The organism is Kitasatospora sp. NPDC059812 (assembly GCF_042732075.1).
Lineage (GTDB): Bacteria > Actinomycetota > Actinomycetes > Streptomycetales > Streptomycetaceae > Kitasatospora.
Genome location: NZ_JBHWIO010000036.1, coordinates 12691 through 68438 on the forward strand (window position 1 = coordinate 12691; position 55748 = coordinate 68438).

49 protein-coding genes (1 of these 49 running past the window's edge) are annotated in these 55748 nt (G+C 74.3%); 26 read left to right on the forward strand and 23 right to left on the reverse strand.

The annotated features are described in order from the left end of the window. Positions 1-140 precede the first annotated feature (140 nt). The 4 genes from ACFV6D_RS19660 to ACFV6D_RS19675 all read left to right on the forward strand — a co-directional run bounded on the left by ACFV6D_RS19660 (position 141) and on the right by ACFV6D_RS19675 (position 3887). On the forward strand, positions 141-380 hold the full coding sequence (locus tag ACFV6D_RS19660) for a hypothetical protein (protein WP_380560602.1): 240 nt from the start codon (positions 141-143) through the stop codon (positions 378-380). Then, on the forward strand, positions 377-1819 hold the full coding sequence (locus tag ACFV6D_RS19665; protein WP_380341122.1) for a dihydrolipoyl dehydrogenase family protein: 1443 nt from the start codon (positions 377-379) through the stop codon (positions 1817-1819). The genes ACFV6D_RS19660 and ACFV6D_RS19665 overlap by 4 nt, the downstream gene beginning before the upstream one ends. A 138-nt stretch (positions 1820-1957) precedes the next feature. Further along, positions 1958-3052 carry a WD40/YVTN/BNR-like repeat-containing protein gene (locus ACFV6D_RS19670; protein WP_380341119.1) on the forward strand — a complete coding sequence of 365 codons (1095 nt, stop codon included), beginning with the start codon at positions 1958-1960 and terminating at the stop codon, positions 3050-3052. Between the two features lie 73 nt (positions 3053-3125). Further along, positions 3126-3887: a GNAT family N-acetyltransferase gene (locus ACFV6D_RS19675; protein ID WP_380341116.1), complete on the forward strand. Its 762-nt coding sequence runs from the start codon at positions 3126-3128 to the stop codon at positions 3885-3887. Between the two features lie 60 nt (positions 3888-3947). On the opposite strand, the gene ACFV6D_RS19680 is transcribed toward ACFV6D_RS19675, so the two are convergent. Continuing rightward, a complete protein-coding gene (locus tag ACFV6D_RS19680; RefSeq protein WP_380341113.1) occupies positions 3948-4805 on the reverse strand; it encodes an EamA family transporter in 858 nt (285 codons plus the stop codon). Positions 4806-4879: 74 nt separating this feature from the next. On the opposite strand from ACFV6D_RS19680, the gene ACFV6D_RS19685 reads away from it, so the two are divergent. Both ACFV6D_RS19685 and ACFV6D_RS19690 read left to right on the forward strand, forming a co-directional pair. Further along, positions 4880-5749: a MurR/RpiR family transcriptional regulator gene (locus ACFV6D_RS19685; RefSeq protein WP_063346979.1), complete on the forward strand. Its 870-nt coding sequence runs from the start codon at positions 4880-4882 to the stop codon at positions 5747-5749. Positions 5750-5815: 66 nt separating this feature from the next. After that, complete coding sequence (locus tag ACFV6D_RS19690) at positions 5816-6862, forward strand: LacI family DNA-binding transcriptional regulator (RefSeq protein ID WP_063346980.1); 1047 nt, start codon at positions 5816-5818, stop codon at positions 6860-6862. A 91-nt stretch (positions 6863-6953) separates the two neighbouring features. Here the strand turns inward: ACFV6D_RS19690 and ACFV6D_RS19695 are convergent, their stop codons facing one another. Then, complete coding sequence (locus tag ACFV6D_RS19695; protein WP_079135490.1) at positions 6954-7466, reverse strand: GNAT family N-acetyltransferase; 513 nt, start codon at positions 7464-7466, stop codon at positions 6954-6956. Positions 7467-7624: 158 nt separating this feature from the next. Continuing rightward, positions 7625-8077 carry a molybdopterin-dependent oxidoreductase gene (locus ACFV6D_RS19700; RefSeq protein ID WP_380560603.1) on the reverse strand — a complete coding sequence of 151 codons (453 nt, stop codon included), beginning with the start codon at positions 8075-8077 and terminating at the stop codon, positions 7625-7627. Positions 8078-8497: 420 nt separating this feature from the next. Between ACFV6D_RS19700 and ACFV6D_RS19705 the strand changes: the two genes are divergently transcribed. After that, complete coding sequence (locus ACFV6D_RS19705; protein ID WP_380560604.1) at positions 8498-10069, forward strand: PucR family transcriptional regulator; 1572 nt, start codon at positions 8498-8500, stop codon at positions 10067-10069. A gap of 63 nt (positions 10070-10132) precedes the next feature. Here ACFV6D_RS19705 and ACFV6D_RS19710 read toward each other — a convergent pair whose 3' ends face one another. Next, positions 10133-10600 carry a MarR family winged helix-turn-helix transcriptional regulator gene (locus ACFV6D_RS19710; RefSeq protein WP_063350998.1) on the reverse strand — a complete coding sequence of 156 codons (468 nt, stop codon included), beginning with the start codon at positions 10598-10600 and terminating at the stop codon, positions 10133-10135. 129 nt (positions 10601-10729) lie between these two features. On the opposite strand from ACFV6D_RS19710, the gene ACFV6D_RS19715 reads away from it, so the two are divergent. Continuing rightward, positions 10730-11512 carry a class III extradiol ring-cleavage dioxygenase gene (locus tag ACFV6D_RS19715; RefSeq protein WP_363631404.1) on the forward strand — a complete coding sequence of 261 codons (783 nt, stop codon included), beginning with the start codon at positions 10730-10732 and terminating at the stop codon, positions 11510-11512. Between the two features lie 22 nt (positions 11513-11534). On the opposite strand, the gene ACFV6D_RS19720 is transcribed toward ACFV6D_RS19715, so the two are convergent. The 3 genes from ACFV6D_RS19720 to ACFV6D_RS19730 form a co-directional block, all read right to left on the reverse strand. Beyond that, on the reverse strand, positions 11535-12182 hold the full coding sequence (locus ACFV6D_RS19720; RefSeq protein WP_380341102.1) for an NAD(P)-dependent oxidoreductase: 648 nt from the start codon (positions 12180-12182) through the stop codon (positions 11535-11537). A gap of 221 nt (positions 12183-12403) precedes the next feature. Continuing rightward, positions 12404-12790 carry a VOC family protein gene (locus tag ACFV6D_RS19725; protein WP_063346986.1) on the reverse strand — a complete coding sequence of 129 codons (387 nt, stop codon included), beginning with the start codon at positions 12788-12790 and terminating at the stop codon, positions 12404-12406. A gap of 4 nt (positions 12791-12794) precedes the next feature. After that, positions 12795-13361: a GNAT family N-acetyltransferase gene (locus ACFV6D_RS19730; RefSeq protein ID WP_063346987.1), complete on the reverse strand. Its 567-nt coding sequence runs from the start codon at positions 13359-13361 to the stop codon at positions 12795-12797. Positions 13362-13604: 243 nt separating this feature from the next. On the opposite strand from ACFV6D_RS19730, the gene ACFV6D_RS19735 reads away from it, so the two are divergent. Then, the gene (locus ACFV6D_RS19735) at positions 13605-15143 is read left to right on the forward strand and encodes an AMP-binding protein (RefSeq protein WP_380423470.1); all 1539 of its coding nucleotides are present in this window, start codon (positions 13605-13607) and stop codon (positions 15141-15143) included. A gap of 30 nt (positions 15144-15173) precedes the next feature. On the opposite strand, the gene ACFV6D_RS19740 is transcribed toward ACFV6D_RS19735, so the two are convergent. Beyond that, positions 15174-15956 carry a LuxR C-terminal-related transcriptional regulator gene (locus ACFV6D_RS19740; protein ID WP_363371233.1) on the reverse strand — a complete coding sequence of 261 codons (783 nt, stop codon included), beginning with the start codon at positions 15954-15956 and terminating at the stop codon, positions 15174-15176. 159 nt (positions 15957-16115) lie between these two features. Here ACFV6D_RS19740 and ACFV6D_RS19745 point away from each other — a divergent pair, with 159 nt between their 5' ends. After that, positions 16116-16952, forward strand: coding sequence for a TIGR03084 family metal-binding protein (locus ACFV6D_RS19745; RefSeq protein WP_380341087.1), 837 nt, complete (start codon positions 16116-16118; stop codon positions 16950-16952). Positions 16953-17009: 57 nt separating this feature from the next. Here the strand turns inward: ACFV6D_RS19745 and ACFV6D_RS19750 are convergent, their stop codons facing one another. The 3 genes from ACFV6D_RS19750 to ACFV6D_RS19760 form a co-directional block, all read right to left on the reverse strand. Beyond that, positions 17010-20282, reverse strand: a complete 3273-nt coding sequence (locus tag ACFV6D_RS19750; protein WP_380560605.1) for an error-prone DNA polymerase — start codon at positions 20280-20282, stop codon at positions 17010-17012. An 84-nt stretch (positions 20283-20366) separates the two neighbouring features. After that, the gene (locus tag ACFV6D_RS19755) at positions 20367-22025 is read right to left on the reverse strand and encodes a DNA polymerase Y family protein (RefSeq protein WP_380560606.1); all 1659 of its coding nucleotides are present in this window, start codon (positions 22023-22025) and stop codon (positions 20367-20369) included. A 3-nt stretch (positions 22026-22028) separates the two neighbouring features. Then, entirely contained in the window at positions 22029-22736 is a 708-nt protein-coding gene (locus ACFV6D_RS19760; protein ID WP_380560607.1) for a hypothetical protein, read from the reverse strand. 201 nt (positions 22737-22937) lie between these two features. Between ACFV6D_RS19760 and ACFV6D_RS19765 the strand changes: the two genes are divergently transcribed. The 3 genes from ACFV6D_RS19765 to ACFV6D_RS19775 all read left to right on the forward strand — a co-directional run bounded on the left by ACFV6D_RS19765 (position 22938) and on the right by ACFV6D_RS19775 (position 25255). Continuing rightward, positions 22938-23540 (forward strand): DinB family protein, encoded by a 603-nt coding sequence (locus ACFV6D_RS19765; protein WP_380560608.1) that lies wholly within the window; start codon positions 22938-22940, stop codon positions 23538-23540. A gap of 135 nt (positions 23541-23675) precedes the next feature. Beyond that, positions 23676-24839, forward strand: a complete 1164-nt coding sequence (locus tag ACFV6D_RS19770; protein ID WP_380560609.1) for an SUKH-4 family immunity protein — start codon at positions 23676-23678, stop codon at positions 24837-24839. Positions 24840-24880: 41 nt separating this feature from the next. Further along, positions 24881-25255 (forward strand): hypothetical protein, encoded by a 375-nt coding sequence (locus ACFV6D_RS19775; protein WP_159398386.1) that lies wholly within the window; start codon positions 24881-24883, stop codon positions 25253-25255. A gap of 4 nt (positions 25256-25259) precedes the next feature. On the opposite strand, the gene ACFV6D_RS19780 is transcribed toward ACFV6D_RS19775, so the two are convergent. Together ACFV6D_RS19780 and ACFV6D_RS19785 are read right to left on the reverse strand one after the other, a co-directional pair. Then, positions 25260-26603: an MFS transporter gene (locus tag ACFV6D_RS19780; protein WP_380560610.1), complete on the reverse strand. Its 1344-nt coding sequence runs from the start codon at positions 26601-26603 to the stop codon at positions 25260-25262. A 7-nt stretch (positions 26604-26610) separates the two neighbouring features. Continuing rightward, entirely contained in the window at positions 26611-27528 is a 918-nt protein-coding gene (locus ACFV6D_RS19785; protein ID WP_063350999.1) for a DMT family transporter, read from the reverse strand. A gap of 240 nt (positions 27529-27768) precedes the next feature. Between ACFV6D_RS19785 and ACFV6D_RS19790 the strand changes: the two genes are divergently transcribed. From ACFV6D_RS19790 to ACFV6D_RS19800, 3 genes are all read left to right on the forward strand, one after another. Then, a complete protein-coding gene (locus ACFV6D_RS19790) occupies positions 27769-28641 on the forward strand; it encodes a LysR family transcriptional regulator (RefSeq protein ID WP_380491890.1) in 873 nt (290 codons plus the stop codon). A 179-nt stretch (positions 28642-28820) separates the two neighbouring features. Then, positions 28821-29915, forward strand: coding sequence for a DUF2332 domain-containing protein (locus ACFV6D_RS19795; RefSeq protein ID WP_380560611.1), 1095 nt, complete (start codon positions 28821-28823; stop codon positions 29913-29915). 88 nt (positions 29916-30003) lie between these two features. Beyond that, complete coding sequence (locus tag ACFV6D_RS19800; RefSeq protein WP_380560612.1) at positions 30004-30771, forward strand: MerR family transcriptional regulator; 768 nt, start codon at positions 30004-30006, stop codon at positions 30769-30771. Between the two features lie 88 nt (positions 30772-30859). Here the strand turns inward: ACFV6D_RS19800 and ACFV6D_RS19805 are convergent, their stop codons facing one another. Together ACFV6D_RS19805 and ACFV6D_RS19810 are read right to left on the reverse strand one after the other, a co-directional pair. Further along, the gene (locus tag ACFV6D_RS19805; RefSeq protein ID WP_380560613.1) at positions 30860-33325 is read right to left on the reverse strand and encodes an FtsX-like permease family protein; all 2466 of its coding nucleotides are present in this window, start codon (positions 33323-33325) and stop codon (positions 30860-30862) included. A 118-nt stretch (positions 33326-33443) separates the two neighbouring features. Next, entirely contained in the window at positions 33444-34157 is a 714-nt protein-coding gene (locus ACFV6D_RS19810) for an ABC transporter ATP-binding protein (RefSeq protein WP_244293320.1), read from the reverse strand. A 233-nt stretch (positions 34158-34390) separates the two neighbouring features. On the opposite strand from ACFV6D_RS19810, the gene ACFV6D_RS19815 reads away from it, so the two are divergent. From ACFV6D_RS19815 to ACFV6D_RS19830, 4 genes are all read left to right on the forward strand, one after another. Continuing rightward, on the forward strand, positions 34391-35842 hold the full coding sequence (locus tag ACFV6D_RS19815; protein ID WP_244293321.1) for a sensor domain-containing protein: 1452 nt from the start codon (positions 34391-34393) through the stop codon (positions 35840-35842). Further along, complete coding sequence (locus tag ACFV6D_RS19820) at positions 35794-36441, forward strand: response regulator transcription factor (protein ID WP_380560614.1); 648 nt, start codon at positions 35794-35796, stop codon at positions 36439-36441. The genes ACFV6D_RS19815 and ACFV6D_RS19820 overlap by 49 nt, the downstream gene beginning before the upstream one ends. A gap of 345 nt (positions 36442-36786) precedes the next feature. Then, positions 36787-37818 (forward strand): isopenicillin N synthase family dioxygenase, encoded by a 1032-nt coding sequence (locus ACFV6D_RS19825; RefSeq protein ID WP_380560615.1) that lies wholly within the window; start codon positions 36787-36789, stop codon positions 37816-37818. 299 nt (positions 37819-38117) lie between these two features. Then, positions 38118-38873, forward strand: coding sequence for a MerR family transcriptional regulator (locus ACFV6D_RS19830; RefSeq protein ID WP_063347004.1), 756 nt, complete (start codon positions 38118-38120; stop codon positions 38871-38873). 141 nt (positions 38874-39014) lie between these two features. On the opposite strand, the gene ACFV6D_RS19835 is transcribed toward ACFV6D_RS19830, so the two are convergent. The 4 genes from ACFV6D_RS19835 to ACFV6D_RS19850 are packed head-to-tail and all read right to left on the reverse strand — an operon-like array spanning position 39015 to position 44782. Next, positions 39015-41222: a 3-hydroxyacyl-CoA dehydrogenase NAD-binding domain-containing protein gene (locus ACFV6D_RS19835; protein WP_380560616.1), complete on the reverse strand. Its 2208-nt coding sequence runs from the start codon at positions 41220-41222 to the stop codon at positions 39015-39017. 38 nt (positions 41223-41260) lie between these two features. Then, entirely contained in the window at positions 41261-42475 is a 1215-nt protein-coding gene (locus ACFV6D_RS19840; protein WP_380560617.1) for an acetyl-CoA C-acetyltransferase, read from the reverse strand. A 40-nt stretch (positions 42476-42515) separates the two neighbouring features. Further along, the gene (locus tag ACFV6D_RS19845; protein ID WP_380560618.1) at positions 42516-43658 is read right to left on the reverse strand and encodes an acyl-CoA dehydrogenase family protein; all 1143 of its coding nucleotides are present in this window, start codon (positions 43656-43658) and stop codon (positions 42516-42518) included. Positions 43659-43660: 2 nt separating this feature from the next. Further along, positions 43661-44782, reverse strand: coding sequence for a CaiB/BaiF CoA transferase family protein (locus ACFV6D_RS19850; RefSeq protein ID WP_380560625.1), 1122 nt, complete (start codon positions 44780-44782; stop codon positions 43661-43663). Between the two features lie 108 nt (positions 44783-44890). Between ACFV6D_RS19850 and ACFV6D_RS19855 the strand changes: the two genes are divergently transcribed. From ACFV6D_RS19855 to ACFV6D_RS19865, 3 genes are all read left to right on the forward strand, one after another. Next, on the forward strand, positions 44891-45046 hold the full coding sequence (locus ACFV6D_RS19855) for a hypothetical protein (RefSeq protein WP_380374751.1): 156 nt from the start codon (positions 44891-44893) through the stop codon (positions 45044-45046). 91 nt (positions 45047-45137) lie between these two features. Continuing rightward, positions 45138-45683 (forward strand): GNAT family N-acetyltransferase, encoded by a 546-nt coding sequence (locus tag ACFV6D_RS19860; RefSeq protein WP_380485161.1) that lies wholly within the window; start codon positions 45138-45140, stop codon positions 45681-45683. Between the two features lie 134 nt (positions 45684-45817). Next, the gene (locus ACFV6D_RS19865) at positions 45818-46465 is read left to right on the forward strand and encodes a Pr6Pr family membrane protein (protein WP_363371201.1); all 648 of its coding nucleotides are present in this window, start codon (positions 45818-45820) and stop codon (positions 46463-46465) included. A 116-nt stretch (positions 46466-46581) separates the two neighbouring features. Here ACFV6D_RS19865 and ACFV6D_RS19870 read toward each other — a convergent pair whose 3' ends face one another. Next, entirely contained in the window at positions 46582-46953 is a 372-nt protein-coding gene (locus ACFV6D_RS19870; RefSeq protein ID WP_363371486.1) for a toxin Doc, read from the reverse strand. Between the two features lie 25 nt (positions 46954-46978). Then, entirely contained in the window at positions 46979-47191 is a 213-nt protein-coding gene (locus ACFV6D_RS19875; RefSeq protein ID WP_063351004.1) for a hypothetical protein, read from the reverse strand. Between the two features lie 335 nt (positions 47192-47526). Here ACFV6D_RS19875 and ACFV6D_RS19880 point away from each other — a divergent pair, with 335 nt between their 5' ends. Next, positions 47527-48945 (forward strand): S41 family peptidase, encoded by a 1419-nt coding sequence (locus ACFV6D_RS19880; RefSeq protein WP_380560619.1) that lies wholly within the window; start codon positions 47527-47529, stop codon positions 48943-48945. A gap of 71 nt (positions 48946-49016) precedes the next feature. Here the strand turns inward: ACFV6D_RS19880 and ACFV6D_RS19885 are convergent, their stop codons facing one another. Continuing rightward, positions 49017-50624: an ABC-F family ATP-binding cassette domain-containing protein gene (locus tag ACFV6D_RS19885; RefSeq protein WP_363585689.1), complete on the reverse strand. Its 1608-nt coding sequence runs from the start codon at positions 50622-50624 to the stop codon at positions 49017-49019. Positions 50625-51152: 528 nt separating this feature from the next. On the opposite strand from ACFV6D_RS19885, the gene ACFV6D_RS19890 reads away from it, so the two are divergent. Together ACFV6D_RS19890 and ACFV6D_RS19895 are read left to right on the forward strand one after the other, a co-directional pair. After that, positions 51153-52385: a trypsin-like serine peptidase gene (locus ACFV6D_RS19890; RefSeq protein WP_380491883.1), complete on the forward strand. Its 1233-nt coding sequence runs from the start codon at positions 51153-51155 to the stop codon at positions 52383-52385. Between the two features lie 193 nt (positions 52386-52578). Next, positions 52579-54216: an ABC-F family ATP-binding cassette domain-containing protein gene (locus ACFV6D_RS19895; RefSeq protein WP_380374745.1), complete on the forward strand. Its 1638-nt coding sequence runs from the start codon at positions 52579-52581 to the stop codon at positions 54214-54216. A 63-nt stretch (positions 54217-54279) separates the two neighbouring features. Here ACFV6D_RS19895 and ACFV6D_RS19900 read toward each other — a convergent pair whose 3' ends face one another. Further along, on the reverse strand, positions 54280-55748 hold the 3' portion of the coding sequence (locus ACFV6D_RS19900; protein WP_380560620.1) for a penicillin acylase family protein. 1243 nt of this gene lie beyond the right edge of the window; the window shows 1469 of its 2712 coding nt (coding positions 1244-2712); the start codon falls outside the window, past its right edge; its stop codon occupies positions 54280-54282.

The window sequence follows — 55748 nt, forward strand, 5'->3', positions numbered from 1 at the left end:
GGGTTGTGTGCGTGTGTGTGGTGCGGGGTTCCTCGCCCGCACGCGCGGGGGCGGGGGGGGGGGCGGCGCCGCCGCCGCCCCCCCCCCCCCCCCCCCGTCCGGCCGGGGGCCGGATCCCACAGGAAAGCGAGCCCCTGCGGATGCACGCGGAGCGCAAGAAGTGGCCGCTGGAGGCCGTTCGGGTCAGGCTCGGGTACGAGACGAACGGCAGCCACGGGCCGACCTCCCGGAAGGCCGCCCTCACCGGCGCCCTCACCGACGCGCTGGACGACGCCCGGCGCGCCCGGCACGCCCGGCTGCTCGACGTCCGCGACCACACGCCCATCACCCTCGCCCTGCGGGCCGGGGTGGCCATCGACAGCACGGAGGACCGGGTATGACCAGCACCGCCGAGGAGTACGACGTCATCGTCCTGGGGGGCGGCCCGACCGGCGAGAACGTCGCCGACCGGACGGCCGCCGCCGGCCTGCGCACGGTGGTCGTGGAGGCCGAACTGGTCGGCGGCGAGTGCTCGTACTGGGCCTGCATGCCGAGCAAGGCGCTGCTGCGCCCGGTGGCCGCGCTGGCCGACGCCCGCGCGGTGGCCGGCTCCCGGGAGGCGGTCGGCGACCGGCGGCTGGACCCGGCCGCGGTGCTGGCCCGGCGGGACTCCTTCACCTCGCACTGGAACGACGACGGCCAGGTGCAGTGGCTGCGGAACGCCGGCATCGAGCTGGTGCGCGGCCACGGCCGGCTGGCGGGCGTGCGGACCGTCACCGTGGAGGCCGAGGACGGCACCGAGCGGGTGCTCACCGCCCGGCACGCCGTCGCCGTGTGCACCGGCAGCCGCCCGGTGCTGCCCACGGGCGTGCCGGGGCTGGCGGAGGCCCACCCGTGGACCAACCGGGAGGCGACCGCCGCTCCGGCCGTGCCCGGGCGGCTGGCGGTGGTCGGCGGCGGCGTGGTCGGGGTGGAGCTCGCGACCGCCTGGCGGGCGCTCGGCTCCGAGGTGGTGCTGCTGGTGCGCGGCGACCACCTGCTGCCGCGGATGGAGCCGTTCGCAGGCGAGCTGGTCGCGGAGGGCCTGCGCGAGGCCGGGGTGGACCTCCGGTTCGGGACGGAGGCCACCGCGCTGGAGCGGGCGGACGGCGCCGGGCCGGTGGTCCTGACGCTCGGTGGCGGCGAGCGGCTGACCGTGGACGAGGTGCTGTACGCGACCGGACGGGCCCCGCGCACCGCCGACGTCGGGCTGGAGCAGGTCGGGCTGAAGCCGGGCGGCTGGCTGGAGGTGGACGACAGCTGCACCGTGCTCGGCGTCGACGGCGAGTGGCTGTACGCCGCCGGGGACGTCAACCACCGGGCGCTGCTCACCCACCAGGGCAAGTACCAGGCCCGGATCACGGGCTCGGCGATCGTGGCCCGCGCCCAGGGGCGTGCGCTGGACACCTCCCGCTGGGGCGCGCACGCCGCGTCGGCCGACAGCGCGGGCGCGCCGCAGGTCGTGTTCACCCATCCGGAGGTCGCCGCCGTCGGACTGACCCTGGCGGCGGCCGAAGGGGCCGGGCTGCGGGTCAAGGCCGTCGACCACGACTTCGGCGCCGTCGCCGGGGCCTCGCTGTACGGCGACCACTACCGCGGCCGGGCCAGGGTGGTCTTCGACCTGGACCGCGAGGTGCTGGTCGGCGCCTGCCTGGTCGGCCCCGGGGTCGCCGAACTGCTGCACTCGGCGACCGTCGCCGTGGTCGGCGAGGTGCCGATCGACCGGCTCTGGCACGCCGTGCCCTCCTACCCGACGATCAGCGAGGTGTGGCTGCGGCTGCTGGAGGGCTGCCGGGGGTGAGCCGGGCGGGTGAGCCTTCCTGACGAGAGAGCCTTCCGGGTGAGTGGGCGCGGCGAGATGTGGCCGCCGGTGAACGGCGGGACACTGGGCGGCGGGAGCCGTCCCGGGGGGCCGTACTCGTCACCAGGTGGTGTGGGCATGACCGAAGTGCTGTTGGCCGTCGGAACCGAGAAGGGCCTCTTTCTCGGCCGCAGCCGCGACCGGCTGGACTGGGAGTTCAGCGGGCCGCACTTCCGGATGAACGCGGTCTACTCCGTCTCCATCGACCGCCGCGACGGCCGCACCCGGCTGCTGGTCGGCGCCGACAGCAGCCACTGGGGGCCGTCCGTCTGGCGCTCCGACGACCTCGGCGCCACCTGGTACGAGCCGCCGCAGCCGGCGATCCGCTTCCCCGAAGCCACCGGCGCCTCGCTCACCCGGGTCTGGCAGCTCCAGCCGGCCGGCCCGGAGGCCCCCGGCGTCGTCTACGCCGGCACCGAGCCCGCGGCGCTGTTCCGCTCCGAGGACGGCGGCGAGACCTTCCGCCTGGTCGAGTCGCTCTGGAACCACCCGCACCGGACCGACTGGGGCGCCGGCTACGGCGGCCAGGGCCTGCACACCGTCGTCACCGACCCGCGCGACCCGCAGCGGCTGCTGGTCGCCGTCTCCACCGGCGGCGTCTACCGCAGCAAGGACGGCGGCGACAGCTGGGAGCCCGCCAACACCGGCCTGCGCGCCGAGTTCCTCCCGGAGGAGGGCCAGTACCCCGAGTTCGGCCAGTGCGTGCACAAGATCGCCCCCGACCCCGTCGACCCCGACCGGCTGTACCTGCAGAACCACGGCGGCGTCTACCGCAGCGACGACTGGGGCGCGAGCTGGCGCTCCGTCGCCGACGGGCTGCCCGCCGCGTTCGGCTTCGCCGTCGCCGCCCACCCGCGCCGGGGCGACACCGCCTACCTGTTCCCGCTCGGCGGCGGGGACGACCGCATCCCGCCCGGCCTCCGGTGCCGGGTCTTCCGCACCACCGACGGCGGCGCCAGCTGGCAGCCGCTCGCCGACGGCCTGCCCGGCGAGGACCACTACGGCGTCGTGCTGCGCGACGCGCTGCGCACCGACGACGCCGAACCGGCCGGGATCTACTTCGGCAACCGGACCGGCGACGTCTACGGCAGCCACGACGAGGGCGAGAGCTGGTCACCGCTGATCTCCCACCTGCCGGACGTGCTCTGCGTCCGCGCCGCGGTGGTGGCCTGACAATTCGGTTGCCCCCGGACGCACTCTCGTCGACCATGACGGCGGACGAACGACCGTACGAATGGGGCTGGGTGTGACCGAGACTGACTGGGTGATCGGGCGGAACGGCGAGGGCGTACCGGTGGTGCGCTACCTCCTCGGCGAGCGGGAGGGGCGGCCCTGGGCCGACCTGCTGGAGGTGGTGGACGGAAACGACGGCACCGACCCGGTGGAATTCGTCCGCACCGAGCTGGCCGGGTGGGTGGTCTCCGGGGCCCCCGAGTTCGGCCTCGCCCTGCTGGAGCACGGCGCCACCGTGCTCCGACACTCCCACGCCATGCGGCGCGACCTGGTCGCCGACCCGCCGCCCGCCGACTGGGCCGGGGCCCCGCTGCGCGGCGGCCTGCGGGCCGTGCCCTGCGACCGCGCGCCCGAGGACCTGTTCGAGGCCTGGCGGGCCGCGTTTGCCCCGGGGCACCCGGACCACTTCGCGGGCGACGACCGGCAGGCCCTGGCGGAGCGGATCGCCCCGCTGCTCGCCGGCGAGGTCATCGGGCCGGTGCTGCCGTCCAGCCTGCTCGCCGTGGACGCGCAGGACCGGGTGGTGGCCGGGCTCGTCCTCACCGACCGCGGCGGCCTGCCGTGGATCGCCGACGTCTTCCGGCACCCGGAGCTCGGCTACCGGGGCCTCGGCGCGGACCTGCTGCGCCGCGCCGTCGCCGACGCCGCCGAACGCGGGCTCGTCGAGGTGCAGTTGGCCGTCACCGACAGCAACCCGGCCCGTCGGCTCTACGAGTCCCTGGGCTTCGAGGTGCTGAGCACCTCGCTGACCGTGATCGTGCCGGAAAAGGGCTGACGGCCACCGAATCCTGTCCGGCCGGTCTCGGTGGATCAGCCCGCGATCGGCCAGACAGCGCTACGGCCGGGCCAGCTCCAGGACGGCTATCCCGGCCAGCACGATGAGGCTGGCGCTCAGCCGCAGACGGCCGAGCCGCTCCCGGAACACCACGGTGGCGATCAGGGCGGCGATCACGATGCTCGTCTCGCGCAGCGCCGCGATCGTCGCCAAGTCCCCCCGGGACTGCGCCCACACCACCAGGCCGTAGGCCGTCAACGAGAGCACGCCTCCCGCGATCCCCACCGGCACCACCTTGCCGACCCCGGTCAGCAGCGAACGGCCGCGCCGGGCCCAGGCGATCAGCGCGAGCGTCGGCCCCTGCAACAGGAACAGCCAGGCCACGTAGCCGCCGACCGTCCCGGCGTGCCGGACGCCGCTGCCGTCCAGCACCGTGTAGACGGCGATCATCACGCCCGTCCCGGCGGCGGCCCCGAGCGCGGGCAGTTGCGCCCGCCCCGGGACGCCCTTGGCGAAGGCCAGCCCGATCAGGCCGCAGGAGATCACCACGACGCCCAACAGCTCGCCCGCGCCCGGGCGCTGGCCGAGCACGGTGGCCGACAGCAGGGCCACCAGCAGCGGCGCCGAGCCGCGCGCGATCGGGTACATCTGCCCGAAGTCGCCCAGCTGGTAGGCGCGTAGCAGCAGGACCGTCGACGTCGTCTGGACGGCGACCGAGGCCAGCAGGTACGGCCAGGCCGAGGCCGCCGGCAGCGGGTTGAGCAGCACCAGGACCAGCGCGCACGCGGTGTAGGTCAGGTTGATCAGCGCGAAGCCGACCAGCTTGTCCGCTATTCGGTGCGCCAGGCCGTTCCAGACGGCGTGCAGCACGGCCGCGGCGAGCACGGCCACCGGCACGGCCGGCACGATCTCGGGCATGGCGAAGCTCCCCTCCGACGGCCTTCCGGCGACCCGGCACGGCCTGGAACCAAATTCCACGCTACCCTAGCGCCATGGAAGGACATTCCGACATGACGCCCCTGGAGTCCCAGCTCGCCGCGCGGATCCGGGCCCGGCTCGGCGACCTGCGCGGTGCCGAGGCGCGGGTGGCCGAGGTGGTGCTCGACCGGGGTGCCGGCCTGGTGCACCTGAGCGTCAGCGACGTCGCCGCACTGGCCGGCACCGCCCCCTCCTCCGTGGTCCGGGCCTGCCAGCGGCTCGGCTTCCGCGGCTACCAGGAGCTGAAGATCGCCGCCGCCCGGCACTCCCCCGCCACGGCCCCGGCCCCCGCCGACGACGACGCACGCGACCCGGCCGCCCGGGCCCTCGCCGACACCCTGCGGGCCGCCCGCGCAGCCCTGGACGGGATCACCGCCACACTCACCGCCGACGACCTGCGGGCGGCCGCCGACGTGCTGGCCGGCGCCGGCCAGGTGGTGCTGGTCGGCTCCGGGCTGTCCGGCGCGGTGGTGCTCGACCTCGCCTACCGGCTGCGCGCGCTCGGCCTGCGCGTCGACGCCCCCGCCGACCCGCTCACCGCCCAGCTGGCCGCCGCCCAGCTCCCGCCCGACGGCGTCTGCTTCGCGGTCAGCCACGGCGGCGCCACCCCGCTGGTGATCGACGCCGCGCGCCGGGCCCGGGCAGCCGGGGCGGCCGTGGTCGCGCTCACCAGCTACGCCCGCTCGCCGCTCACCGAGACGGCCACCCACACCCTGGTCGCGGGCGGGCAGGACCTGGTCTTCGGCCTGGAGACCACGGCCAGCCGGCTCGCCCACCTGGCCGCCGTCGACGCGCTCGCCCAGACCCTGCTGGCGCTGCGCGGGCGACCCGCCGAACAGGCCCTCGGCCTCTCGGCGGACATCACCGCGGACCACACGTACTGACCACGGCGGGCGCCCGGCGGCGACGGCAGCCCGGAGCTGTCGGAGGCGCTGTGTAGGCTCGCGGGCATGGCGAGGGTGACACGGGACGATGTGGCGCGGGTGGCGGGGACGTCCACGGCGGTCGTGAGTTATGTGATCAACGACGGGCCGCGGCCGGTGGCGCCCGCGACCCGGGCGCGGGTGCTCGCGGCGGTCGAGGAGCTCGGCTACCGCCCCAACCGGGTCGCCCAGGCGATGGCACGGCGGCGGACCAACCTGCTCGGCATGGTCGTGCCGGACGCCCGCCAGCCGTTCTTCGCCGGGCTCGCGCACGCCGTCGAGCAGGCCGCCGCCGACCACGGCCGGCTCCTGCTGATCGGCAACTCCGACTACGTGGACGAGCGCGAGGCGCACTACATCCGCGCGTTCCTCGGCATGCAGGTCGACGGGCTGATCCTCGTCACCCAGGACCCGGCCACCCCCGGGCTCACCGGCTTCGACGTGGGCGACGGCACCTCGGTCGTGCTGCTGCACCACCGGGCGGAGACCGCCGACGGCGTCGCGGTGGTGGCGGACGACGAGGGCGGCGCCCGCGAGGTGGTCCGGCACCTGCTCGGGCACGGCCACGCCGAGGTGCACTGCTTCGGCGGCACCCTCGCGCTCAGCCCGCACGACCCGGTCACCGGGCGGACGGCCGGCTGGGCCGCCGCGCTGGCCGAGGCCGGGCTGGCGACCGAGGGGCGGCTGGTGCCGGCGCCGTTCGACCGCGTCCGGGCGCACGCCGAGGCGCTCGCCCTGCTGGCCCGGCCCGACCGGCCGTCCGCCGTGTTCTGCACGACCGACGACCAGGCGATCGGCCTGCTGCGGGCCGCCGACGACCTGGGCATCCGGGTGCCGGAGCAGCTCGCGGTGGCCGGATTCGACGACATCGCCGAGGCGGTGATCGCCGGCCCGGCGCTGACCACCGTCGCGACCGCGCAGGACGAGATGGCCCGCGCCGCGGTCGACCTGGTCCTCGGCGGGGCCGAGCGGCGCTCCACCGGCGCGCGGACCTTCCCGGCCCGGCTGGTGCTGCGGCGCACCTGCGGCTGCCCGGCGCCGGAGCGGGCGACCGCAGGCGCAGCCGCGATCTGACTCCGCGCCACGCGCGCTCCGGACCGGTCGGGCCGCTGCCGGGCCGCCTACCGCCGCACGGGCGCGCCGGTCAGCGGAGTTCGCGCGCCGGTCAGCGGAGCTCGTCCGCGAGGAGGTCCATCAGCAGGTTGTCGTGCCAGGTGCCGTCCGGGCCGCGCTCGTACTGGCGCATGGTGCCGACGGAGCGGAAGCCGACCTTCGCGTAGCAGCGGATCGCGGCCGTGTTGTCGGCCGCCGGGTCGATGATCAGCCGGTGGTAGTGGTGGTGGTCGACGAGGTGGCGGGCCAGCGTACGGACGGCGTCCGCGCCGAGGCCGACGCCGTGGACCTCCGGGTCGAGGTAGATGTCGATGCCAGCGTGCCGGTACTCGTCGTCGTTGTTGGCGTACCACTGGATGGCGCCGACGATCTTCCCGCCCACCTCGACGGCGAGGGTCTCGGTGTCGGGCTCCTCCAGGTCGCTGGCGACGGCGTCGGCGAGGTCGTCACCGCCCCGCCAGCGGGCGAACACCTCGGGCGTGCCGCGGATGGCCGCGAGCGCCGGGATGTCGTCGGTGCCGGCGGTACGGAGGGTCACCAGGGTGCCGTGCAGAATCGTCCCCATATGGGGCATGTTGGCACGGAAACAGGCATCCGGCGAGCTGTTTTTCGGTATTCCCCGCGATCGCCCGCACCCCCTCCGAGCAGCGACGATGCTCCACCGCGAAGCACTCGGCGAGAGCGGGCCCCGGGGCGGGGTCAAGGCCCGCCCGCGGCCGGGGCTCAGGCCGCCGGTTCACCCAGCGGGCCGAGCCACACGGCGGTGACCCCGCTGACGTAGCGGGCGCCGCAGTGGTCGTCGGGGACGACGAGCTGCGGGCCGGAGGCGTCCAGCGGGGCGCCGTCCATGCTGGTGGCCAGCAGGATCCGCTGGCCGCCGAAGTCGGGGTCGATCTCGGCCCAGGAGACGACGGCCCGGTGGCCGTCCGCACCGCTGACCGACAGCAGGAAGCGCAGCCGCTGCTTGCGGCCGGAGAAGTCGATCCGGGGCCGGGCCGCGCACAGTACGTCCCAGAGCGCGGGCCCCTCGTAGTCGTGCCGCTGCTCGCCCTCGGCCAGGCAGTCGAAGCTGACCTCGACGCGGTGCGCGGGGAGGGCGCGCAGCTGGTCGACCGACAGCTCGGCGGGCCGGTCGAAGTGGCCGTGCAGCCGGACGGTGGGGCTCGACGGGGTCATGGTGCTCCCTCCTCCCGGGCCGCGCCGCTGCGACCCGGGAGGGGGTTACCCGAGGGAGGGCTCGGGCATTCGCAGCTGCGGCGCCGAAAGGATGATTTCAGCGGCAGCTGCGATGGGATGGAGCGCTTTCAGCTGGCAACTGCGGAGACAGGAGCGGGCATGTCCGAGGAGGCGGCTCGGCGCGCCCCGCACCGGTGGAAGCCGGCGGAAGCCGCGAAAGCCGATGGAAGCGGCACCGCAATCGGGCGGACGACTGGTTCCGCACACCCGCCGAGGGGGCCCGCACTGGATGATCCGACAAGAAGAATCACCGCCGCATGACTTGCATTTACGATGCCCATACACATCTGAACCTTGCACTTGCGAGGAGCAGCCGTGCGCGGCGCACAAAGGCGAGAGCGAGAGCGAGATGAGCGAGAGATGATCGTCGGCGACCTGCTGCACCTCGACGACCTGGACATCCGCCTGGCCTGGGGCACCCCGGACCTGCTCGACCGCCCGGTCACCGGGCTCAGCTCCACCGACCTCCAGGACCCGGCCCGCTACCTCCAGCCCGGCGAACTCGTCCTCACCGGCCTGGTCTGGTGGCAGCCCGCCGACGCCTCCGGCGCGCTGCGCTTCGCCACCGCCCTGCGCAGCGCGGGCGTGGCGGCGCTGCTGGCCGGCGAGGGCACCCACGGCAGCGTCCCGGACAGCCTCGCCGACGCCTGCCGCACCCACGGCATCCCGCTGCTGGCGGTGCCCGCCGGAGTCAGCTTCCGTGCCGTCACCGACCGCGTCTACCTGCGGCTCTGGGGGGACCTGCGGGCCGGCGCCCAGGACACCGCGGCGATCCCGGAGACCGTCCGGCACGAACTGCTCGACCTGCTGCACGCGGACGCCGGGGCCGGCGAGGTGCTGGCCCACGCGGTCGGCCGGCTCGGGGTGGCGGACTGCTCGATCACCACCGCCGGCGGCCGGGCCGTCGCCGCCACCGCCGCTGCCGCCACCGCCGCACCCGCCACTGCCGCACCCGTCCCGCCCGCCGGGCGAGGCGACACCGGGCTGCCCGTCGGGCCCCAGGACGGCTCGCCGTTCGACGGCTGGCGGCTGCGCCCGCACCTGCGCTCGGCGGCGGCCGAACCGGCACTCCAGGCCCTGGCCGAACTGCTCGCCCCGCTCGCCGCCCGCGCCCACGCCGACGCGGGCGCGCGGCGCCGGGCCGCCGGGCGGCTACTGGACGCGCTCGCCGGGGAGGCCGGGCTCGCCGAGCCGCTCGCGACCTGCAGGCTGGGCGGGGCCGAGTCGCTGGTGGCGGTCACCGCGCGGATCGACGGCGGCCGGGCGGGCGAGGCGGGTGCCGCGCCGGGCGACGGCCCGCCCGTCGCCTGGGCGGCGTACGCGCTGGCCGAGGCGCTGCACCCGCTCGGCGCGCCGTACGCCGCCGGGACCGACCGCGGCGGGCGGTCCGCCGCGCTGGTGGCCGCACCGGTCGAGCAGGTCGCCGAACGGCTGCGCCGGGCCCGGCCCGCGCTGCAGAGCCGGCTGACCGGCCGGTGCACCCTGCGGATGGGCGTCGGCCCGGCCGCCCCGCCCGCCCCCGCCGCGCTGCGGGCGGCGCTGGTGCAGGCCCGCTACGTACTGGAGGGCTCGGCCGGCCCGGTCGGCAGCGCCGCCGAACTGGACTCGCTGGACGGACTGCTTCGCGGCATCCCGCCGGAGGTGACGGCCGCCTTCCACGCCCGGCTGCTGGCCCCGCTGGCCGCCCACGACCGGGCGAACAGCGTCTCGCTGCTGGGCACCCTGGCGGTCTTCCTGGACCACGACGGCTCGTGGGCGCGGACGGCCGAGGCGCTGTGCATCCACGTCAACACCGTGCACTACCGGATCCGCCGGATCGAGGAGCTGACCGGCCGCAGCCTGGCCCGACTGCGGGACCGGCTCGACCTGCGGACCGCCCTGCTCTGCGCCCCGCAGCCGGTCCGGGCTCAGGCCCCGGCTCAGGCTCGGTAGACCGCCGAACGGGAGCGGCGGCTGCTGCGGGGGGGGCAGCGCAGGGGAACTGACTGAGGGACTTCAGGGTGTGTCGTCGAGGCGCAGCCGGGCGCTGACCTCGCCGAGGCTTTCGGCGAGCACGGCCAGCTGCTCGCGGGTGAGCACGTCGATCAGCAGCTCGCGGACCAGGGCGACGTGCCCGGGTGCGGCCTGCCGCAGTGACTCCCGCCCCTGGTCGGTGAGTTCGGCGATGACGCCGCGCACGTCGCTGGGGCAGGAGCGGCGGGCGACCAGGCCCATCCGCTCCAGCTGGGTGACCTGGTAGGTGAGGCCGCTCTTGGAGGTGACCAGCTTGTCGGCGAGTTCGGTCATCCGCAGCGCGTGGGCCGGGGCGGCGGACAGGTGGACCAGGATCTCGTACTGCTGGTGCGAGAGGCCGGAGTCCTCCTTGAGCTGGCGCTCCAGTCGGCGGTTGAGCAGGTTGCTCGCGACGACGAAGCCCCGCCAGGCAGCCATCTCGTCCTGGTCCAGCCAGCGGGGTTCGTTCAGTGTGGACATGCAGTGAAGCCTACTCCTGTTGTTCAAATTCGAACGAAGGTGTACGGTCAGCGAGTAGAGGTTCAAATTTGAACTACTCTGCCGAGCCACCAGTCCCGTTCGACCCAGGAGGAGGACGCCATGAGCACCGCGGCCCCCGAGCGTATGCCCGCCCTGTACCTCTCGCACGGCGCGCCGCCGCTCGCCGACGACCCGGTCTGGCCCGGTGAACTGGCCGCCTGGTCCGCCGACCTGCCCCGGCCCAAGGCCGTCCTGATGGTCTCCGCCCACTGGGAGGAGGCACCGCTCGCCCTCGGCGCCGTCACCACCGTGCCGCTGGTGTACGACTTCTGGGGCTTCCCCGAGCACTACTACCAGGTCCAGTACGCCGCCCCCGGCGCACCGGCGCTCGCCGACCGCGTCCGCAAGCTGCTGCGCGCCCCCGGCACGCCCGTCCAGGACATCCCCGACCGCGGCCTCGACCACGGCGCGTACGTCCCGCTGGTGGAGATGTTCCCGGAGGCCGACATCCCCGTCCTCCAGATCTCCATGCCCACGCTCGACCCGCAGCGGCTGCTGGAGATCGGCCGCCGGCTCGCCCCGCTGCGCGACGAGGGCGTGCTGATCGTCGGCAGCGGCTTCTTCACCCACAACCTGCGGGCGCTCAGCAACGACGGCCGGATCAGCTCGGTGATGGCCGAGTTCGACGACTGGGGCCGGCGCGCCCTGGACGCCCACGACCTGGACGCGCTGCTCGACTTCGAGCGCAAGGCCCCCGCCGGGCGGCTCGCCCACCCGCGCACCGAGCACTTCGCCCCGCTGTTCGTCACCCTCGGCGCCGGCGAGGCCGACCTCGGCAGCCAGCGCAGCGTCATCGACGGGTTCTGGATGGGGCTCGCCAAGCGGTCGATCCAGCTCGGCTGACCGGGCGCACCGTAACTGAGGGTTACAGCGCGCAGCAGGTGAAGCGCTCGCCGATGTGCTCGGGCTGCTCGGCCTCGTCGACCAGGGCGACCGCGTAGTCCGGCACCGAGATCCGGCTGCGCCCGGCAGCATCCGTGAGCAGCTGCTCCAGGCCCGTCCGGTAGCGGCCGGTCCGCTCCCCCGGGCCGATCTCGGCGGCCGGGCTGAGCACCGTCCAGCGGACGTCGGAGACCGCCCGGTAGAAGTCCAGCGCCGCGCCGTGCGCGTGCATGATCTCCAGCACCGGCTCCGGCAGCCCCGGCGCGTCCCAGACCCGCACCCCCGGCGCGGTCTCCAGGCTGCCCGCGCCGCCGACCGCGATCAGCCGGGGCGCGGCATCGCCGAGCGAGCGCAGGCCCTCCACCAGCGAACGGGCGGCCGGCCCGATCAGCGCCAGGTGGCCCGGGCCGTCGCCGCCGCCGACCGCGCTGACCAGGACGTCCTGGCCGGCCGCCACCCGGGCCACCTGGGCCGGGTCCAGGACGTCCGCGCGTTCGACGAAGGCCGCCTCACCCTGGTAGCGGTCCGGGTCGCGGACCACCGCGGTGACTTCGTGCCCGCGCGCGGCCGCCTCCGCGACGATGGCACTGCCGATGGTGCCGTTGGCGCCGATCACGGCGATTCTGGCCATGGGGTACCTGCCTGTCTCTCGGGTGGTGGGGTCGGGGAAGCTCGCCGCGACGTGGCATCAGCCAGGTTCGATTATCGGACGGTTCCACTGCGACGGCCCGAGACGTCGGCCTGTCGTGTGACGGGTGCGCCAGGCGGGGCGAACCGACCGGCCGCCAAGTCCTCGTGGACTCGGCGGCCGGTCGTTCAGGCGGTGGCCCAGGCGGTGGCCCAAACGTTGGCTCAGGCGTTGCCGGTGGCGATGCGCTCGGCCTGGCTGCGCTCGACGCACAGCTCGTTGCCCTCGGGGTCGCCCAGGGTGACCCAGCCCTTGCCGTCCGGGGTGCGGTGGTCGCCGAGCACCGTCGCGCCCAGCGCGACCAGGCGCTCCACCTCCTCGTCCCGGCTGCGGTCCTGCGGCTGGAGGTCGAGGTGGACGCGGTTCTTCACCGACTTGCCGTCGGGCACCCGGATGAACAGCAGCGAGGCGCCCGCGGACTCCACCACCGCCTCCTCGTCACCCGGGTTGTCGTCCTCGCCCAGGGTGCCGTCCAGCGCCTGGGCCCAGAACTGCGCGAGGCCGTGCGGGTCGGCGCAGTCGATCGTCACGTGTCGTACCAGAGATCCCATCCGGCTACTCTGACCTGCCGCGTTCGGCCCCGTCCAGCCGTTTCCTGGAGTGCCGGTGACCGTCCAACGGGAACTCCGGCGGCAAGGCCGTCAGCACCTCCTGGAAGGCGTAGCCGCTCTTCTCCGCGACCCGGCAGGAGGCCTGATTGTCCACCTGGTGCAGCAGGTCGATCCGGACCAGGCCGTCGTCGGCGAGCACCTCGAAGGCCCAGGCGGTGAGCGCCACCACCGCGCGCGGGGCCACCCCCCGGCCGCGGGCCGCGGCCGCCGTCCAGTAGCCCACCTCGGCCGCCTCCCCGCCCGGGGTGCCGCGCTTGAGCGCGACGTTGCCGAGCAGTTCGCCCGTGCCGGGCTCCAGCACCGCGAAGCTGTACCGGCGGCCCTCCGCCCGGCCCCGGTACTGCAGCCCGAGCCAGTGCGCGGCCTCCTCGGCGTTCCCCACCGGGGTGCGGGTGAAGCGGCGCAGCGTCTCGTCCCGGTACGCCTCGATCAGGGCCGGCGCGTCCGCGTCCTCGAAGGGGCGCAGCAGCAGGCCCGCGGCCCTCGGGTGCGCGGTGACGGGGGCGGTCACCGCACTCCCCCGGCCTCGTGGCGGGTGCTGCCCGGTCGTCGGTCGCTCATGGTGCTTCTCCCCGTGGGTGCATGGCCGTTCGCTGCGATCTTCCTAGCAGGTGGCCGGTGGGCCCGCCGCATCGGTCGCCCGTCTGTTCGCGACGGGCTCAGCAAACGGAATCCGCTCCTTCCACTCTGCTCCCACCGGCGACACCCCCGATCGGGGGTGTCCGGCGGGCGGGTGGGAGAGGACAGTGGGCGCATGCAGATTCCACTCTCCGTGATGGACTTCCTCGACCGGGCCGAGCTGGTCTACGGCGACCGGGTCGGCATCGTCGACGAGCCGGTGCAGCCGGCCGAATCCTGGGGCGAGCTGAGCTACCGCCGGGTCGCCGAACTGGCCCGGGCGCAAGCGGCCGGGCTGGACCGGCTGGGCGTCGGGCCGGGCGAACGGGTCGCCGTCGTGTCGCACAACTCGGCCCGGCTGCTGACCTCCCTGTTCGGGGTGAGCGGGTACGGGCGGGTGCTGGTCCCGGTGAACTTCCGGCTGAAGGCCGAGGAGGTGGCGTACATCGTCGAGCAGAGCGGCGCGTCCGTCCTGCTGATCGACCCCGAACTCGCCGACGCGCTGGGCGGGGTGGCGGCCAAGCACAAGTTCGTGCTCGGCGCGGACAGCGACGCGCTGCTCCACGACTTCGACAACTCCCCCCGGCGGTACGAGATCGCCGAGAACGACACCGCCACGATCAACTACACCAGCGGAACCACCGCCCGCCCCAAGGGCGTTCAGCTCACCCACCGCAACATCTGGTTGAACGCGGTACTGATGGGCCTGCACTACGGCGCCGGCGACCGGGACGTCTACCTGCACACCCTGCCGATGTTCCACGCCAACGGCTGGGGCCTGCCGTTCGCCCTCACCGGGCTCGGCGCCCGGCACATCGTGCTGCGCAAGGTCGACGGCGCGGAGATCCTGCGCCGGGTCGAGCGGCACGGGGTGACCTTCCTCAGCGGCGCGCCCGCCGTGGTCCAGATGGTGCTGGACGCGGCCGCCGAGTGGGACGGCCCGGTGCCAGGCCGGGACCGGGTGCGGATCGTGGTGGCCGGCGCGCCGCCGCCGACCTCGGTGGTGCAGCAGGTCGAGTCCGAGCTGGGCTGGGAGTTCATGCAGCTCTACGGCCTGACCGAGACCTCCCCGGTGGTCACGGTCAACCGCTCGCGCGCCGAGTGGGACGCCCTGCCCGCCGCCGAACGGGCCGAGAAGCTGGTGCAGGCGGGCGCCCCGGCGCTCGGCACCCGGCTGCGGGTCGACGCCTCCGGCGAGATCCTGGTGCGCTCCAACACCGTGCTGGACGGCTACTGGCAGCAGCCCGCGGCCACCGCGGACGCCCTGCGGGACGGCTGGTTCCACACCGGCGACGGCGGCGTCCTCGGCCAGGACGGCCAACTGACCATCTCGGACCGGAAGAAGGACGTCATCATCAGCGGCGGGGAGAACGTCTCCTCGATCGAGGTGGAGGACTGCCTGTACGGCCACCCGGCGGTCGCCGAAGCCGCGGTGATCGGAGTGCCGCACGAGAAGTGGGGCGAGACCGTCAAGGCGCTGGTGGTCCTCCGGGAGGGCCAGGGGCCCGTCACCGAGGCCGAGTTGATCGCTCACTGCAAGCAGCGGCTGGCCGGCTACAAGTCGCCCACCTCGGTGGAGTTCCGGGCGGCCCTGCCGCGGACCGCCACCGGGAAGCTGCAGAAGTTCCGGCTGCGCGAGCCGTACTGGACGGGGCGGGAGCGGCAGGTCGGCTGAGGCGCACCCACTGGCCCCGACCAGGCATGTTCACCGGTCGACCAGGCCGGACTCGCGTGCCGCCAGGGCGAGTTCGGTCCGGTTGCGGACGCCGAGCTTGTGCATCGCGGACTTCAGGTAGCCCGTCACGGTGTTGCAGGTGAGGCCCAGCCGGGCGGCGATCTCCGGATTGGTCCGGCCGGTCGCCGCCCAGCGCAGCACCTCGTGCTCGCGCGGGGTCAACGGCCGTACGGGGGCGGCCCGTCGGGGCGGCGCGGACCGCCAGGCGGCCGCCCCGGCCAGGGCCCGGGTCGCCGTCGCGGCCAGTTCGCCGACGGCGGCGATCCGCACGTCCCCGAACGGGACGACGGCACGCAGCGACGCGTACACCACGCCGTACACGGTGTCGCCGTGCAGCAGCGGCACGGTGAGCATCGCGTACAGGTCCTCGGCGCTGACGGCGGCGTCGTGGTCGTGCGAGATCGTGGTGGCGGCACGGTAGTCGGGCACCCAGCTGGGCGCCCGCTCGGCCAGCGCCCGCCCGCCCAGGCCGGTGCCGGTCGGGACGGCCCGGTCGTGCAGCAGGTCGGCCCGGGTGCCGGCCCAGTGGCGCAGCACCATGCCCGCGTCGCGCCCCCGGGGCCCGGCCGGCGGCTGCGGCACGCCGACCAGTCCGACGTCGGCCCCGCACTCGGCCACCACCCGCCGCGCGAGGTCGCCGAGCACGGCGTCCCGCACCAACTCGGCGGCGCGGGCGGCGAGCCCGGGATCGTCCGAGTGCGCCGGGGTGGTGAGGGTGTCCGCGGCCCCGGGGCCCGTCTTCGCCCTTGTCATCGCGAGATTGTCACACGCGGCACGGCCGCTGGCGAGAGTGCTGACATGGGTGTTCCCCGCGTCTTCGACGCAGTGGCGGGCACGGCGGCCGGGCCGGGCGTAGGGTGCGGCCGTGACGTACCGGCGGGTAGTGCGCCGGACCCGGAAGGAGGGAAACCGATGACGGACCCGAACACCCCGACGACGCCCGCGGCGGACGTCCTGGCCGCGCTGCTGGACGACCTGCGGGCCGAGAGCGCGGCGCTGGACGCCCTGGTGGCCGGACTGGACCCGGCCGGCTGGGCGCGCCCGACGCCCGCCGAGGGCTGGACGATCGCGCACCAGATCGCCCACCTGGCCTGGACCGACGACTGGACGGCGCTGGCCGCGCGCGACGCGGACGGCTTCGCCGCCACCCTCGACGAGCGCTTCGGCACGCTGCCGGCCGCCGGCGTCGACCCGGTGAACGAGGGCGCGGCGAGCGGCGCGGCCGCCGCACCCGCGGACCTGCTCGCCCGCTGGCGCGCCGGCCGGGAGGAGGTGTCGGCCGCACTGGCCGCCACCCCGGCCGGCACCCGGCTGCCGTGGTTCGGCCCGCCGATGAAGCCCGCCTCGATGGCCACCGCCCGACTGATGGAGACCTGGGCGCACGGCCAGGACGTCGCCGACGCGCTCGGCGCCGCCCGCGAGCCCACCGCCCGGCTGCGGCACATCGCCCACCTGGGGCTGCGCACCCTCGGCTTCGCGTTCACCCTGCACGGGCTGCCCGCCCCCGAATCGCCCGTCCGGCTCGAACTGACCGCGCCCGACGGCGGCCTGTGGACCTTCGGACCGGACGGCGCCACGGACCGGGTGACCGGCCCGGCCCTGGACTTCTGCCTCCTGGTGACGCAGCGCCGCCACCGCGACGACCTCGCCCTCACCGCCACCGGCCCCACCGCGACCGCCTGGCTCCCCATCGCCCAGGTCTTCGCCGGCGCCCCGGGCAAGGGGCGGACGCCCGCCCGAGCTGACTGATCGTCACATCCCCTGGGGTGGAGGGCGGTCCAGGGTCCCGCCCTCGGCTCACCCCGCTCAGAGTCCGATCCGCAGCGGGGTGAGCCGGGTGGCGATCAGGTTGGTGGCGCCGCGGTCGCGCTCGATGCGGCCGTGGACCAGCAGGCCGGCCCGGTCGAGGGCGGTGCGGCGCCGGGACTCCCAGACCGGGCGGTTGCAGACCACGTTGATCAGGCCGGTCTCGTCCTCCAGGCTGAGGAAGAGCACCCCGCCGGCCGTCGGCGGCCGCTGCCGGTGGGTGACCAGGCCGCCGACCACCACCTCCGATCCCGGCGCCGCGTCGGGGAGTTCGGCGGCGGACAGGGCGCCGCCGCGCTCCAGGCGGGCGCGCAGGTGCTGGAGCGGGTGGCTGGTGGCGGAGGTTCCGGTGGCCCACAGGTCGGCGATGGTCTCCTCGACCGGGCTCATGCCGGGCAGCGGCGGCGCCTCCGTCCCGGGCGTGGTCCCCGGGATCAGTGCGGCCGAGATCCCGGCGAACGCCCCTGCCGTCCACAGCGCCTGACGCCTCGTCAATTCGAAGCAGTCGAAGGCGCCCGCCGTCGCCAGCGCCTCCAGCGCCGGCGCGGGCAGACCGGTGCGGCGCGCGAAGTCCTCCAGGTCGGCGTACGGTTGCCCGGCCGCGATCGCCGCGGCCTGCGGGGCGCCGATGCCGCGCACCGTCTCCAGGCCCAGCCGGATCGCCGGCTGCGGGCGGCCCGCGGTCAGCGGCGGCTCCGGCGTCGCCCCCCGGTGCGGCTCCAGGGTGGGGCGCGGCGCGCTGGCGTTGACGTCCACCCCGCGCACCCGCACGCCGTGCCGCCGGGCGTCCGCGACCAGGCTCAGCGGCGAGTAGAAGCCCATCGGCTGGTTGGCCAGCAGGGCGCAGGTGAAGGCCGCCGGGAAGTGGTACTTGAGCCAGGCGCTGGCGTACACCAGGTAGGCGAAGCTGATCGCATGGCTCTCCGGGAAGCCGTAGTTGGAGAACGCCTCGATCTTGCCGTAGACGTCCTCGGCGACCTCCTCGGGGATGCCGCGCTCGGCCATCCCGCCGAGCAGCCGCTCGCGCAGCCGGGCGACCCGCTCGTGCGAGCGCTTGGCGCCCATCGCCTGCCGCAGCCGGTCCGCCTCGGCGGGCGTGAACCCGGCGCAGTCGATGGCGAGTTGCATCATCTGCTCCTGGAACAGCGGCACCCCGAGGGTCTTGCCGAGCGCGTTCTCCATCAGCGGGTGCGGGCAGCCGGCCGGTTCGGCGCCCGCCCGGCGGCGCAGGTACGGGTGGACGGAGCCGCCCTGGATCGGGCCGGGCCGGATCAGCGCGACCTCGACCACCAGGTCGTAGAAGTGGTCCGGCTTGAGCCGGGGCAGCGTCGCCATCTGGGCCCGCGACTCGACCTGGAACACGCCGACGGTGTCCGCCCGGCGCAGCATCGCGTACACGCCCGCGTCGCCGTCCGGGATGGTGGCCAGGTCGTAGCGCAGGCCGTGGTGCTCGGCGACCAGGTCGCAGGCGTCGTGCAGCGCGGCGAGCATGCCGAGGCCGAGCAGGTCGATCTTCACCAGCCCGGCGCCGGCGGTGGACTCCTTGTCCCACTGCAGCACCGAACGCCCGGGCATCCGGGCCCACTCGGTCGGGCAGATCTCGCCGATCGGCTCCCTGGTGAGCACCATGCCGCCCGAGTGGATGCCCAGGTGGCGCGGCAGGCCGTGGAGTTGGGCGGCGAGCGAGAGCACGTCGGCGGGGATCACGGCGTCCGCACCGGGTGCGGAGCGGAAGTCGGTCTGCCGGCTGAACGCGTCCACCTGGCCCTGCGGATAGCCGAGCACCCTGGCCGCGTCGCGGATCGCCAGCCGCGGCCGGTAGGTGATCACGTTGGCGACCTGCGCGGCGTGCTCGCGGCCGTAGCGGCGGTAGACGTACTGGATGACCTCCTCGCGGCGGCGGTTCTCGATGTCCAGGTCGATGTCGGGCGGCCCGGCCCGGGCGGTGGACAGAAAGCGTTCGAACAGCAGCTTGTAGTGGACCGGGTCGACGGCGGTGATCCCCAGGGCGTAGCAGACCGCCGAGTTGGCGGCCGAGCCGCGGCCCTGGCACCAGATGTCCTGGCTCCGGCAGAAGTCGACGATGTCGTGCACGATCAGGAAGTAACCGGCCAGGTCGAGGTCCTCGATGACGTCCAGCTCCAGGGCGAGCTGGCGCCGGGCGGCCGCGTTGCCGGGCCCGAAGCGGGCCGGGCCCCCGGTGGCGACCAGGGCGCGCAGGTGGCTGATCTCGCTCTCGCCCTCCGGGACGGGGAAGCCCGGGAGCTCCGGGTCCAGCCTGGTGAAGTCGAAGGCGCAGGAACGGCCGAGTTCGGCGGTCGCCCGCCGCACCCCCGGGAAGCGGGCCAGCCGGGCGGCCATCTCCCGGCCGGAGCGCAGGTGCGCGGTGCCTGCGGCCCGCGTCCAGCCGACCGCGTCCTGGAGGGTGCGGCGCCCGTGCAGCGCGGCCAGGCTCTGCGCCAGCCGGCCCTGGGCCGGGCCGGCGTGGTGGGCGTTGGTGGAGGCGACCACCGGGAGGCCCTGCTCGGCGGCGAGCGCGGCGAGGGCGTCATTGCGCCGGTCGTCGCCGGGAAGCCACTGGTCGATCAGCTCCACGTGGACGTTGTCGCGACCGAACACCTCGGTCAGGGTGTGGAGTTGGTGCCCGGCCGTGCCGTCATCGAGCTTTGCCGGGACGCGGCCGAGGCGGCAGCCGGTGAGCACCGCCCAGTGGCCGCCGTGCGCCCCGGCCAGCGCCGCGAGGTCGTACGCCGGGCGGCCCTTCGCGCCGCCGGCCAGCTGGGCGGCGGCGATCGCGGCGGACAGTCGGCGGTAGCCGGCCGGATCACGGGCCAGGACTAGCAAGTGTTCCACCTCTGTGCCGTCGTGACGGATCGTCAGTTCGGCGCCGAACGCGGTGGCCACGCCCGTCCCCCGGGCCGCCTCGGCCAGCCGGACCGCGCCGTACAGGCCGTCGTGGTCGGTGATCGCCAGCGTCTCCACGCCCAGCCGGGCCGCCTCGGCGACCAGGTCCTCCGGGTCGCTGGCGCCGTCCAGGAAGCTGAAGGCGGAGTGGACGTGCAGTTCGGCCCAGGGCTCGCTGCCGTCGCCGGGGGCTCCGGGTGCGCCGGGGACTCCGGGTGCTCCGGGAACTCCGGGGACTCCGGGGACTCCGGGGGCGGGCTCCTCCTGGGCGGGGCGGCGCAGGGGGACGACCGTACGGTCCGGCGCGGCGCCGGTCAGGCGGCGGTGCAGCTCGCTCCAGGGGAGGGTGGGGTGGCTGGTGAAGCCCATCGGGGGTCGCCTTCGTTCTCGCGGTTCGTCACCTCTCCCCCCTCGGATCCCCCCCCTCGGATCCCCCCCTCGGGCCGGTGGCCGTCAGTCGTAGCCGGCCTCCAGGTACCACGCACCCCCCTCCACCGTGAGCAGCAGCGCCCGGCCACCGCCCAGCACCACCTGGAACCGGGCCCGGCGGCGGGCGAGCGACTGGTCCCACCAGTACTCGACCGCCGGCCAGGGGCCGGTCCAGCCGTCCACCCGCTCCTGTCGCCCCTGCCCCTCCCTGCCCGACGGGCCATCGTGGAACACCACCAGGGCCGGGCGGGCCGACACCCCCGCCCGGCCGTCCACCGTGACCGGCAGCCCGGCCTCGTCCAGCACCCGCACCGGCACCGGCTCCCGCAGCACCACCGCCGGCCACACCTCCGGCAGCCGCCCGGGCCAGGGCGCGCCGACCGACCCCGCCGCCTCGTACGGTTCGCCCCACGGCACCTTGACCGCCTGCTCGCCCGGACCGCGCCCACCGGCCGGCTCGATCCGGCGCAGCCCGGCATGCCCGAGCACCGCCTGCACCCGGGCCACCGCGCGCTCCACCCGGTCGTCCGCGACCGCCTGGCCCCACAGCGCCAACTGGCGGCCCTGGTCCGGGGAGAGGCCGTCGGGGGCCAGCCGGAGCAGGGCGAACCCGGCGTCGGGCGCCTCCCCGGACGACTCCCCGGACGCGGCGAACGTGCCCGCGCCCTGCCAGGCCTGGAGTTGCCAGCGGACCCGCTCGGCCAGCGCCGTCGCCGACAGCCCGCCCTCGTGCCGCCACAGCCGCGAGGCCGTCCGCCCGTCCGCGCAGGCCACCTCGACGGCCACCCGGCGGCAGGTCAGCCCGGCCCCGGCCAGCCGCTGGTGCAGCTGCTCGGCCAGCGTGCGGGCGACGAACACCAACGGCTCCGCCAGCGGCTCGGGCGGGTCGAAGCGCTGCTCGACGGCGAGGTCCGGCTCCTGGTCGCGCGGCACCAGCGGGCGCGGCTGCAAGCCCCGGGCCAGCCGGTGCGCCACCGCCCCCGCCGGGCCGAAGCGGTCCGCGACCGCCTCGGGCGGCAGCGCGGCGAACGCCCCGACGGTCGGCAGGCCGAGCCGCCCCAGCACCTCCGCCAGCGCCTCGTCGCCGAGCACGCCCACCGGGTACGGCGCGAGGAACTCCGCCGTCCGCCCGGCCGGCACCAGCACTCCGGCGCGGGCGGCGAGCACGGCGGCGAACAGGCCGTCGGCGACGCCGACCTGGGCGGGCGGGGGCGGGGGGTGCTCCGTCGCAGGGGTGGTATCCGTACCGGGCACGGCGACCGCGCCGGGGGCGGCGTCCGGGACCGGCTCCCGGGCCAACGCGTCCGCCACCGCCGTCCGGACCTTGGCCGCCAGCGCCTCCTCGCCACCGAAGTAGCGGCCCGGCCCCTTCACCGGGATCGCGCACAGGCCCGGGCGGACCACCTCCACCCGGGGCGTGAACGCCTCCACCGCCGCGACCACCGGCTCGAAGCGGCCGGTCTCCGCCTCCGGGTCGCGGTCGCGCAGCTCCAGCGCCGGGCAGAGCCGCTGGGCCAGCTTGAGCCGCTGCCCCTGCCGCACCCCGGCCGCCCGGGCACCCGCCGAGCAGGCGAGGATCCGCCCGCCCTCGGTCACCGCCACCGGGTCGTCGCCGGTGACGGCCGCCACCGGCCAGTCCGGGCACCAGACCACCAGCACCCGCGGTGTCCTGTCGTCCGCCATCGCTCACACCACCGCTACCCGTTCGAGCGGCTGCTCGACGGCCCCGGGCCGCCCCGGAACGGGACGCTCCAGGACCGTTCTGTCCAGGACCGGCCGTACCGCGCCGTGCTCGTCCGGCAGCCAGAGCCGGGCGGTCCGCCCGCGCACCGCCGAACCGCGCCCCTCGGCCACCACCTCCACCTGCCGCCCGGCGAGCTGCCCGTAACCGTCCCCCAGCCCGAACCAGCGCCCGGACCGCACCCCCAGCCGCAGGGCCGCCCCCGGCCACGGCCCGGCCACCAGCAGCACGCAGCCGCTGCGCCGCAGCACCGCCGCCAGCCGGGTGGCCAGCTTCGGCGGCACCGGGCCGTCCGGGCGCAGCATGACCAGTTCGACCGCGCCGGCCAGCACCGACACCACCTCGGCCCAGTGCGGCCCCGGGTCGTCCGCGACCAGCAGCCGCCGCAGGTCCAGCCCGTACCCCTCGGCCGCGGCCAGCCCCAGGTCCGGCAGCCCGACGGCCGCCGCCCAGCCGCCCTCGGTCTCCTTCACCCCGGCCGCCAGCGCCAGCAGCAGCCCGGTGTCCCCACCCGCCACCGACACCGCAGTCCCCCGCCGCAGCCCGCCGTCCGGCAGCACCTCCCGCAGCGCCGGCACCACCGGCAGCACGCCCTGCCCGGCCTGCCTGTCCTGCCCGGCCTGCCCGGCCGCCGGCACGGCGGCCGGCGCCACCGGCCGGAGCGTCGGTCGCTCGGCGATGGAATCGAAAGCAGGTTCGAAAACGGACACAACCCCAGGATCGAACATTCGTTCGTAAAGATTCAAGTCCACACCCTCCCCGCCCCGCCCGTCACACTCCGTAGTTCCCCCTTGCCAACCCCTGGGTGCACGGAAATCGATGGACAGGTCCGACGCGATCAACAGACTGATGCCATGACGGCAACCAGCCCCAAGACCGATCCCAAAACCGACCTCCGGATCTACCTCCAGGACGCCCGCGACGTCCTGCTGTGGAAGCTCGACGGCCTCTCCGAGTACGACCTCCGGCGCCCGCTGACCCCGACCGGGACCAACCTGCTGGGGCTGGTCAAGCACGTCACCGGGGCCGAGGCGATGTACTTCGGCGACACCTTCGGGCGGCCGTTCCCCGAACCGACGCCGCTGTGGTTCACCGGCGACACCGAGCCGAACGCCGACCTGTGGGCGCGGGCGGACGAGACGACGGAAGAGATCACCGGGCGCTACCGCCGGGTCTGGGCGCACACCGACGCCACCATCGAGGCGCTGCCGCTGGACGGGATCGGCCGGATACCGTTCGGCCGGCGGGCCGAGCAGACCCTGCACCGGATCCTCGTCCACATGATCGCCGAGACCCACCGCCACGCTGGCCACGCCGACCTCCTCCGCGAACTCGTCGACGGCACCACCGGCCAGCGCCCCGACGGGATCAACACCGCCCCCGGCGACGCGGCCTGGTGGCAGGCCCACCACGCCCGCGTGGAGCGGGCCGCCCGGGAGGCCGGCGGGCTCGTCTGACCCGCCCGGTACAGGCTGGAGCCCTGCGGTGGCTTGCGGTGGCTTGCGGTGGCTTGTCCGCGCTGGTGTCGGATGGGGCGGCTAGGGTCTGGGGGTCAAGGGTCGGGGCGGTGGAAGGCGGGGGACGTGGGGGGCATGGGGGACGTGGGGTGTGCGCGGGTCGCGGCGGACGGATTGCCGAGTGGGGTGGTGCACCCGGGGAGCCGGGAGTTCCTGATCCGGGAGGGGCTGCCGCTCTCGGGGGCGTTCCTGGACTTCGGGGTGCTCGGCGACGGGGCGTTGGCGGCACTGCCCGAGGCGGAGCGGCTGTTCGTCCTGGGCGAGACGGAGTACTGCGCGCCGTTCGCCGCGGCCGGCGGCCTGGTGCTGCTCGACAGAACGACCGGCGAGGTGTTCCTCGGCGAACCGGGCCCGCGGCGGGACCTGCTGGCCTCCGGTCTGCCCGCGCTGGCCGGATTGGTGCGGGAGGTGGAGGCGGTCGCCGAGGCGGCCCGGCGGGCGGACGCGCTGAACGGGCGGCGCGGCCCCGCGGTGGTCGCCGAGGTGACGGCCAGGGCCGAACGGCGGATGCGGGAGATCGACCCCGGGCTGTTCGGACGGTCCGCGACGCCGCCCGCGCACTGGGGCACGGCACTGCTCGTGCGAGCACTGGGCTGGGGCGCGCTGCCGGGCGGTCCCGGCGGTCCGGCGTACGAGGTCGGCCCGGAGCTGGTGGCGGAGCTCGCCGCGCTGACGGGCGAGGAGGACGGCGCGGGCCTGGTGCACCGCTACCGGGCGGAGGAACTGCCCGCCGGGCTGGTGCACGAGCCGACCCGGCGGCTGCTGACCGAGATCGGACTGCCGCTGGGCGGGGCGATGTTCGGGGTCTGCGAGGAGCCGCTGGTCACGATGGCGGAGGCGTACCCGGAGTACTTCGACGGCGAGGAGGAACGCCCGTACCAGCGGGAGTTCCTGGCGCTCGGGGACTGGCCGACCGATCTGACGATCGCCCTGGACGGCGTCACCGGCCGCCTGGAACTGCCGGACTGGTACGACGACGGCCAACCGGAGGCCTACCTCAACCGCGACCTGTCCGCCCTGCTGTACGCGCTGTGGACGTACGAGCGGCTGCGCGCCGAGTGGGAACGCTGGGACTGCGGGCGGGGCCGGGACACCTGGGCGGTGTTCGACCCGCAGTCGCTGCTGAGCACCGTGGTGGACCGGCTCGTGGAGGCCGTCGACCCGGAGGCGTTCGCCTCGCCCGGGTGCTCGTGGCGGCTGCTCGCCGAGGACGCGCACATGGGCGGCCTGCTCGGGTGATCCCGGCGGCGCCCCGGACAGTGCGCCGGTACGCTGCCCCGGTGACGAACATCCGTACGGCGACCGGGCGACGGCGGGCGGTGCTGCTCACCTTCGGCGCCGTCCTGTCCCTCGCGGCGGCGGGCTCGCTGTACGGGCTGCTGTACGTGCGGTCACTGGACTTCGGCGAGCGCTGCGAGCAGGGCCTGGTGCCCGGCGGCGGACGGCTGCTGGAGACGGGCGCGTCCTGGCTGCCGCCGGACGCGTGGTGCCGGTTCGAGGACGGGAGCATGTCCACCACTCCGTTCTGGGCGCTGCTGCTGTTCTACGCCCTGCTGACCCTGGTCGTCTGGTCGGTGACCGCGCTGCTGCGGATCCACCGCCCGCGCCCGCACCTGGGGCTGGACTGGCAGCCGGGGCACGGGCCGGGCTGGTAGGCCTTCAGGCCTGTCGGGGCTGCGCGGGGAGCTGGGTGGGGACGGGGCCTTCGGAGGCTTCGACTTCGGCTTCGGCGTCGGCGTCGGGGAGCCGGCGGCGGGTGCGGATCGGGGAGAGGAAGACCGGCAGGAAGGCCACCGCGAGGACGGCTCCGCCGAACCAGAGGGTGGCCCGCAGGCCGACGAGTTCACCGAGCAGCCCGGACAGCGCGGAGCCGATCGCGAGCGCGCCGGTGAGCAGGAAGCGGAAGGTGGCGTTCATCCGGCCGAGGAGCGCGTCCGGGGTCATCCGCTGGCGCAGGCTCACCCCGAGGACGTTGTCCATCCCGGTCTTGAGCGAGACCAGCAGCCAGCCCGCCCCCGCCGCGAACAGCCAGGGGCCGTGCCCGATCAGCGGCACCAGCAGCCCGGCGGGCGCCACGCAGACGCCGGCCAGGCCGAGCGTGCGTCCGTAGCCGAGTCGGGCGGCGATCGGGCGGGCGCCGCGCGAGCCGAGCAGGGTGCCGACCCCGCCGACCGCCCAGAACAGGCCCAACGCCCCGGCGGGAAGGCCCAGTTCCCGCACGAACAGCACCGGGAGCAGGGTGTTGACGAGCTGGAAGCCCAGGTTGGTGAGGGCCCCGGTGAGAGCGAGCGCGCGCAGTTCCCGGTTGCCGAGGACGTGCCGCAGCCCCTCGGCGATCTGTGCTCCGAGCCCGCCTCCCCCGGGCCGATCGCCGCCGCCCCCGCCCCCGCCCCCGTCGGCGATCGGCTCGGGGGTGGAGGCGGGAGTGCGGCGCAGCCCGATCAGGCGAAGCGCCGAGCCGAGGTGGCTGAGCGCGGTCGCGACGATCGCGAACGGCGCGGTGAGCAGTTGGACCAGCAGGCCGCCCGCGCCGCGCCCGGCGACGTTGCCGACCGCCATCAGGCCGACGACGGCGGCGTTCGCCTGCACCAGGTGCCCGCGGCCGACCAACCGGGGCAGCACGCTCTGCGAGCCGACGTCGAAGAAGACCGTCGCGCAGCCGGTGAGCAGCGCGACCGCGTACAGCTGCCAGAGGGTGAGCCCGCCCAGCCACCAGGTGAGCGGGATCGAGGCGTACAACGCGGCCTTCACCAGGTCGGCGACGATCAGCACGCGGCGGTGGCGCATCCGGTCCACCCAGGCGCCGGCGGGCAGGCCGATGAGCAGGAAGGCGAGGGTGCTCAGGGTGGCGAGGACGCCGACCTGCCCCGGGCCCGCGTCGAGCGCCTCGACGGCGATCAGCGGGACGGCGACGTAGCCGACGTTGGTGCCGAGTTGGGCGAGGGCGGTCGCGGCGAAGAGGGTGCGGAAGTCGGCGGTTCGCCAGAGGGAGTGGGGGTGCATGGTCCGTTCAGTCGCGTGAAGCGGTGGGGGTCGGCATGAGGGCGGGGGCTTGGGCCCGGTGATGTTTCGTCAGAAAAACACCGGCGAGTACGACGATCATTCCGGCGACGGTCCGGATCGTCAGCTCCTCGCCGAGGACGAGCGCGCCGAGCGCCGTGGAGACCACCGGCAGCAGATAGCCGACGGTCGCCGCACTCGTGGGGCCTTCCGTGGCGATGAGACGGTAGTTGAGGTGGAAGGTGAGCCCGGTGCAGGCGACGCCGAGGACGGCGACGGCGACGAGTCCCAGCGGATCGGCGCCCGCGACCGGGTCGAGCGAGCCGCTGACCGGGAGCGCGAGCGTGCTCAGCCCGGCCGCGGCCGTGAGCTGGGCGGCGGAGAGCGCCAACGGGCCCGTTCCCGTGCCGGTGAGGGCACGGGCCATGTAGGCGAAGGCGATCGCGTAACTGGCCGCCGCGCCGAGCAGGGCGAGCGCCGGCAGGACCGGGAGGCCGCCGCCGTCCCGCCACGGGGAGAAGATCAGCAGCACGCCCGCGAAGCCGAGCACCAGACCGCCCAACCGCAGCGGGCCGCGGGCGCGTTCGGTGCCGAGGGCCCGTTCGGTGCCGAGCGCGAGGCCGACCAGCAGGGACCAGAGCGGGGTGGTCGCGTGCAGCACCCCGGCCAGGCCGGAACCGACGCCGCGCTCGCCGTACGCGGTCAGCAGGAACGGCAGCGCGTTGCAGAGCAGCGCCGCCAGCGTGAGCCGGCGCCAGACGGCGGCGCCGCGCGGCAGGCGCTGCCGGGCGGAACGGGCGAGCAGCAGCAGGACGGCTGCGCCGAGGACCGAACGGAGCACGGTGATCTGCACAGGGGTGAGCCCGTGCTGGAGCGCGAGCCGGATCCAGAGGAAGCCCGAGCCCCAGAACAGGGCGAGAACGGCCATCCGCAGCACGGGCGGTGCTCCTTCTGTCGAGGTGACGGTGTCGGGTGTGTCGGGGTCGGGTGCCCAGGGGCGGTGTCGGGTGCCCAGGGGCGGTGTCGGGTGCCCAGGGGCGGTGTCGGGTGCCAGGGGGGTGTCGGGGTGTTCGACGACGGTCCCGCGACGGGACCCGGTAGCACAAGCGAAATGTTCTTCACCACCTTTAAGCTGAGCTACATGACTGAGGTACTCGACGTCCGACGGATGCAGGTCCTGCGGGCCGTGGTCGACCACGGCTCGGTGAGCGCGGCGGCCGGCGCGCTCGGCTACACCCCGTCCGCCGTCAGCCAGCAGGTGGCGGTGCTGGAGCGGGAGACCGGGACGGCCCTGCTGGAACGCGTCGGGCGCGGCGTGCGGCCGACCGCCGCCGGACTACTGCTCGCCGGGCACGCCGCCGTCATCGAGCGGCAGGTCGCGGAGGCCGGCGCGGCGCTGGCCGACCTGCGGGCCGGGCGCAGCGGCAGCCTGACCGTGCGCTACTTCGCCACGGCCGGCGCCGCGTTGGTGGCCCCGGCGGTGGCCGCGTTCCGCCGAACACACCCGGGCGTACGGCTCGACCTCGGCATGACCGACCCGGAGGACCCGCTCACCGAGGTGCTGGACGGCCGGGCCGACCTCGCGGTGGTGGTCCGGTCCGACGGCGCCGCGCACCCCGGCCTGCGGCTGGTCCACCTGCGCGACGACCCGTACCGGGCGGTGCTGCCCAGGGGCCACCGGCTCGCCGCGAAGCGCGTCCTGGACCTCGCCGAGCTCGCGGACGAGCCCTGGGTGGGGGCCGAGCCGCCCGGCCCGTGCCGGGAGGTCGTCCGGGGGGCCTGCGACGCGGCCGGGTTCGGGCCGTCCATCGCGGTGGACAGCGCCGACTACGCGACGGCGCAGGGCTTCGTCGCAGCCGGGCTGGGCATCGCCCTGGTCCCCGCCCTGGGGCTCGCCCAGCGCCACCCGGGCGTCACCGTGCGCCGGCTCCGCGGCCCGGAGCCGGTCCGTGCACTGCACGCCGCAGTACGCGAGGGCGCCTGGGGGCAGCCGGTGCTCGGCGCGCTGGTCTCCGCGCTGCGGGCGGCGGCGCAGCCGTAGTACCACCGGCCCGGCCGCCTCCGGGCGGTGGCGGTGCGATCTCACTCTCGCGGGGGCCGGGTTAGCGCCCGTACAGCGGACGGCAAAGGCACGGACAAGGCACGGACAAGGCACGGACAAGGCTGCGCCAATTCGCTGAAGAGAGTCGAAGAGAGCTGAAGAGAAAGGAAGTACGGAACGTGGACAGTGCTACCGGGGACCTCTACCGGGCCTTCGCGGAGCGGGAGGCCCGCGGCAACTCGGCGAGCTACCAGGACCTCGCCGAACGCGTCGCCGGGGACGAAGAGTTGTGCGCCCTGCTGGACGGACTGCCGGTCGCGAAGCGGCAGCCGAACCTGCTGTTCGGTTCGGTCCGCCACCTCGGCGGACCGGTGACGGCCGGCTATCCGGCCTTCCGCACCTGGGTATCGGCGCACTGGGACGAGGTCGCGGCGACGATGCTGCGACGGCGGACGCAGACCAACGAGGCCGGCCGGTGCGCCACCCTGCTGCCGCTGCTGTCGGCGCTGCCGCAGCCGCTCGCGCTGATCGAGGTGGGGGCCTCGGCGGGGCTCTGTCTCTACCCCGACCGGTACCGGTACCGGTACACGGTTGACGTGGGCGACGTGCGCGACGTGGGCGACGTGGGCGACGTGCGCGACGTGCGCGACGTGGGCGACGTGGGCGACGTGCGCGAAGCGGGCGACCCGGCAGTCGAGTTCGGTGCCCATGAGAGCCCGGTGACGCTGGAGTGCGCGGTGCGCGGGCCGGTACCGCTGCCGGCGTCGCTGCGGGAGCGGCTGCCCGAGGTGGTGTGGCGCGCCGGGATCGACCTCAACCCGCTGGACGTCCGGGACGAGGGGGACGTGCGCTGGCTGGAGTCGCTGGTCTGGCCCGAGCAGGCCCACCGGCTGGAGCGGCTGCGCGGCGCCGTCCAGGTCGCCCGGACCGAGCCGCCGCACCTGGTGCGCGGCGATCTCAACGCGACGGTACGGGAGTTGGTGGCGCAGGTGCCTGCCGGTGCCACGCCGGTGGTGTTCCACAGCGCGGTGCTCGCCTACCTGTCCCCGGAGGCGCGGGAGGAGTTCGCGGTGACCATGCGCGGCCTGCCCGGGCACTGGATCTCCAACGAGGCCGTCTCGGTGCTGCCGGCCGTCGAGCGGCGACTCCCCCGCCCGGCACCCGCCGGATCCGGGCTGTTCGCGCTCGCTCTGGACGAGCAGCCGGTGGCCTTCACCGGACCACACGGGCAGTCCCTCCACTGGTTCCGGTCCCGGGACGGTCTCGGGACTTGAAGCTGCCGCAGCGGCAGCTTCTACCGTCGTGACCAGGGCCGGAGGAACCGGCCCTGGTCCAAGCGAACGTGAACGAGGGAGACGGCGCATGGCAACGGCTTGGCCGATCGCGGAAGTCGTCCGGATGTCGGGCGTGACCGCCCGGACCCTGCGGCACTACGACGAGATCGGCCTGCTGCCCCCGGCCTGGATCGGCTCGAACGGCCACCGCTACTACGAGGAGCGGCAGTTGCTCCAGCTGCAACAGATCCTCGTGCTGCGGGCGCTGGGGGTCGGGCTGACCGGGATCGCCCGGATCCTGGGCGACCAGGTGGACGAGCTGGAGGCCCTGCGGGACCACCGGCACCGGCTGCTCGCCGAGCGCGACCGGCTGGACACCCTGGCCGCCACCGTCTCCCGCACGATCGCCGACCTGGAACGTTCCCGAAAGGACGGCACATCCATGACCAGCATCAACCGCCCGGAGAACCTGTTCGAGGGCATCGAGCCCGGCGACGTCGAGGAGAGCCTGCGGGACTTCCCCGAGCACGCCGAGGCGGCGCGGCGCGCCACCGCCACGATGAGCCAGGCCGACGTCGAGGCCGGACAGCGCGAGCGGACGGCGCGGATGATCCGCCTGGCGGAACTGCTGGCGGCCGGCCACCCGGCGGACGCCGAGCCCGTACAGAGCCACATCGACGCCGAGTACCTGGCGCTCACCTCTCTCCGGACGGTCTCCGTCGAGGAGTTCCGCGCGATCGCGCGCTCCTGCACGGAGAACGCCCAGTGGAGTGCCGCGTACGAGGCCATCACCCCGGGCCTGGCCGCGTACCAGCGGGCCGCCATGGAGGCGTACGCGGAGGCGCGGCTGGCCTGAGCCACCGGCGGGGCGGGGCGGCAGGGCCCGGCCTCTCTGCCGCCCCAGTCGGGGTGGCAGGGAGGGCCCGCCCCGCCTCGCCCCGCCGTCACTCGGTGCGCAGCGCCGTGACCGTCCGGGTGCGGGCGGTCCAGGCGGCGGGGAGGAGGGCGCCGAGCAGCGCCAGCACCAGGCCGCCGAGTATCAGCGGCCCCACCACCGAGGGGTGGAACACGGTGAGGTCCGCCTCCGGCACCCCGACCCCGGCGGCGCGGGCCATCGCCGGCATCACCTGGTGGTGTAGCAGGATCCCGATCGGGACCCCGATCAGCCCGGCCACCAGCCCGCTGCCGCAGACCGAGGTGAGCACCATGCCGACCGTCTGCCGGGGCGACATGCCCAGCGCCTTGAGCACTCCGAGGTCGTGCACCCGCTCCCGGGTGTCCAGCAGCACCGTGTTGAGCACGCCCAGGCCGGCCACCACGGCCAGCAGCAGAGTGAGCGTCCCGGCGAGGGTGTTCATGGCCAGCATCACGATGCTGATCTGCTGCCGGCCCGCTTCGGCGCTCAGGCCCAGCGGCTGGACGGCGTCGTCGAGCCCGTCCGCGTATGCCTGCGCGTCCGTGCCCGGGGTGAGGTCGATCTGGAAGGCGACCGTGTCGGCCTGGACGGCGGTGCCGAGCGGGGCCAGTGCGGCCCGGTCGACGAACACCTGGTCGTTGGTGGTCAGGACCTCGCCGCTGATCCGCACCGGGGTGCTGCGCCCGTGGTCGGTGAGGGTGACGGTGTCGCCGACGCGCACCTGGTTGGCGCGCAGGAAGGCGGTGGCGACGACCACCTCGCCGGGGCCCTGGAACCACCGGCCGGAGATCAGCTGGTAGCCGCCCCAGGAGGCGTCCCCGGTGAAGGCGATCACCGCGGTGCGCCCGGTGTTCCCGGCCACGGCGACCGGCGTCGGAGCGGTGCTGTACCAGGCCCGGGTGCCGGGGCGGTCGGCGATCGCCCTGGCCGCGGCGGCCTCGTCCACGTGGTCGGGGGCCTTCGTCGAGCTCTCGATCGGGGTCTGGACCACGACCTTTCCGGAGCGCCCGGCCTGGAGGCCGTCCTGGAAGGAGCCGAGCGAGAGCGTCAGGCCGACGCACAGGGTGACTCCGGCCGTGCCGAGCACCACCGCGGCGGCCGTGGTCGCCGAGCGGCCCGGCCGGGTGAGCGGGGTCGCCAGCCCGAGGCTCAGGGCGCGCGGCACCGGTAGGCGGCCGATGAACTGCTGGACCCTGGCGGCCGGACCCGACGCCCCGGCCGGACTCGACGCCCCGACCGGGCCCGACGTGTCGACCCGACCAGACGCACTCGCCTGACCGGAAGCCCCCGCCCGGCCCGGGCCGTTGCGGGAGGCTGCCCGCCGGGCGCCCGGCGCCGTCCGGCCGACCGCGAGCGCCTCCACCGTACGCAGCCGGCCGGCCCGCAGCGCGGGCACCAGAGCGGTGCCCGCCACGGCTGCCAGGGCCACCGTCGAAACGGCGACGTCCACCCAGAGCGGGATGCCGAGCAGGCCGCCGCGCAGGGCCTTGTGCGCCACCCCGAGGACGGGTACGGACAGCAGGTTCCCGCCGAGCACGCCGAGCGCCGTACCGACCCCGGCCGGGATCAGTGCCTGGCCGACATAGGCGCGCGCCACCTGGGACGGGGTGAAGCCGAGCGATTTGAGGATGCCGATCCGCCGGGTGGCGGCGCTGACGGCGCCGCTGACCACGACGCCGATGATCAGCACCGACATGGCCAGGCCGAGTACCCCGAAGGCCGTCACGAACGGGACGAAGGTCGCGGCCGTCCGGTTGGCCTCCGTCTGGGCCGGCCGGTACGAGGTGGCCCTGGCGAGGGCGCCGCCCGGCACTGCGGCGGCGAGCGCCGCGCGGTCGGCCTCCACCTCGGCGTCGGTGTCGGCGTGGGCGAAGCGGTAGAGGTACTGGGCTGCGGGCGCCGCACCGGGCGCGGTGAGCCCGGCGACCTGTTCGGGGGCGATCCAGCCGTCCGCGCTCCAGGAGGGGGAGGCGGCCAGGCCGACGACCTTGAGGGTCGGGTGCCCGGGGAGGTCGGGGAACTGCATGCTGTCGCCGACGCCCAGCGGCGAGTGGCCGTCCAGGAACACCACCTCGCCGGGGCCGGAGAGCCAGCGACCCATGGTGATCCGCAGGCCGTCCAGCGGGCCGTCCTTCGCCCGGCCGACCAGCGTCACCGGCGGGAGCAGGCTGCCGGCCGGCGGGATCCGGAGCTCGTCGCCGGCGCGCGGCTGGACGGTGAGCGCCGGGTAGGGGCCGGCCGAGGCCGTCACGCCGGGGGCGTGCGCGGTCGCGGTGAGTTGGGCGGGGCTCGCCCTGGCCGGGTCGTACAGCACGTTGAGGTGCGCGCCGCGCTGGTCGGCGAAGGTGCGCTGGTACGGGCCCTGGGAGGCGACCAGCAGGCCCGTGGCGAGGATGCACGCCGTCACGGCCGCCATCGTGGTGAGCACCATGACCAGGGTCTGCACCCGCTTGCGGCCGACCCCGGCGCGAACCACCTTGCCCAGTACGCTCATGCGCCCGCCTCCCTTCGCCCGGCGGGGGCGTTCGCCCGCACGCGCCCTCCCGTGATCCGCTCGCCCCCGGCCTCCGGCCGGGGGCACCCCCACCACTCGCTCATCGCACAGCGCTCGCTCATCGCACACCGCCGGGGGCCGGCACGGCCGCGGTGTCCCGCACCAGCCGACCGTCGAGCAGCTCGATGGTCCGGTCGGCGCAGGCCTCGGCGAGCGCGGTGTCGTGGGTGACCAGCAGGATCGTCTGGCCCTCCGCGTTGAGCCCCCGGAGCAGGTCGCGGACGTCGGCGGCCGAGGCGGTGTCCAGCGCCCCGGTCGGCTCGTCGGCGAGCAGCAGCGGCGGGCGGTTCATCAAGGCCCTCGCCACCGCGACGCGTTGGCGCTCGCCGCCGGAGAGCCGACCGGGGAAGGCCTTGGCGTGCCGGGCCACCCCGAGCCGCTCCAGCAGCTCGCCGGCCCGGGCCCGGGCCTGCTCCCGCCGCATCCCGGCGAGCTGGGCCGGGAGCAGCACGTTGTCCTCGACGTTCAGGTCGTCCAGCAGGTTGAAGAACTGGAACACCATGCCGATCCGCTTCCGCCGGTACTCGGCCAGGGCGGCCTCGCCGAGCTCGTGGACGGCCACGCCGTCCACCTCGACGGTGCCCTCGCTCGGGCGGTCGAGGCCGGCGACCAGGTTCAGCAGGGTGGACTTGCCGCTGCCCGAGCGGCCGAGCACGGCCAGCGCCTCGCCGGCCCGGACCTCCAGGTCGAGCCCGGCCAGCGCGGGGTGGGCGGCGTCGGATCGGTCGTACGTCTTGCTGACGCCGCGGATCCGGATGATCGGCGCGTTCACGGGCCCTCCACGGTTCGAGATCCGGCACCGGAAGTCCGGCCCGGCTGACGGGACATGACGCTACGAATTCGGGGCGGGGCACGGACAGCCGTCTGGACGGCCTCTCGGGGGTGTATCCAGGTATACCCCGGATTGGGGGCGCAGACCTAGAGCGCTGCACGTCACGGCGCGGCAGACTGACGCCGGATGATCAACCGGGGCCGCGGGGCCACCGACCGGAGGGGAGGCGCGGGATGAGGACGAGCGCAGTGTCCAGGGCCGTCGCGCAGCTGGAGGGTGCCGTCGTGGCCGGCGTGCGGGCGCTCTACATGGTCACGTTGGCCGTCACGGGGCTGATGGCGCTGCTGGCCGGGCCGGTCCTGCTGGCCGCCGCCCTGCTCGGCCCCGACGACGCCGAGCCGTTCGCCCACGGTCCGGGCGGGCCGCTGATCCTGCTGGTGCCGCTGACGCCGGTCGCCCTCTGGGCGCTCTGCTGGGCCACCGGGGGCGGCGGCCGGGCGGCCGGGGCCGTCCTGTTCGCGCCGGGCGCGCTCGCGCTGATGGCCACCGATCTCTACGGCGGCGCCCCGCCCGGCGGTCGGTCCGGATCGCTCTGCCTGGGACCGGCGATGCTGGTGCTCGGCCTGCTCGGCACGCGCTGGATCGCGACGGAGAACCGGCGGATCGTCGGCCGGTGGAGCGGCCGGCCGATCCCGGTGCCGTACCACCGCGTCGACGCCGGGCCGTGGCAGCGGATGCGCGCCGGCGGCTGGTTGGCCGATCCGGCGACCTGGCGGGACCTCCTCTGGGTGCTCGTCTCCGGCTGCGTCATCCCGATCACCGCCGTGATCGTCGTGCTGACCCCGATCGCCCTCCAGGTGCTCGGCCGGAACGGGCCGTTCCTCCCGCTGGGGCCCGTCTACATGATGGGGCTCTACATCTCCCCGCTGGCCGCCCTGTGGGCCGCGCCGCCGCTCCTGCGGGTGCACGAGCGGGCAGCCCGAGCCCTGCTCGGCCCGTCCCGACGGAGCGAACTCGCCCGCCAGGTCAGTCATTTGGCCCGGACCAGAGCGGACACCATCGACGCCGGGGCGGCCGAGCTACGCCGGATCGAGCGGGACCTTCACGACGGGGCGCAGGCCCGGCTGGTCGCCCTGGGCATGCTGCTGACCGTGGCCGAGCAGGTGAAGGACGACCCGAAGGCCCTGCAACCCCTGCTGGTCGAGGCCCGGATGTCCTCGGTCAAGGCCCTGAGCGAGCTGCGCGACCTGGTCCGGGGCATCCATCCTCCGGTGCTCGCCGACCGCGGCCTGGCCGACGCGGTCGAGGCGACCGCGCTGGACCTCCCGCTGCCGGTCACCTTCACCGGCGGGCTGCCCGGCCGGGCGCCCGCCCCGGTGGAGTCCGCCGTCTACTTCGCGGTGAGCGAGCTGCTGGCCAACGTGGTGAAACACGCCGGCGCCTCGCACGTGTGGATCGAGATAGGGCACAGTGACGGGCTGCTGCGGATATCGGTCACCGATGACGGGCGCGGTGGCGCCAACCCGTCCCGGGGGACCGGCCTCAGCGGAACCGAACGCCGACTGGCCGCCTTCGACGGGGTGCTCGCGATCAGCAGCCCCTCCGGTGGCCCGACCATTGTGAACCTGGAGATCCCGTGCGCGTTGTCATCGCCGAAGACCTCTTCCTCCTCCGGGATGGCCTGACCCGGCTGCTGGAGGCCAGCGGCATGGAGGTCACCGCGGCGGTCGAGACCGGCGACGAACTGCTCGCCGCGGTGGCCGCCGACCGGCCGGACATCGCCGTGGTCGACGTCCGACTGCCTCCCGGCTTCACCGACGAGGGGCTGCGGGCGGCGCTGGCCGCCCGCCAGGCGCACTCAGGGCTGCCCGTCCTGGTGCTGTCGCAGTTCGTGGAGCAGTTGTACGCGCGCGAGCTGCTGGCCGGCAGCACCGGCGGGATCGGCTACCTGCTGAAGGACCGGGTGCTGGACGGCGCCCAGTTCATCGACGCGGTGCAGCGGGTCTCCCGGGGCGGCACCGTGATGGACCCGGAGGTGATCAGCCGGCTGCTCACCCACAACTCCTCGGCCGGCCCGGTCTCCACCCTCTCCCCGCGCGAGCGGCAGGTGCTGGCGCTGATGGCCGAGGGGCGCTCCAACGCGGCGATCGCCCAGCAGTTGGTGATCACCGAGCGGGCCGTCGCCAAGCACACCGCGTCGATCTTCGTCCGACTCGACCTCCAGCCCTCCGACGACGACAACCGCCGCGTCCTGGCCGTGCTGGCCTACCTCAACAACGGCTGAGAGGGGCGACGCACCAAGGCTTTCCACCCCTCCCACCCCTTGAAGGGCCACCGCCAAGTGAGAGACCGCCCTCCGCTGCAGGGGGCTCGCCCGCTCCGGTCAAGGTCATCTACGCTGGTGACGTGCTCATCCTTGTTCGCCGTCGCCACGTGGACCTGCTCCGCGTGACAAGCATGTCCTGTCGACGCTCCAGCTGAACCTCGCGCCACCCACCCTCAAGGGCAGCCTCCACCCGGCCGCCTCCACCTCCCGGCTCCCGGAGCACCCGCCGCACCAGGCGGCCACTCCGGCCATCCCCCGGTCGATCACCGGGACAGGCCGGGACGAGACCAGCGGATGTCACACATGTCGCAGCAGTACACCCCCATATCCGACTCCCTCCCGGTGATCGACCTCTCGCTCGCCGACGGCGGCCCGGACGACCGCCGCCGACTGCACGACGAACTCCGTGCCGCAGCCACCGACGTCGGGTTCTTCCAGCTCGTCGGCCACGGCATCACCCCGGAGGAGACGGCCGCGCTCACCGACGCGATGCGCGCCTTCTTCGACCTCCCCGAGGCCGACCGGCTCGCCGTGAGCAACCTCAACTCCCCCCACTACCGCGGCTACACCCGCACCGGCGACGAGCGCACCGGCGGCAGCCAGGACTGGCGCGACCAGCTGGACATCGGCGCCGAGCTGCCCCCGCACGTGCCCGGCACCGGCGAGCCCCCGTACTGGTGGCTGGAGGGCCCCAACCAGTGGCCCGCGGCACTCCCCGAGCTGCGCACCGCCGCGCTCGGCTGGATCGACCACCTCAGCGACACCGCCCGCCGGCTGCTGCACGAGCTCCTCACCGCGATCGGCGCCCGCCCCGACTTCTACGACGAGGCCTTCGCCGGCCACCCCCACCTGCGGCTCAAGCTGGTCCGCTACCCCGGCACCGCTCCGGACGGCGCCGGCCAGGGCGTCGGCGCCCACAAGGACTACGGCTTCATCACACTGCTGCTCCAGGACACCGTCGGCGGCCTCCAGGTCGAGCGCCCGGACGGCACCTTCCTGGAGGTCCCGCCGATGCCGGGCGCCTTCGTCGTCAACCTCGGCGAACTGCTGGAGGTGGCCACCGACGGCTACCTCAAGGCCACCAACCACCGCGTGGTCAGCCCGGTCGGCGCCCGCGAGCGCTTCTCCGTCCCGTTCTTCTACAACCCCCGCCTCGACGCCCACATCGAGCCGCTGGACTTCCCGTTCGCCCGGCACGCCCCCGGCGCCACCGAGGATCCGGACAACCCGCTGTTCGCCGAGTTCGGCCTCAACGAGTGGAAGGGCTACACGCGGGCCCACCCCGAGGTCACCCGCCGCCACCACGCCGACCTGGCCGAAGCCGCCTCCCGGTAGCCCCACACCCCGGAGGCCGAGACCAGTCGCGCCGCAGCACAGAAGCAGCACCGGCCAGAACCGGCCCCGGCCAGAAACAGCGCGGGCCAGAAGCAGCACCGGCCAGAACAGGCTCCGGCCAGAGGCACCAGCACCCCGAGTCCGCCCCCGCCGCTCCCCAGTGGCGGGGGCGGACTCACGTGTGCGGCGGGCCACCGTCGCCGGTGGAGCAGCCGGTGGAGCATCCGGTAGACCAGGGGGACGGGCACTGTCACACTGCTGCTGTCACAGTGGAAGTGTGCCAGTGCAGGAGGCGGCAGATGGGGGAGCTCGGGGCCGTGGGAGACGGGGGCGGGGTGCGGCTGACGGTCGACGAACTGGCGGCGCGGGCCGGGGTGACGGTCCGGACGGTGCGGTTCTACGGAACGAAGGGCCTGCTGCCACCACCGGAGTTGGGGCCGCGCCGGGTCGGGCTGTACGGGGCGGCGCACCTGGACCGGCTGGAGCTGATCGAGGAGTTGCAGCGCCAGGGGCTGACGTTGGCCGCGATCGAGCGGTACCTGGCCCGGCTGCCGGAGGACAGCACGCCGCTGGACCTGGCGATCCACCGGGCGCTGGTGGCGTCCTGGACGCCCGAGGCGGCGGAGGAACTGGGCCGGGCGCAGTTGGAGCGGCGGGCCGGGCGGGGGCTGTCGGAGGAACAGGTGGAACGCCTGGTCGCGATGGGGGCGTTGGAGCGGACGGCCGATCCGGAGCTGTTCCGGGTGGATCCGGGCCTGCTGCCGCTGGGGGTGCGGATCCTGGACGTGCCGATCCCGTTGGAGACGCTGCTGGCCGCGCGGGCGGTGGTGCTGGAGCACAGCCGGGCGACGGCCCGGGAGTTGCAGCGGCTGTTCCGGGAGACGGTGTGGCGGCCCTACCGGGAGAGCGAGCCGGCGCCGGACGAGCTGGCCCTGATGAGGGCGCTGACGGACCACATCCAGCCGATGGTGGCGCAGGCACTGGTCACGGCGTTCCAGCGCTCGCTGCGGGAGGAACTCGGCGAGGAACTGCGGGAGGACTCGGCGGGGAGCTGAACGGGGAGCTCGGCGGGGAACTCAGCAGGGAGCTGAGCAAGGAACTCGGCGAAGACCTGGGCGGGGACCTGGCCGGGAATCGCAGGAGGAGCCGGGTGGGGGCCGTCCGACACCCGGCCCCCGCCCGCTCAGGACTGACGGTCAGTCGGTGAAGGTGCGCCCCTCCGCCGCGATCCGCTCCAGCAGCGCCGGCGGCGCGAACCGTTCGCCGTAGGCGGCGGCGAGTTCGCGGGCCCGGGCCGCGAAGCCGGCCGGGCCGCCCTCGTACCCGTTGATGTACTGGAACACGCCGCCCGTCCAGGCCGGGAAGCCGATGCCGAGGATGGAGCCCACGTTGGCGTCGGCGACCGAGGTCAGCACGCCCTCCTCCAGGCAGCGCACCGAGTCCAGCGCCTCGCTGAACAGCATCCGCTCCTTGAGGTCCTCGAAGGGGAGGCCCTCGGAGGGGAGGTCCGCGAAGGGGAGGTCCGCGGCCGGCTCGCCGAAGTGCTCGCGCAGCCCCGGCCAGAGCCGCCCGCGCTTGCCGTCCTCGCCGTACTCGTAGAAGCCGGCGCCGCCGCTGCGCCCGGGGCGGCCGAACTCGTCGACCATCCGGTCGACCACCGCGTCGGCCGGGTGGGGCGTCCAGCTGCCGCCGGCGGCCTCGACCGCGCGCCGGTACTCGTCGCGGATCTTGCGCGGCAGGGTGAGGGTGAGCTCGTCCATCAGCGAGAGCACCTTGGCGGGGTAGCCGGCCTGGGCGGCGGCCTGCTCGATGCTGGCCGGGGGGACGCCCTCGCCGACCATGGCGACGCCCTCGTTGAGGAACTGGCCGATGACCCGCGAGGTGAAGAAGCCGCGCGAGTCGTTGACCACGATCGGGGTCCGGTCGATCTGCCGGACCAGGTCGAAGGCGCGGGCGAGGGCCTCGTCGCCGGTCTGCGGGCCGCGGATGATCTCGACCAGGCGCATCTTGTCGACCGGGGAGAAGAAGTGCAGTCCGATGAAGTCCTCGGTGCGCTCGACGCCTTCGGCGAGCAGCCCGATCGGCAGGGTGGAGGTGTTGGAGCAGAGCAGCGCGTCGGGGGCGAGGACGCCCTCGACCTCCTGGAACACCTTGTGCTTGAGCTCGGTGTTCTCGAAGACGGCCTCGATCACCGCGTCGCAGCCGGCCAGGTCCGCGGCCTCGGCGGTGGGGGTGATCCGGGCGAGCAGCGCGTCCCGCTTGGCCTCGGTGGAGCGGCCGCGGGCGATCGCCTTGTCCAGCAGCCCGGCGGAGTAGGCCTTGCCGCGTTCGGCGGCGGCCATGCTCACGTCCTTGAGCACGACCTCGATGCCGGCCTTGGCGCAGGTGTAGGCGATGCCCGCGCCCATCATCCCGGCGCCGAGCACGGCGACCTTGCGGACGAGTCGCTTCTCGACGCCCTGGGGGCGGCCGGCGCCGGAGTTGACCGCCTGGAGGTCGAAGAACAGCGCCTGGATCATGTTCTTGCTGGTCTGTCCGCAGGCGAGCTCGGTGAAGTAGCGGGCCTCGATCGCCATCGCGGTGTCGATGTCGACCTGGGCGCTCTCCACGGCGGCGGCCAGGATGTTGCGCGGGGCCGGGTAGGGCGCGCCGTTCAGCTGCTTGCGCAGGTTGGCCGGGAAGGCGGGCAGGTTGGCGGCGAACGCCGGGGTCGCGGGGGTGCCGCCGGGGATCTTGTGGCCCTTGACGTCCCAGGGCTGGACGGCGGCCGGGTTGGCCTCGATCCAGGCCCGTGCCCGGGTGGTCAACTCCTCCGGGGTGGCGACGAGTTCGTGGACGAGTCCGTGTTCCAGGGCCTGCGCCGGGCGGTACTGGCGGCCTTCCAGGAGGAACTTCAGCAGGGCGTCGGTGATGCCGAACAGCCGTACGGTGCGGACCACTCCGCCGCCGCCCGGCAGCAGGCCGAGGGTGACCTCGGGCAGGCCGAGCCGGCTGGCGGGGTTGTCCAGGGCGATCCGGTGGTGGCAGGCGAGGGCGATCTCCAGGCCGCCGCCGAGCGCGCTGCCGTTGACGGCGGCGACGACCGGCTTGCCGAGGGTCTCCAGCCTGCGCAGCGCGCGCTTGATCCGCTGGGACTTCTCGAAGACGGCGGCGGCGTCCTCGGGGCGGGCGGCGGAGAGCAGCCGGAGGTCTCCCCCGGCGAAGAAGGTCTTCTTCCCGGAGGTGACGATCACGCCGCGCAGCCCGTCGGCGGCGGCGAGGCCGGCCAGCCGGTCGACGACGGCGTCGAGGTCGGCGGTGAAGGCCTCGTTCATGGTGTTGACGGACTGGGTCGGGTCGTCGAGGACGAGGGTGACCACGCCGTCCTGGTCCTGCTCCCAGCGGATGGTGGTGGTGTCGCTCATGAGTTCAGGGTCTCCGAGGGGATCCGAGGGACAGTGGGTCAGATGCGCTCGACGATGGTGGCGACGCCCATGCCGCCGCCCACGCACAGGGTGATCAGGCCGTAGCGCAGGTCGCGCCGCTCCAACTCGTCGATCACGGTGCCGAGCAGCATCGCGCCGGTGGCGCCGAGCGGGTGGCCGAGGGCGATCGCGCCGCCGTTGACGTTGACCTGTTCGGGCCGGAAGCCCAGTTCGCGGATGAAGCGCAGGGCGACCGCCGCGAAGGCCTCGTTGATCTCGACCAGGTCGATGTCGGCGGCGTTGAGCCCGGCCTTGGCGAGCGCCTTGCGGGTGGCCGGGGCGGGGCCGGTGAGCATGATGGTGGGCTCGGAGCCGGAGACGGCGGCGGAGACGATCCGGGCGCGAGGGCGCAGCCCGTACCGCTCGCCGATCTCCCGGCTCCCGATGGCGACGAGCGCGGCGCCGTCGACGATGCCGGAGGAGTTGCCGGCGTGGTGGACGTGGTCGATCTCCTCGACCCAGTGGTACTTCTGCAGGGCGACGGCGTCGAAGCCGCCGGCCTCGCCGATGCCGGCGAAGGAGGGCTTGAGGCCGGCCAGGGTCTCGACGGTGGTGCCGGGGCGGATGAACTCGTCGCGCTCCAGCACGACCAGGCCGTTGCGGTCGCGGACCGGGACCACCGAGCGGTCGAACAGGCCGTCCGCCTGCGCCTTGGCGGCGCGGGCCTGGGATTCGGCGGCGAAGGCGTCCACGTCGGTGCGGGAGAAGCCCTCGATGGTGGCGATCAGGTCGGCACCGATGCCCTGCGGGACGAAGTTGGTCTCGTACGCGGTCATCGGGTCCGCGAACCAGGCGCCGCCGTCGGAGGCCATCTTGACCCGGGACATCGACTCGACGCCGCCGGCCAGGATGAGGTCCTCCCAGCCCGAACGGACCTTGGCGGCGGCCAGGTTGACGGCCTCCAGCCCGGAGGCGCAGAAGCGGTTCTCCTGGACGCCGGCCACCGTGTCGGGCAGGCCGGCCGCGATGGCCGCGATCCGGGCGATGTCGGAGCCCTGGTCGCCGACCGGGCTGACCACGCCGAGCACGATGTCGTCGATCGCCGCCGGGTCCAACTCGGGGTGCCGGTTGCGCAGTTCGTGGATCAGGCCGACGACGAGGTCGATCGGCTTGGTGCCGTGCAGCGAGCCGGTGGCCTTGCCCCGGCCGCGCGGGGTGCGGATCGCGTCGTAGACGTACGCTTCGGTGGTCACGGTCAAACGCCTTTCGGGGCAGGGGGGTTCGCGGGAGGCCTCAGCCGAGGACGGACCGGCCGACGATCTCCTTCATGATCTCGGTGGTGCCGCCGTAGATGGTCTGGATCCGGCCGTCGGTGAACGCCCGGGCGACCGGGAACTCGCTCATGTACCCGTAGCCGCCGTGCAGTTGGAGGCAGCGGTCGGCGGTGCGCTTCTGCAGTTCGGTGGCCCACCACTTGGCCATCGAGGCGTCCGCCGGGGTGAGCGCGTAGCGGTTGTGCTCGGTGATGCAGCGGTCGACGAAGGCCCGGGTGACGGCGCACTCGGTGGCGAGTTCGGCGATCTCGAAGCGCACGTGCTGGAGCTTGGCCAGCGGGCGGCCGAAGACCTCGCGCTGCTTGACGTAGTCGGTGGTGATCTCGACCAGGTACTCGGCGCCGGCGATCGCCGCGGCCGCGATGGTCAGCCGCTCCTGGGCGAGGTTCTGCATCAGGTGGACGAAGCCGCCGTTGAGCTCGCCGAGCAGGTTCGCCTTCGACACCCGGACGTCCTCGAAGAACAACTCGGCGGTGTCCTGGGCCTTTTGGCCGATCTTGTCCAGGTTGCGGCCGCGCTCGAAGCCGGGCATGCCGCGCTCGACGACCAGCAGGCTCAGCCCGTGCGCGCCGCCCTCGGGGGTGGTGCGGGCGACCACGACCACCAGGTCGGCGAGGATGCCGTTGGAGATGAAGGTCTTGGCGCCGTTGAGCAGGTAGTGGTCGCCCCGGTCGACGGCCTGGGTGCGGATGCCCTGGAGGTCGGAGCCGGTGCCGGGCTCGGTCATCGCGATCGCGGTGATCAGCTCACCGCTGCAGAAGCCGGGCAGCCAGCGGCGCTTCTGCTCCTCGGTGGCGAGCGAGGTGAGGTAGGGGCCGATGATGTCGTTGTGCAGGCCGATCGCCAGCCCGGAGGCGCCGGCCCGGGCGAACTCCTCGGCCAGCACGGCGGCGTAGCGGAAGTCCGGGGCGCCCCCGCCGCCGTACTCCTCGGGGACGGCCATCCCGAGCAGGCCCTGGCGGCCGGCCGCCAGCCAGGCGGAGCGGTCGACGATGCCGGCCTTCTCCCAGCGGTCGTAGTGCGGCAGCACCTCCTTGGCGAGGAAGGCCCGCACGGCGGCCCGGAAGTCCTCGTGCTGCTCGGTGAAGATCTCGCGCTGCAACGCTACGCTCCTTGTCCTGCATCGGAGTTGTCGGAGTTGAGGGACGGGACGGCCCAGTCGCGGGCCACCTCGGCGGTGTCCGCACCCGGCCGGGCCGGCGGGCGGCGCAACACGCCGGGGGTGGCGGAGAAGCGCGGGGCGGGGGCGGGCTGGGTGACACCGCCCGCCTCGACGTAGGTGCCGCGCGCCAACAGGTGCTCCTCCCGGGCTGCCTGACGCATCGTCAGTACGGGCTCCACGCAGGCGTCGGAGCCGGCGAAGACGGCCTCCCACTCGGCCCTGGTCCGGGTGGCGAAGCGGTCGGCGATCAGGGCTCGCAGTTCGGGCCAGCGGGCCAGGTCGTACTGCCCGGGCGCCTGCGGGCCGAGTTCCAGCAGCCGGGCGAACTCGGCGTAGAACTGCGGCTCCAGCGCCCCCACGGCCAGGTGTCCGCCGTCGGCCGCCCGGTAGACCGCGTAGAACGGCGCGCCGCCGTCCAGCAGGTTGGCGCCCCGGCGGTCCTGCCAGTGGCCGGCCGCGAGCAGCCCCCACAGCATGCTGGACAGGTGCGCCGCGCCGTCCACGATCGCGGCGTCGACGACCTGGCCGGCGCCGGTGCTCCTGGCGTGGTGCAGCCCGGCGAGCAGGCCGACGACCAGGTAGAGCGAGCCGCCCGCGTAGTCGCCCAGCAGGTTGGCCGGGATGCCGGGCGCCTCCTCGGGCCCGCCCGGCCCCGCGACCAGGCCGAGCACCCCGGCCACCGCCGCGTACCCGAGGTCGTGCCCGGCACTGGCGGCGCGCGGCCCCTGCTGCCCCCACCCGGTCATCCGCCCGTACACCAGCGCCGGGTTGCGGGCCAGGCAGTCCTGCGGCCCGACCCCGAGCCGCTCCGCGACCCCGGGCCGGTAGCCCTCGATCAGCAGGTCCGCCCGCTCGACCAGGTCCAGCACCAGGCCGGGCCCCGCCGGGGACTTGAGGTCGACCAGCACCGACCGCTTGTTCCGGTTGGTCACGTCGTACGCCGGATCGATGCCCAGCGGCGACGGATCCGGCCGGTCCACCCGCACCACGTCGGCGCCCAGGTCGGCCAGCAGCATCGCTGCGAACGGCCCCGGCCCGATCCCCGCGAGCTCGACCACCCGCACCCCCGCCAACGGGCCGGGGCCGGTGGCCGTGGCGCCCGGCGGACTGCTCGTGTCACGCACTGGCTGCAGAACCCTTCTGGGTTTGACAGTAAAGCTGTAACACCCGCGATGATAGAGAAGCGACCCGCCGGTAACAAGACCTCCTCCCCCACCATGAACACCGCCGCCGAGGACTTCGCCGCCGCCTGCCGCCTGCCGCCCGAGCGACTGCGCCGGTTCCTCACCGCCGGGGGCAAGGCGATCGAGCGTGAGCCGATCCCGTAGCCGGGGCGGGTGGGCGGAAATGGTCGGGCGACTGTCGGGGTAATGGCCTATGGTGCGGTAGACCTATTACGAACGACACGGGGGAAGCGCCATGACCACCACCGGACACGCCACCGGACACGCCACCCGCACGATCGTCACCGCCTCCGAGCGGCTGGTGCTCGGACGGCCCCAGGAGGGGGACGTGGAGGCGGTGTTCGCGATCCACGGGGATCCGGAGACCAACCGGTACAACCCCAACGGGCCCCACCGCGACCGGGCGGCGAGCCGGGAGATGCTGGACGGCTTCGTCGCCGACTGGGCGCGGGACGGGGTGGGGTACTGCACCGTGTCCACCCGGGAGGAGCCGGAGGTGGTCATCGGGTTCTCCGGGCTCTACCTGCACACGCTGGACGGCGAGCGGGTGTTCAACCTCTACTACCGCTTCCGGCCGTCCGCCTGGGGCCTGGGCTACGCCGCCGAGGCGGCCCGGGCGGCGATGGCGGAGGCGCTGCCGCGCTTCCCCGGCGTGCCGGTGGTCGCCCTGATCCACCCGGACAACGTGCCGTCCCGCCGGCTCGCCGAGCGGCTCGGGCTGCTGCCGGACCCGGACGGCCGCACCGACGACGAGGACCGGCTGATCCACCGGATGGCCTGAGCCGGGCGGCCGACCTGGCCACCGCCCTGAGCAGGACCGTTTCTTCCGTCCCGCTGCTACCTGCGAGTAGAGTGCGGCGTTCCCCCTTAGCCGTCCGGTACCTCCCGTATCGCCTGAAACGAACTGGTGGCCGCATGACAGTCCGGACCCGCCCCGCGCTGTGGTGGCGCATGGGCATCGTGCTCTCGGCGGGCCTCGGCCTGACCCTCGGAACCGCGCCGCTGGTGTTCTTCACCGTGCAGAGCAACGTCATCGTGCTCGGCTACTTCATCGGCGCCGTGTACTGGATGCTCAAGCGCGACACCGTGGACGCGCCCGCACCCCGGCTGCGCGGCGCCGCCACCCTGTACATCCTGATCACCGGTCTGGTCTCGCACGTCCTGCTCCAGCACGGCGCCAACCCGCTGCCCGGGCTGGTCAGCGGGCCGGACAAGCTCGCGCACTGGTCGTCGTTCTTCCTGCACTACGTGACGCCGGTGATGGTGATCGCCGACTGGCTGGTGCTGAAGCCGCGCAACGCGGCGGCCTGGAAGGACATCCCGCTCTGGCTGGCCTTCCCGCTCGGCTACGCGGCGATCGTGCTCGCCCGGAACGCGCTGTTCGACGACTACCCGACGCCCTACCCCTACTTCTTCTTCGACCCCACCACCAAGGGCTACGGCTACGTCTGGGGCCAGATAGCCCTGCTGACGGTCGAGTTCGTGGTGCTGGCCGCCGCCGTGGTCGGGCTGGACCGGCTGGGAACGCTGGTCGCGGGCAAGCTGAGGTCCGCCAAGTCCTGAATGCCCGGGCACGGATGACGGCCTCCCCGGGGGCGCCTCTTCCCCAGGGCGCCCTTTCACAGAGGCGCTTTCCGGGGACGCCCTTTCCCGGGTGACCGTCCGCGCGGCGGCCGGCCTCAGATCCGCCAGGAGCGGATCCGGTCGGCCGCCGCGAACACGTCCGCCCCGCCCGCCGCGATGTCGCGGGCCAGCTCGACCAGCGCCCCGTACGGCGGGTCGACGCCCTCCTTGGCCGCGTGCATGTACGCGGCCGTCGTCATGCAGGCGTACAGGTTGTTGCGCACCGGCAAGGGGCGCAGCAGCACGATGGTGTGCATCAGGGTGGCCGCGCACCAGGCGGCGTCGGCGTCGTGGCCGAGTTGCGCGGTGTTCACCCGGTGCCGGGCGACGGCGGCCTGGAGCGCGGAGTAGTCCCGCACGCTGAGGTCCTCCGGCGAGGCCAGTTCCTGCACGTCGAGCAGCCAGCGCAGGTCGACGTGGAACAGCATCATCCCCGCACCCCCGCCGCGCCGTTCACGCCGCCGGCGCGTCCTCCGGGAACGCGGCGTCGAACTCCGCCCGGTGCGACTTCCAGAACGCCACCGCATGGTCCACGAACACCCGCCGCTGCTGCTCCCGCACGCTCAGGTCGTGGATGTACGCCTTGATGCTCTTCCCGTCCGCGGCGGCGGCCTCGCGGATCGCGGCGAGCTCGTGCTCCGTGTACTCGATGTTGAGCGCAGGCATGGCGCCGATGGTACTGGAGCGCACCGGAGTTGGGACCATCAACGGAGGATTTTCACCCGCCGTCAAAAGGGTTTGCTGTCGATACCCCCGCGGAGTGGTTTCGGCGCAGCCGCGGGTAGCCCCCAAGTCGGGCGGGGGTCGGGCGCGCGGGATGACGCCGGGGCGGTGGGGGCCACCGTAGCGTCAGGGGCAAGGCGGCGGAGCGGTTCCGCGGGGGAGGCCGGGCGGTTCGGCGGAGGCCGGAGATGACGCGCAGGGCAGTGGGCAGGACCGCAGCGGGCAGGGCCGCGGCGAGCAGGACTGCGGCGAGCGGGGCGGCAGTGGGCAGAGCGGCAGTGGGCAGGACGGTGGCGGCCACGGCGGTGGCGCTCGCGACGACGGTCGCGGTGGCGGCGCCGGGGGTGGCCGCGACACAGGCCGACGGCCAGGACAGGCGGGGCAGGTCCCTCCATGGGGTCTGGCAGATGGACGGGTACGGCCTGGTGGCCGTGGTCTCCGGGAGCAGCCTGGTCACCTACGACGTGACGACGCACAGCTGCGTGCCGGGGTGGGTCACCGGGACGCAGGACGGCGCCCCCGGCCGGGACGGCACCGTCCGGTACGTCCTGGGCGACAACGCCCTCACCCTCACCCCGCAGCCGGGCGGGCGCCGGGCGATCGACGCCGAGGAGGGCGGGACGGGCACCAAGGCGCTGCGCCGCCTGGACGCGCTGCCGGCGCTGTGCACCCGGCCCGCCCCCAACGACCCGCTCGCGGTCTTCGACCGGTTCTGGGAGACCTTCGAGGAGAACTACCCCTTCTTCGCCGCCAAGGGGATCGACTGGCACGCGGCCCGCGACGAGCAGCGCGCGAAGATCACTCCGGCGACCACCACCGACCAGCTCCAGCAGATCTTCATCGACCTGCTGACCCCGCTCAAGGACGCGCACACCGGTCTGGCCCGGGTGACCGGTACCGGCCCGACCGGCGTCTACTCCGGCCGGCGCGACGGCTCGTTGAAGTCGACGCCCGCCCTGCGGGACGCGGCCCGCAAGGCCGTCGACGCACAACTGATCGGCCCTGAACAGGAGTTCGCCGTCAACGAGCAGGGGGTGAGCCGGCTGGGCGTGGGCCGGCTCCCGGGCGGCCTCGGCTACCTGCGGGTGAGCGGCTTCGACGGCTACGCGACCGGCGGGTTCGCCGCCCAGGCCAAGGAGCTCGACCGGGCGCTGGACGCCCTGCTCGCCGACCCCGACCGACTCAACGGCCTGGTGATCGACGTCCGGCTGAACGGCGGCGGCTCGGACGCGCTCGGGCAGCAGATCGCCGCCCGGCTCACCGACCGCCCGTACGTCGCCTACCGCAAGGTGGCCCGCGACGACCCGGCCGACCCCACGAAGTTCACCCGGCCGCAGCCGGTCGTGGTGCGGCCCGCGCACACCGAGCACTTCACCGGCCCCGTCGCCCTGCTCACCTCCTCGCTGTCGATCAGCGCCGCCGAGACCTTCACCCAGACCCTGATGGGCCGCTCCCCGCACGTCGTCCGGATCGGCGAGAACACCCAGGGCGTCTTCTCCGACGTACTGATCAAGACCCTCTCGCCGGACTTCATGGTGGTGCTGCCGAACGAGAAGTACCTCACGCCCGACGGCAGCACCTTCGACGGCCCCGGCATCCCGCCGGACATCCGCACGCCGGTGTTCACCGATGACGAGCCGGCCGGGCTCAAGGACTCCGCCCTGAGCACGGCCCGCCGCGTCCTCGGCGAGCAGTAGCGGCCGCATCGCGGGCGAGGCAGCCCGCGCCGTACCGGCCACCCCGGCGGCGGCCGCCCGCGCCGTACCGGCTACATCGGATCCACCCCCCGCAGTTCGCCGTCCAGCTCCAGCCACCGGGTGAGGCCCAGGCCGCGCAGGAACGGCACGTCGTGGCTGGCCACGATCAGCGCGCCCTGGTAGGCGGCGAGCGCCTGGGTGAGCTGGCGGACGCTGGCGAGGTCCAGATTGTTGGTCGGCTCGTCGAGCAGCAGCAGCTGCGGCGGCGGGTCGGCCAGCAGCAGCGCGGCCAGGGTGGCCCGGAACCGCTCGCCGCCGGAGAGGGTCGCGGCGGGCTGGTCGGCCCGGCCGCCGCGGAACAGGAAGCGGGCCAGCCGGGCACGGATCGCGTTGTCCCCGGCGGCGGGGGCGAACAGCTTGACGTTCTCCGCCACGGTCAGCTTGTCGTCCAGCAGGTCGAGCCGCTGCGGCAGGTGACGCAGCGGCACCGGGGTGCTGACCTCGCCCTCCAGCGGGGCGAGTTCGCCCGCGATGGTGCGCAGCAGGGTGGTCTTGCCGGAGCCGTTGCGGCCGACCAGGGCGATCCGCTCGGGGCCGCGCAGGTCGAGGTCGGCGGTGGTGCCGTAGGGCAGCCGGACCTTCTGCAGGGTGAGCACGGTGCGCCCGACCGGGACGGCCGTGCGCGGCAGGTCGATCCGGATCTCGGCGTCGTCGCGCACCGCCTCCTCGGCGGCGGTGAGCCGCTGCCGGGCCTCCTCCAGCCGCTCGGTGTGCATGCCCTGGAGCCGCCCGGCCGTCTCCTGGCCTTGGCGTTTGAGCTTGCCCGCGAAGATGTGCGGGTCGTTGCGGGTGACCGAGCGCTTCTTGCCGTAGCTGGCGCTGCGGTCCAGCCGGGTGCGGGCCTCGGTCAAGTCCCGCTTCTGGCGCTCGACGTCGGCCTCGGCGTTGCGCAGAAGCCGCTCGGCGGTCTCCTGCTGGGCGGCGAGGGTGCGCTCGTACTCGGCGAAGTTGCCGCCGTACCAGGTGACCGCGCCGTCCCGCAGGTCGGCGATCTGGTCGACGTGCTGGAGCAGTTCGCGGTCGTGGCTGACGATCAGCATGACGCCGTGCCAGCCAGCGACCGTCTCGTAGAGCCGCTCCCGGGCCGTCCGGTCCAGGTTGTTGGTGGGCTCGTCGAGCAGCAGGACGTCGGGGCGGCGCAGCAGCAGGGCGGCGAGGCGCAGCAGGACGGCCTCGCCGCCGGAGAGCTCCCCGGTGGTGCGGTCGAGGCCGAGGCGGTGCAAGCCGAGCCGGTCGAGGGTGGCGCGGGCGCGCTCCTCGACGTCCCAGTCGTCGCCGACGGCGTCGAAGTGGCGCTGGTCGGAGTCCCCGGACTCGATGGCGTGCAGGGCCTCGCGGGTGGCCCGGATGCCGAGCGCCTCGTCCACCCGCACGGTGGTGTCCAGCGTCAACCCCTGGGGCAGGTAGCCGAGTTCGCCGTCGACCCGGACGGTGCCGCCGGTCGGGGTCAGCTCGCCGGCGATCAGCCGCAGCAGGGTGGACTTGCCGGCGCCGTTGAGCCCGATCAGGCCGGTGCGGCCGGGGCCGACGGCGAGGTGGAAGCCGTCCAGGACGGGCTTGCCGTCGGGCCACTCGAAGGTGAGATCGGTGCAGAGGACGGCGGTGGTGGGTTGTGCCATGGAGGGCCTCCCGGGTGGTTGCCGAAGGGAACGATGAGCAACACGGGGAGACACCGCGGGTACGGACCGGTACGGCCGGGGGGAGGGCGGGGCGGATCCGGATCAGCCGGATCGGGCTCGCCACGGGGCCGTGACTGAGGTCGCACACTCGCACACCGCGCGGCGAAGGGCCTGCGCGGCGGGGGCGGTGTCTCGGGACCTCAGTAGAGCAACGGCCTTCTCCTTGTCTGGCTGGTGACTCCGTCCACGCTACGCACGGCGCCCGACGCGGGCAACCGAATTTCGGCGCACCGGGAAGCACCCTGGACACGCACCGGGAAGCGGCCGCCCGACCGGATTCCGGGCGCCCGGAGGAGGGCGGGTGCCGGTCCGGTGCCCATCCGGTGACGGCCCCTCCCCAGTCCGGGGGTGTGCGTAAGGAGGCCTTTATCCGCATGGCAGACTCCTCCCCTGCCATGCCTGCGGCTCCCCGGAGCCGTACCCGAGGAAGGGGTCGCATGGCGGTTATTCACAGGGGGATTTGAACTCATGTCACCGATGTACCGGCCGAACCGTGCCGTCCTGGGCGCCTCCGTCGCCGCGCTGACCGTGCTGGCCGCGACCGCGTGCGGCCCGGACAACAGCGACCCGGTCGTGGCCCGGACCACGGCTCCGACGGTCGCGGCCGGCGCCACCGGCAAGCCGGGCGCAGCACCGATCAAGCTGCCGACCGCCGAAGAGCTGAAGACCTGGAAGTTCGAGGACTGGGACAAGTGGGCCCAGCAGAACGTGATCACTCCGGCGGTCAAGGGCTACTGGACCCTGCAGCGGATCCTGAACGCCAAGCCCAAGCCGATGCCGCAGCCGCAGCCCGACCCGACGCAGCCGCCGGCCCAGCCGACCGGCGCGGCCCCGGCCCAGCCGACCTCGAAGCCGGCCACCCCGGCCCCGGCGCAGCCCACCACCGCCCAGCCCCCGAGCACCGGCGACGCGCTGCCCACCGTCATCGAGGCCAAGCCGACCCAGCACCCGTTCGCGAAGAACCTGCACGTCAACGGCAAGCTCTTCTTCAAGGACGGGAACGAGGACTACGTGTGCTCCGGCACCGTCGTCTCCGACCCGGCCAACCCCGGCAAGAGCAACCTGGTCTGGACCGCCAGCCACTGCCTGAACGGCGGCAAGGGCGGCCAGTACTACACCAACATCTCCTTCGCCCCGGCCTACAACAGCAACGGCCTGCTGAGCGGCGGCAAGCAGGCCAACGAGACCGACGCCGAGCCGTACGGCGAGTGGGGCGCGACCGCCGGCATGGTCTCGCCGCAGTGGTCGGCCGAGGCCGACCCGGAACACGGCGGCCCGTGGAGCCAGTACGACTTCGGGATCATCAAGGTCGCCAACCCGAGCGGCAACGGCAAGTCGCTGGAGGAGACCGTCGGCGGCTCCGTGCCGATCTGGTTCAACGCCCCGCGTGAGCAGTTCAACAGCGTCAGCGCCTACGGCTACCCGGCCGGCAAGCCGTTCGACGGCGTCGAGCTGGACCACTGCGACAGCGGGAAGCCGGCGAAGAAGACCGGCGACCCGAGCCGCCCGGCGATGCTGATGATCGGCTGCAACATGACCGGCGGCAGCAGCGGCGGCGGCTGGGTCGCGACCAAGGACGGCAAGCCGGCCCTGGTCAGCGACACCTCGATCGGCAACGGCGCCAGCACCTGGGAGGCCGGCCCGTACCTGGACGACGTGGCGGCCCGGATGTTCGACTACTTCTCGAAGAAGTCGAAGTGACCACCGAGGCCCCGGGGCACCACTGAGGCCCGGAGCCCCACTGAGGCCCGGAGCACCGCCGAGGCCCGGGTGGCCTCCCGGGTCCGGTAGGTCCTGACCGGCCCGCGTGGCCGGTCCCCGGGGCCGCGGCAGCCGCGCCGCGGCCCCGGGCTTTTCCGCCACCCGGCCCGCTCCTCCTACAATCGGGCTCATCATGAGCGCCACACTCGTAGTCAAGGACCTCGCCGCCGGTCACGGCGAACGCACCCTCTTCTCCGGCCTGGACCTGGTCGTCGCCCCCGGTGACGTGATCGGCCTGGTCGGCGTGAACGGCGCCGGCAAGTCGACGCTGCTGCGGCTGCTGGCCGGGCTGGACACCCCCGAGGGCGGTTCGCTGCGGCTCAGCCCGGCGACCGCCAACATCGGCCACCTGCCACAGGAGCCGGAGCGGCGCGAGGGCGAGTCGGTGCGCGACTTCCTGGCCCGCCGCACCGGCGTGGCGGCCGCGCAGACCGCGCTGGACGAGGCCACCGAGGGCCTGGTCGAGGGCCGCCCGGGCGCCGACGACGCGTACGCGGCGAGCCTGGACCGCTGGCTGGAGCTGGGCGGCGCCGACCTGGAGGAGCGCGCCGAGGAGGTCGCCGACTCGCTCGGTCTGAAGGTCTCGCTCGACCTGCCGATGACGGCGCTGTCCGGCGGCCAGGCCGCCCGGGCCGGCCTCGCCTCGCTGCTGCTCTCCCGCTACGACGTCTTCCTGCTCGACGAGCCCACCAACGACCTCGACCTCGACGGCCTGGAGCGGCTGGAGGCCTTCGTCAAGGGCCTGCGCGCGGGCACCGTGCTGATCAGCCACGACCGCGAGTTCCTGGCCCGCACCGTCACCAAGGTGCTGGAGCTGGACCTGCACCAGCAGCAGGTCAACCTGTACGGCGGCGGCTACGAGGCGTACCTGGAGGAGCGCGCGGTGGCCCGCCGGCACGCCCGCGAGGAGTACGACGAGTACGCCGACACCAAGTCCGGGCTGGAGGCCCGGGCCCGGATGCAGCGCGGCTGGATGGAGCACGGCGTGCGCAACGCCCGCCGCAAGTCCTCCGACAACGACAAGATCGGAAAGGCGCAGCGCGCCGAGTCCACCGAGAAGCAGGCCTCCAAGGCCCGGCAGACCCAGCGGATGATCGAGCGGCTGGACGTGGTCGAGGAGCCGCGCAAGGAGTGGGAGCTGCGGATGGAGATCGCCACCGCGCCGCGCTCCGGCTCGGTGGTCGCCACCCTGCGCGCGGCCGTCGCCCGCCGCGGCGACTTCGCCTTCGGCCCGGTGGACCTCCAGATCGACTGGGCGGACCGGGTCGCCATCACCGGCGCCAACGGCGCGGGCAAGTCGACGCTGCTGGCCGCCCTGCTCGGCCGGCTCGAACTCGACGGCGGCAGTGCCTCGTTGGGCTCCGGCGTGGTGGTCGGCGAGGTGGACCAGGCGCGCGGGCTGTTCCTCGGCGGCGAGCCGCTGGCGGACGCCTTCGCCGCCGCCGTCCCGGAGTTCACGCCGGAGGAGGTGCGCACCCTGCTGGCCAAGTTCGGCCTCAAGGCGGTGCACGTGAAGCGCCCGGCCGGCACCCTCTCCCCCGGTGAGCGCACCCGGGCCGCGCTGGCGCTGCTCCAGGCGCGCGGGGTCAACCTGCTGGTGCTGGACGAGCCCACCAACCACCTGGACCTGCCCGCGATCGAGCAGCTGGAGGCGGCGCTCGGCTCGTACACCGGGACCCTGCTGCTGGTCACCCACGACCGGCGGATGCTGGACACCGTCACGGTGAACCGGCGGATCGAGGTCCGGGACGGGCGGGTGCACGAGCTGTAGTCCCGTGCGGCGGGGGGGGCCCCCCCCGCCGGGGTCGTGCGGGTCGTGCGGGTTCGTGCGGGGTCAGCCGTTGGTGAGCACCAGCTTGTGCTTGGTGGCCTTCTCGACCGCGTCCGGCGTGTAGGCCCAGGTCAGCAGCTTGCCCTTGAGCCAGAGGTCGGTCTGGTCGTTGTAGTTGTCGTGGAAGGCGTGGCCGGAGGCGCCGCCGACGTTGATCCAGCGCGAGGAGTCGAGGTCGCTCAGGTCGATCACCATCCGCATCGACGGGATCCAGTCCACCTGGTAGCCGGCCGCCGCGTTCCAGCCGGCCGCGTCGACGGCCGCGGAGCCGCCGGAGAGCCGGTACGGGCCGCGGTTGAGCAGCCGGTGGACCACGCCGGAGGCGATCGAGGAGTCGTCGGTGCCGAGGGTCTGCTCGCGCAGGGTCAGCTTGTGCAGGCGGCCCCAGCTCCAGGTGGAGATGTCCTTGCTGAGCAGCGAGGTGAGGTCCTGCCGGGCGTCCTTCATCGCCTCCTTGAGCAGGTTGTCCAGGCCCTTCTGCTCCTTGTGCTGGGAGTCGATGTACGTCCACCAGGAGCTGTCCGGCTTGTCCAGCTGCTGCCGGACCACCTCGGTCCAGCGGTCACCGCCGTCCGGCTGGGCCTTGCCCGGGTCGCGGGTGCCGCACTCGGTGACGATCTTGCTGGAGCTGTCCGGCCTGGTCGGGTCGTCCTGCTGGCGGACCAGCAGGCAGTTGCCCTTGGCCCGCAGGTCGGCCGGGAACTTCTGGCCGAAGGCGAGGCTGAGCAGCTGGCGCCAGACGCCGTTGTAGTAGGCGGCGGCGGCCGAGTCGGCGTCCTGGTGGTAGTTCCAGTCCTTCAGCAGGTCCTGGGCCTCGCGCACGTACGGGTCGTCGATCTGCTGCTTGAGCAGCAGCGGGACGAGCGTCTTGGCCATGATGCTGGTGTTGTCCAGCTGCATGGTCTGCATGTCGTCCGGCGAGATCTTGCCGTTGTTCTTGAGCAGGCCCTCGATCTGGTCGGTGATCTCCTTGGCCCGGGTGCCGTACTCCCAGTCCTTGGTGAGCGAGTACTTGTAGCTCGGGTCCACCACGGCCTGGTTGGCGGTGACGATGTAGCCCGCGGACGGGTCCAGGCTGTACGGCAGGGCGGTGAAGGGGATCGAGCCCTTCCACTGGTACGTGGAGTCCCAGCCCGGGGCCGGGTAGCTGCCGTCGCCCTTGCCGCGGACCGGGATGTCGCCGGGGGCCTGGTAGCCGATGTGCTTGGCGTCGGCGTAGACGAGGTTCTGCGCGGGGACGGCGAAGTCCTTGGCGGCGGCCCGGAACTCGTCCCAGTTGCGGGCCCGGTCCAGCTCGAACACCGCGTCCATGGTCTTGCCGGGGTTCAGCGCCGTCCACTGCAGGGCGACGCCGTAGCCGCCGGTGCCGCGGTCGGGGGCGGCGCTGCCGTTGGGGGCGTACTTGCCGACGTTCTGCTGCTCGGTGCTCTGGTCGGAGATGAGCGGGGCGCCGGTCTGGGTGGTGCGGACGG

What these genes read in the sequence shown, in the direction of transcription:
- ACFV6D_RS19785 (WP_063350999.1), bottom strand. Translation starts at nt 27,528, where the DNA reads ATGGCCGTTCTCGCCCTGTTCTGGGGCTCGGGCTTCCTCTGGATCCGG.
- ACFV6D_RS19800 (WP_380560612.1), top strand. Translation starts at nt 30,004, where the DNA reads ATGGCAACGGCTTGGCCGATCGCGGAAGTCGTCCGGATGTCGGGCGTG.
- ACFV6D_RS19890 (WP_380491883.1), top strand. Translation starts at nt 51,153, where the DNA reads ATGTCACCGATGTACCGGCCGAACCGTGCCGTCCTGGGCGCCTCCGTC.
- ACFV6D_RS19690 (WP_063346980.1), top strand. Translation starts at nt 5,816, where the DNA reads ATGGCGAGGGTGACACGGGACGATGTGGCGCGGGTGGCGGGGACGTCC.
- ACFV6D_RS19735 (WP_380423470.1), top strand. Translation starts at nt 13,605, where the DNA reads ATGCAGATTCCACTCTCCGTGATGGACTTCCTCGACCGGGCCGAGCTG.
- ACFV6D_RS19660 (WP_380560602.1), top strand. Translation starts at nt 141, where the DNA reads ATGCACGCGGAGCGCAAGAAGTGGCCGCTGGAGGCCGTTCGGGTCAGG.
- ACFV6D_RS19755 (WP_380560606.1), bottom strand. Translation starts at nt 22,025, where the DNA reads ATGGCGGACGACAGGACACCGCGGGTGCTGGTGGTCTGGTGCCCGGAC.
- ACFV6D_RS19695 (WP_079135490.1), bottom strand. Translation starts at nt 7,466, where the DNA reads ATGGGGACGATTCTGCACGGCACCCTGGTGACCCTCCGTACCGCCGGC.
- ACFV6D_RS19855 (WP_380374751.1), top strand. Translation starts at nt 44,891, where the DNA reads ATGATAGAGAAGCGACCCGCCGGTAACAAGACCTCCTCCCCCACCATG.
- ACFV6D_RS19680 (WP_380341113.1), bottom strand. Translation starts at nt 4,805, where the DNA reads ATGCCCGAGATCGTGCCGGCCGTGCCGGTGGCCGTGCTCGCCGCGGCC.
- ACFV6D_RS19770 (WP_380560609.1), top strand. Translation starts at nt 23,676, where the DNA reads ATGGGGGACGTGGGGTGTGCGCGGGTCGCGGCGGACGGATTGCCGAGT.
- ACFV6D_RS19865 (WP_363371201.1), top strand. Translation starts at nt 45,818, where the DNA reads ATGACAGTCCGGACCCGCCCCGCGCTGTGGTGGCGCATGGGCATCGTG.
- ACFV6D_RS19740 (WP_363371233.1), bottom strand. Translation starts at nt 15,956, where the DNA reads ATGACAAGGGCGAAGACGGGCCCCGGGGCCGCGGACACCCTCACCACC.
- ACFV6D_RS19885 (WP_363585689.1), bottom strand. Translation starts at nt 50,624, where the DNA reads ATGGCACAACCCACCACCGCCGTCCTCTGCACCGATCTCACCTTCGAG.
- ACFV6D_RS19790 (WP_380491890.1), top strand. Translation starts at nt 27,769, where the DNA reads ATGCAGGTCCTGCGGGCCGTGGTCGACCACGGCTCGGTGAGCGCGGCG.
- ACFV6D_RS19720 (WP_380341102.1), bottom strand. Translation starts at nt 12,182, where the DNA reads ATGGCCAGAATCGCCGTGATCGGCGCCAACGGCACCATCGGCAGTGCC.
- ACFV6D_RS19665 (WP_380341122.1), top strand. Translation starts at nt 377, where the DNA reads ATGACCAGCACCGCCGAGGAGTACGACGTCATCGTCCTGGGGGGCGGC.
- ACFV6D_RS19725 (WP_063346986.1), bottom strand. Translation starts at nt 12,790, where the DNA reads ATGGGATCTCTGGTACGACACGTGACGATCGACTGCGCCGACCCGCAC.
- ACFV6D_RS19860 (WP_380485161.1), top strand. Translation starts at nt 45,138, where the DNA reads ATGACCACCACCGGACACGCCACCGGACACGCCACCCGCACGATCGTC.
- ACFV6D_RS19685 (WP_063346979.1), top strand. Translation starts at nt 4,880, where the DNA reads ATGGAAGGACATTCCGACATGACGCCCCTGGAGTCCCAGCTCGCCGCG.
- ACFV6D_RS19835 (WP_380560616.1), bottom strand. Translation starts at nt 41,222, where the DNA reads ATGAGCGACACCACCACCATCCGCTGGGAGCAGGACCAGGACGGCGTG.
- ACFV6D_RS19750 (WP_380560605.1), bottom strand. Translation starts at nt 20,282, where the DNA reads ATGGGCTTCACCAGCCACCCCACCCTCCCCTGGAGCGAGCTGCACCGC.
- ACFV6D_RS19815 (WP_244293321.1), top strand. Translation starts at nt 34,391, where the DNA reads ATGAGGACGAGCGCAGTGTCCAGGGCCGTCGCGCAGCTGGAGGGTGCC.
- ACFV6D_RS19715 (WP_363631404.1), top strand. Translation starts at nt 10,730, where the DNA reads ATGAGCACCGCGGCCCCCGAGCGTATGCCCGCCCTGTACCTCTCGCAC.
- ACFV6D_RS19765 (WP_380560608.1), top strand. Translation starts at nt 22,938, where the DNA reads ATGACGGCAACCAGCCCCAAGACCGATCCCAAAACCGACCTCCGGATC.
- ACFV6D_RS19705 (WP_380560604.1), top strand. Translation starts at nt 8,498, where the DNA reads ATGATCGTCGGCGACCTGCTGCACCTCGACGACCTGGACATCCGCCTG.
- ACFV6D_RS19805 (WP_380560613.1), bottom strand. Translation starts at nt 33,325, where the DNA reads ATGAGCGTACTGGGCAAGGTGGTTCGCGCCGGGGTCGGCCGCAAGCGG.
- ACFV6D_RS19825 (WP_380560615.1), top strand. Translation starts at nt 36,787, where the DNA reads ATGTCGCAGCAGTACACCCCCATATCCGACTCCCTCCCGGTGATCGAC.
- ACFV6D_RS19670 (WP_380341119.1), top strand. Translation starts at nt 1,958, where the DNA reads ATGACCGAAGTGCTGTTGGCCGTCGGAACCGAGAAGGGCCTCTTTCTC.
- ACFV6D_RS19830 (WP_063347004.1), top strand. Translation starts at nt 38,118, where the DNA reads ATGGGGGAGCTCGGGGCCGTGGGAGACGGGGGCGGGGTGCGGCTGACG.
- ACFV6D_RS19700 (WP_380560603.1), bottom strand. Translation starts at nt 8,077, where the DNA reads ATGACCCCGTCGAGCCCCACCGTCCGGCTGCACGGCCACTTCGACCGG.
- ACFV6D_RS19875 (WP_063351004.1), bottom strand. Translation starts at nt 47,191, where the DNA reads ATGCCTGCGCTCAACATCGAGTACACGGAGCACGAGCTCGCCGCGATC.
- ACFV6D_RS19745 (WP_380341087.1), top strand. Translation starts at nt 16,116, where the DNA reads ATGACGGACCCGAACACCCCGACGACGCCCGCGGCGGACGTCCTGGCC.
- ACFV6D_RS19870 (WP_363371486.1), bottom strand. Translation starts at nt 46,953, where the DNA reads ATGCTGTTCCACGTCGACCTGCGCTGGCTGCTCGACGTGCAGGAACTG.
- ACFV6D_RS19895 (WP_380374745.1), top strand. Translation starts at nt 52,579, where the DNA reads ATGAGCGCCACACTCGTAGTCAAGGACCTCGCCGCCGGTCACGGCGAA.
- ACFV6D_RS19780 (WP_380560610.1), bottom strand. Translation starts at nt 26,603, where the DNA reads ATGCACCCCCACTCCCTCTGGCGAACCGCCGACTTCCGCACCCTCTTC.